Below are 43,102 nucleotides of genomic sequence, written 5' to 3' on the forward strand. Positions count from 1 at the left end.
CGCGCGACATCTTGCAGAAGGTCATTCGCGCCAACAGTCGCTTAAGTTCCAAACAGAACGGAACACTGCACTAGCGGTAGTAGGTATGTCAAGAATGGACGGAGTGGCCACGCACTGCCATCTTTCAAACCCTCTTTGAAATTCTGCGGAGAGTTGTCGTTCAAGGCCGCATACAAGTTGGGAAAGTTTAGGCGCGACGCGGCCATACGATGAACGACAACCAATGTTCGAACGTCTGCGGCGCGATCCTCGCTAACCCAGAGCTCATCATTGTTCGTCCGTCGGAGCCATTCGCGAACCCTTGATAGCTTCGCCGACCGACGCTCATCTGCCAGCAGTAGGAACAATCTCGCAGTCCCGGCGACTGGGATCAAAACATCGTCAACGCGCATCATCCTGCCGCGCGTCTGCTCCAATCCATCACCGGTTCTGCGGATTCCATTCACTATCCTGAGTACTTGTTGCGGGCACCGGAAGTTCTCCGGCTTGGTGATTTGGCTCCACGTAGCAGGGGCATCTATCGCGCCAGCACCATCGGCATAGATCTTCTGCATTGGGTCGCCAAAGAAGCCTAGGCAAAACTCAAGAGGAGTAGTTTCGGCAATGAGGCGAAATGCGGCCACAACATCCGCACGGGTATCTTGGCTCTCGTCGACAAAGAGAACCGGATAGTGACTGGCGATGAGGTCGCGTAGTAACTGGCTTTGCTCGATTAATTCCACCGCAACCGCAATGACGTCTGGATGGCCCAAGACACCTCGCGCGAAGTCGCGTCCCGCCCCATACGAAAAGTGCGTTCGGTGTGCTACCTCTTCGAGGTGGCGCTCATGGCGAGCAATTTCCCTCTCCAAACGTTGCCGAGTGGCGGGGCGTGTGCGCGGTCTGTTGTAGTGTTCTCGCGCCTCAGCGATCTGTTCGTGAATGCGCGAGATCACCCACGTCTTGAGATCGATTTGGAACGGGCGTACAACCGACCACATAAAGCTATGTATGGTCGAGACATGGAATAACTCGTCATCTCCGACATCTCCGCTAATTTCCTTGGTCGCAACCTCGGTGTACGTAATGCAGGCAATCCGCTGACCGCGCATCTTGAGTTCGCGTCGCCGTGTCTGCGCAAGATGAGTGAGGGCTTTGACGAGCGACGTCGTCTTTCCTGATCCAGCTCCTGCGACCATGACAAAGCTTCGTTGAGGACGTTCATCCAGACACGCTCTCAGTTCCAGATCTGCCGGTGTATCAGGTTGGCTAGCACGGAGTGTCATGCCACTGCTCCTGCGTTGATCGGAGGAGCCGCGATTTCGGGAGGATGTGGAACCACCTCATGCTCGAGCCAGAGAAGACCTTCCGAGATGTAGGCTGGCACCGTCCACGCGGATGGGTCCTGTGAGAGAAGCGCCAATGCAAAGTCGGTCTTGCGGAAATTCGCGCTCTTGATTTTGCGATGCAGACTTTGTGCGATCTGTTCAAGGGACAATCTGTTGCAGCCTCGAACGCGCAGGCGGATTTCAGCGCGTGCCGCATCCTGACACCAGGTCAGATTCTCTAGCGCGAAGGCTTCCTCCAATGTTCGACCGACCATGGCCGCTGTCGTCCCACGCCAACTTGCGTTCACCGATGTCTGATATGAGACGCGGATCAACGCATCGCTAGCAACAGTGCGGGCTTGAATGTGCTGTTCGACGGTCGCATTGAGCAAATCGGCGATGGTGCTGCGCCCGGGAAGCCATTGGATTAGCGTTTGATTTGACGTCAATGCTCCGGGCTCATTGACCATGCATGCTTTGCGTCCGCCTCGAACTGCGGCTCGATCTTCGGCTGCTTCTTCAAGGTCGGGATCGGCATCAGGATCATCCTCATCGTCGGGTGCTGCTGGATCGGCTGCCGCAGGCGCCATAACACTATCGATGTCGGTGACGATCAGGGTAGTGAGCCCCAGGAACTCGATAAGACCTTTGAATCGATGGCCGAATGCTCCTCCGACTTCTAGAATGCTCACGTAGGTGGACAGAAGGCCGGGCGCAACCTTGGCAATCATCTGCGGCATCAGCAAGCGTTCAACGTTACCTTCTACCAGAATGGCAGCATCGGCGAAAAATAGATCGCAATGCGTGAGTCTTAGATAGCGCTCGAGGAAATCCCGGGTACGGTCAGTAGGGTCGTTCGGGTCGTTAGCTGTTTCATAGAACGAAGCCATACTGAGAACTTCCGATCGCTGAATTCCGGCCTCGCGAACGCGGCGGAAATAGCGAATCGGTTGGAAGCCACGCTCGAAGAGCACGTGCGGGGAATGTGTCGAAACAACAATCTGACTGGTGCAGTGCGGTGCATCCTCATCGGGAATATCGAGGATGTCCAGAACTTTCCGAATGAACACCTGCTGCAACTGAGCATGCAGATGTGCTTCGGGTTCTTCGATGAAGATCAGATGCAAAGGCGGACGGTTCTCTTCTATATCTAGCCATCTGGCGTGCGCGTCTAGAAGCTCTACCACCATATAGATAAGGTTCTTGAACCCCAGGCCGTTGTAGCGATCCGGCAGTGTCGTCTGCGTGTCTATGCCTACTTCTGGTCCAACCGCGTAATGCACCCGAGCACCATCATGGCTGCTCAAAATCGTTGCAGGATTCAGTGCGGTCTTGATCAACAGCTTGGGATTGTTGAGGCCTGGATAGCCGAGATGCGAGAGCCGCTCGAGTGTCGGGCCGAAAACACGTTCGAGATGATCGTTGAGCAGTGCCTCAGACTGATAGAGCGCGCGTTGGGCGTCATAGTCCTCCTCGTGTTTCTCGAGGTTTCTTTCATAGAAACGACTCAAGCACCGCGACAAATCTTCGGATCGAGCTCCACCACCAGAGTCCGACAGATGCCGCTGTGCATGCAGGAAATCGACCTTGATCAGACTGGATAGCACCTCTCGGCCTCCGCGACCTTTATCGTGTGTCATACGTAAAGGGGTATAGCCAGCAGCGGGGCGGAAGTCGTCGTCGAACTGGGCGTCATCGAGAACGTAATAGCGCAGCTCAAAATTGCGCCTTAAATGGTCGCCAATGCTGTCAGCTAAATAGTCGCAGAGTGTGCGAGGTTGAGGCTGGTACTCACCATTGCCTTGCCTTTGTACTGGAGCCGCTTCGGCTGCCTCGGGGCGCTGACCCTGACCCAGAATTAGTCCCGGTCGGAAGTGGAGATTTCCGGCTTGTGACCCTGACCCAGAATTAGTCCCGGTCGGAAGTGGAGATTTCCGGCTTGTGACCCTGACCCAGAATTAGTCCCGGTCGGAAGTGGAGATTTCCGGCTTGGTTGAGTTGTCAGGCGAGGCGGATTCCCTTGCCTGACGGGCGAATTCGGCGGGCGTCATCCACTGCAATGCAGAGTGGGGACGCACCTCGTTATAGTACGTGCGCCAGTCGTCGATTTTGCTCTGCGCGTCGGCCAATGACAAGAACCAATGCGCGTTCAGACATTCTTGCCGGAAGCGCCCGTTGAAGCTTTCGACCTTGGCGTTGTCAGTAGGCGTGCCCGGCCGGCTGAAATCCAGTTCAACGCCATGTTCATACGCCCAGCGATCCATTGCCTTCGAGATGAACTCGCTGCCGTTGTCGACCTTGATCGTGGCAGGGTGCCCGCGCATGGCGGTGATACGCGTCAGCGCTTCGACCACATGCTCTCCCTTCAGGCTTTGTCCAACCTCGATAGCCAGGCATTCCCGTGTGTAGTTGTCGACGACGGTCAGCGTCCGAAGGCGTCGCCCATCGAACAGTGCATCCGCAACGAAATCCATGCTCCAGATTTCGTTGATCGCGGTCACGATATGCTTGGGCTGTCGCAGCCGAGCCGATTTGTTACGTCGTGGTCGCTTATGCCGCAGTGAAAGGCCCTCCGCCCGATACAGTCTGTAGACGCGCTTGCAGTTATCTCGCCAGCCTTCCCGTCGCAGGACCACGTGAACGCGCCGATACCCATAGTGCACGCGCGTGGCAGTGATTTCCTTGATACGCATGAGCAGCGCCGACGAATCGCGCGCAACCGACTGATACCGATACAGCGAACGGGACATGCCAAACAACGCGCAAGTCTTCGTCAGGCTGGTTCGATAGCGATCACGCAATTCATCGATCAGCATGCGCCGACGGGCAGGCCTCAGAGCTTTTTTGCGAGTACGTCCTGCAACATGGCCTTGTCCAGGCTCAGGTCCGCCACGAGCCGCTTCAGCTTCGCGTTTTCCTCTTCGAGCTGGCGCAAGCGGCGCAGCTCAGAAGGCCCCAACCCTCCGAATTTCTTCTTCCAGTTGTAGAAAGTCGCCTCGCTTATTCCGAGTTTGCGGCAGATCTCTTCGACCTTCGTACCCAGCTCGGCTTGCTTCAGGGCAAATGCGATCTGCTCTTCCGTAAACTTGCTCGTCTTCATGGCATGGCCTTCGTGTCCGCTTGGACACATCATGCCGAATTTCTCTACTTTTGCACCGGACTATTTCTTGGGTCAGGGTCACCCTAGACCTGATCCATCACTTAGGCGCTTAGCGGACGAGCGCGCCAACGGCTGCCTCGGGAACATCGACACGCTAAAATACCCATTCAAGGTAGAACTGCTTTCGGTGACAATGCCCTATGAAGTCCAGAATCGGCCCAAACGGGGTGCATCTTTTCGATCGACTTTCCGGTCTGAATGTCCTGCTAGACGAGTTGCGCCCGGAAGAGGCGGTTTGGTCGATGTCCCCCCGCCAGGTATCCATTGCACTCACCAATGTTTGTGACCTTCACTGCGCGTACTGTTACGCGCCGAAGCACAAGGCGTCACTGAATACTGACCAGGTGCTCGGCTGGTTGAAGGAACTTGATATTGAGGGGTGCCTCGGCATCGGATTTGGCGGTGGCGAGCCCACGCTACATCCCGACTTCGTCGACATATGCAAACGGGTTGCGGGAGAGACTCAGCTCGCGGTCACATTCACGACTCATGGTCATCGCCTGACGCCACAGTTGGTCAAGCGCCTCAAGGGCTCAATTCACTTCGCACGAATTAGCGTTGACGGCGTAGGCCGCACCTATGAAGAACAGCGCGGGAAGCAGTTTGCCAACGTGCTCCGAGGCATGGAGTCCATTGCGACCTTGTCACCCTTTGGGATCAACGTCGTGGTCAACGAGCGCACGGTCGCAGAACTTGATGCAATGAGCGAACTCGCGCAAAAGGTTGGAGCCAGTGAATTGCTGTTGCTTCCTCAGCAGGCTACCACCGCGGTTGCAAGCGTGGACGGAGTGATCAGCCAAGCACTTCAGGACTGGGTCTCCAACTACAGAGGCAAGGTCCGCCTTGCGGTCAGTGAGGTGGGTGCGTCAGGGCTGCCTACGTGCGATCCGCTTCCCGATGAGCGAGGCCTTCGGGCATATGCGCACATAGACGCGTCCGGCATGCTTCGTGCGAGTTCTTACACGCCCGTCGGGGAGAAGATCGGAGCCGCCGGCGTTCTGTCGGCACTTAAGCGACTCAAAAATACCTTCGAGATCAAGCGAGAGACGCAATCATGAAGATTTGGAACGGATACGGGTCTGAGCATTCGATGAACCTAGTTCTCATCGGGAGGTTCAAACGAGTGCAAGACGCAGAGAAGGTCGAGAAGGACATTGAGCGGCTCAGCACCCAGGCTTCGAAAGACGAAAACTACTCCGTCTCTTTTGGTGAACCAGAGGATCAGAGATTTTCAGATGACATGCTCTCATTGTTGCGCAGCCTGAACCTCAACATCTTAGCGCCAGTTGATCTTGGCCAACTGGTATCGGAATATCATCTCACGCGTGAAGACGATCGAATCGTTGTCACGACTGATGAGGCTGAGGTATCCGCATTCGTGAAGATCTTCGTCGAGGCTGGGGCGAAGGTGGAAGTCTTCTCGGCGCACGACTACCCGTCCGATTCCAACAACGCCAGCTGACGGGGAGAACGTCGATGCCAGAAGCAAATTGGGATGTATTCAGCGAGCTACCCGGAGCAGCAGATGAAAACTTCGAGAAGCTTTGCCGCGCTCTGGTGCGCCGCCACTACGGGCGTTTCGGTTGCTTCAAGCAACTCGCAAACCAGCCTGGTGTGGAGTTCCATCTCCAACTGGCGGAGTCTTGTGCTCTCGGAGCACCGCCACGCTGGATTGGTTGGCAATGCAAATGGTATGAGCTGGCGAACGGGCAAGACTTGGGAGCCGCGCGCCGAACCAAGATCATCGAGGGCATGGAGAAGACGCGCAGGCATGTCCCAAGTGTGACCGATTGGAAGCTTTGGACACACCACACGCTGACAAAGGGGGACCAAGAATGGTTTTTCGCGCTTGAGAAAGACCGTTTCCCCGAGTTGAAGTTGGAACTGCTAACGGCAACCGACATCGAAGACCTCTTGGTTGGGCCGGGCGCGCTACTTCGAGAAACCTACTTCGGCGAGCTCGTTCTGACGCCTGCACTCCTTGCTGAGCAGTACAGGCTCGCTGCTGCGCCGTTCAAGCGCCGATATCAGCCAGAAGTTCATGTTGTCGTTGGGGCAGAGGAGATGGTACTCAGGCGTCTGGGCGGCCAGAGTGCATGGGAATCGCTGAAGAAACTCTCGAGTGCTCTCGAGAGGAACTGTACGGACATTGCATCGCTGACAGGGCAACTCAAAACTGAAATCAAGGCCGAAGTCGAATCGTTATTGGCTCGAGCCGCCGGATTGGCTGACTTGCTTGATAGTCTGCACGCGGCGCTCGGCAAGGGTGACTTCGACGCTGTACAACAAATACTGGCGTTGAATCCGCCGCTGCCGGTGCGTTACGACAGGCTGCTCTCGAAGCTACGTGGGGCGCGTTCCGACGGAGCTCCGTTAGCAGCGAATCTGGTTGCGGACATCCACGCAGTTTCGTCGGCACTGCGCAGTCTGGAGCGGTCGATCGGTGTTCGAGCTTTCGCTGTACTTGCGGCTGCGGGTGAAGGCAAGTCCGAGCTTGCCGTCAAGGTGACCGAGGCGGACGGAGAGTTCCCTGGTGGTGTCTTGCTGCTGGGCAAGAATCTTCATGCAGGTCAGGGGCTTGACGATCTCGTCTCTGCCTTCAAGATTTCCGGTAGGCCGGCGGAGAGCTTCGACCGGCTCGTTGAGGCCGTAGATGCGGCGGGGCAGCGCGCGGGCAAGCGCATCCCCATTGTCATTGACGGTCTGAATGAGGCGGAAGACCCGAGGAGCTGGAGGGATGAGCTCGCCCGTGCAGATGAGCTTCTTAAAGACTTTCCGTACGTTCTAGTAATTGTCACTTTGCGCGATGAGTTCGCGCAGATGTGTCTGCCAGAGGAGTTTCCTCAAGTTGAGCACAACGGGTTCCAGGAAGACCCACAGACGGCCATCGGCAAGTACTTTGAGTATTACAAGATCGACACTACCGACGCAGATCTACCAATCGAGTTCTTACAGCACCCGTTGACGCTGAGAATTTTCTGCGAGGTGACAAACCATCGTCGCCAGCACATTGTTGGGGTCGAGGCGCTACCCAGTTCGCTTGCAGGCTTGTTTGAAGCGCACTTCAACAAGGTTGCCGAGCGAGTCGCTGAGCTTTCATCAACGGCGCATCGCATCTATCAAGATGAAGTCCAAGATGCGCTACTGACGATCGCGGGTCTTCTATGGGAGGGTAATGCGAGAAGCGTGGAGTTCAAAGCTGCTCGGGCGGCAGTTCAAGACGTGGGCCGTTGGGACGTTAGCGTCATTCGCGCGCTTGAGTCCGAAGGCGTCCTCGTTCGAACGACTTCTGAAGAAGGTGGCCAAGGAATCGCATTTGCATACGACTTGATGGCCGGACATATGATGGCGCGCCACCTGCTTGCTAGGCCGTCCTTGACGCAGTGGCTGCAGAGCAATGAAGGACACGTGCACTTCGAATTCCGTGCGCCCGGATCCCATACCTTCGCTTATGACGTGTTCCAGGCTCTGGTTGACCTGTATCCGCAACGCCCTGGCAGGCGCCCGCTTTGGCAAGACTTGTCGGACGAGAACCTTGTCATGAACGCTCTGTTGTTGACAGCGCAATCAGACCCAAGGCACATCGGGCGGGAAACGGTGGAACGATTCGCGCGCGCAATGCAGGAGTCGAAGCAGTTCGCGCAGTTTGCCTTCGCGAGACTTCGAAGTATCAGGGCTGCGCGAGCGCATCCGTTTGACGTGGACTTCTTGCACGGAGTGCTTTTGGCCATGCCCAATACGCAGCGCGATCTTTTCTGGTCAGAGTGGGTTCGCGAGAGAGCGGATGAAGTTGAAGACGATTTGAAATTCCTGTCGACCAGATGGAAGTCGGGTGGTTTAGACGAGCGAGAGATTCGGCGGGTGCGCTGGGTGATGTGGACGCTTACATCGACGTTCAGAAGCCTGCGGGACGAGGCTACCAAGACCCTGTACGAATTCGCCGTTAAGCGGCCCGGGGAGTTTTTCCGGTTGGCAGTAGATGCAATTGCCGTTTCAGACCCGTACGTCCCAGAGCGAATGTTCGCCGCGGCCTACGGCGCAGTGCTGACTACCTGGTCGGATATTAATGCTGCGGAGATGCGTGAGGCACTGCCTATAGTTGCTCGTGAGATTTATCAGGCTATGTTCGCGCCTGGCGCGACGCATCCGACTTGGCATGGCCTATATCAGCAGTACTGTCTGGGAATCGTTGCGATCGCAAGGATGGTTGATCCGGCTTGTTTGTCTGAGGACGAAGTAGCTCATCTCTTTCCACCGTTTAGCCATCTGCCCAGTCCGTTTGAGAATATGCCACAGTATGACCCGGAGGTGATCGAGCGTGCGAAGCGCGCGGCGATTCGAATGGACTTCGGCAACTACACGATGGGGAGACTGATTCCAGGTCGGTCGAACTACGACGACCGCAACCCGGAGTACCAGCGGGTGCTGCCGGGAATCGTTTCGCGAATGCTGGTGCTTGGCTATGACCCTGAGCAGTTTGAAGCTGTTGATCGGCAAATGAACTCCGGCCCTCGTATGGGAAATGACAAGCACAAGATTGACAGATACGGGAAGAAGTACGGCTGGATCGCTTACTTTGAGATGTGGGGTGTCCGGTACGCGCAGGGCCTCCTTGCCGAGGAGCGCAGCGCTCGCCCCCCAGATGTGGACATCGACCCGACGTTCCCGCTCGAGGCCGAGAGCATCGCCCTGTCGCTCCCAGACTTGTTCGGCGGTCAGTCTACGGGTGCCGGTGACTGGGTGGTGAGAGGTCCGGAACCAGACTACCGTGGCATCCTCGAAATCGCGAAGATTGATGACCTGACGGGGCCGTGGGTCGTTCTTGACGGGTTCCTCGAACAGAATGCTCCTGCTGATGACCGACAGGTATTCACCTTCCTCCGAGGTGTAATCGTTGACAGAGGAGAAGTCGACCGCCTGTGTACGTTGTTCACTGGTCTGGAATACCCAGGCAATGACGCCATTCCGGAGGCGCCAAGCTACTACTATACCTATGCGGGTGAGATGCCTTTCTCCTCGATTCCGGGGTTGCTTGTTGCTGATGAGCAAGAGGGCGACCGCACCGAATACATGGTGTCCGCTGATAGGTGGTCAAACAATGGTGTCGCGATCGACATTCCAGTGCAGCAATACAACTGGGAGAGCTACCACAGCGTGGTGAACCAGAACAGCGGTGCGTGCTTGCCCTCTAAGCGACTCTGTGAGGTTTTGAGTCTCAGATACCGTGCCAACAAATGGGACCTGCACGATGCTGCAGGCGTGGCGTCCCTGTACCGTGAAGTCGGTGAGTATGGCTCAGAGATCAATGGTTCGTTCAGCTATCTGCGTCGTGACCTTCTTGACAGCTACTTGACGCAGTCCGGCAAGGCGCTGGTGTGGCTCATGTGGGGAGAGCGCGGTTTCCATCACCGGTCAGCCAAGGTGCACAACCTGCACGAGTACTACGCGAACCACCAGCATATTCACAAGCGTACTCATGTCTATCAGCCTGTTTCGAGCACTCAATCGTAGGTCGAGTCAGGCGGGAGGGCGCCGCCATGCTTGGACACTGTGGTAGATATTTATGCAGGGCGAGGGGCAGGCAGCGGAATCACTTCATCGTCGATGCTTCTTGATCTACCCGTCATGCGGCCGCTTTCAAACTACCGTGCGGATCGGTGACGAATTTCTTCTGCACACCCGAGTCGAACTCTGCATAATTTCTCGGTGCATGGTCGAGATCAATGACCGTCACAGTGACGATTTTGGCGATGTTCAGACGGTCCCACAAAATCGCCTGCATCAGGTTGCGGTTGTACTTCATTACGGGCGTCTGGCTGGTAAAGAACGAGTGCGACTTCGCCCAGCCGAGATTGAAGAAGCGCACCGACAGGCTGCCACCTTCCGCGCCGACGTGGCTTTCGACACAGGCTGTCATGCCGACCTCGAACCGGCCGTCGTAACCCGCGCTGTCCCAGTTGACCTGATGCGCGATCGGCGGATACTCGTCGACGATTTCGGCGCTCCATGTCTCGGCGCGTTGTTTCGCATCGGGGCCGGTGTTGAAGTAGTTCCACATCGAGATTCAGGTCGTCCCATACGCCTTCGCTGCTATGGAACTCCCACGCGATGATCCGGCCGGTGGCGAACATCATCACGTCGCGTGTGGGGTTGCGCCCGGCCTATACCTGCATGTTCGACGTGTTGGTCGCATAGCGAATGCGAACCGGGTTGTACAGCAAGATCGCCGGAATATTGTGCGCGAGCAGCTGTTTCTGAACCCGGGCCAACCGGTATACGTGTATGTCATGCAAGACGGTATCCGTGTCATGCAGATAAATAGTACTGCTTAGATATAGAATCAGATCGCCAGCCATACTGTTCACCCTCCCGGGATCGTTCTAATGGTTGGCTCATGCTCAGTCACATTGAGCGGCACCGCGCTGTCATGTCCAAGCTGTTGCAAGACGTGCCAGGTATTGGTCGTGTCGCCGCGACGACCTTGATGCCGAATTGCCTGAACTGGGCCATCTCAATCGGCGGCAAATCTGCGCCCGGGTCGGCGGGGCACTCTATGCGAAAGATTCTGGTTCCAGCAGGGGCCGTAGGCACATCGCCGACGGGTGCTTCGAGGTATGGTGCGCGCTATACATGGCAACCCTCATCGCCACTCGTTTCAACCCGGCCGTTCGCACTTTCTACGAACGGTTGGTGGACGCTGAAAAATTCAAGAAGGTGGCCTTAATCGCCTGTATCCGCAAGCTCATCACCCATCTCAATGCGATCGTCTGTCGCCACCTGAATGCTCACAATCAACCCCTCACAGGTTGACACTCAACACGGTTACTCAGGTCACCGTCACGTTACACGGTGGTGCAACTCCCAGGCCGCTTCGTCAGAATCGGGTTCGCAATAATGCCACTCGGACCGCACCAGGCTTGCCGGAGGCAGAATTCCGCCAGTTTCGCAATCCACATGAGGCTCATCGCGGTTCGCATACCTTCGCTGAGTCCTTCCGTCCTTATCGCACTTTGATCACCCCTCCAGATGTACGGGTGCCGGAAATCGGCACCAACGTCGGCGAATAGAGATCGATATATTGCATCGCGAAGATTGTCGAGAGCTCGTTTTCGGTATCTGTTGGGCGGTTCTTCATGCTGGCTGCTGATCTAATCCAGGACGAGAGACCGATGGCTCGCGTCGATCGTGAGCAACGTGATTTGACGTAGAGTCATTCTAGAAACAGGATGCTTACCGCCACGAAGGCGTTTATCTAAAATAGACAAACGCTAGGAGGTCAAGATGAAACTCAAGATTCAGAAATGGGGCAATAGCGCGGCAGTGCGCCTGCCGAGCAAGCTCTTGGAGCAAATCAACGCATCTGTCGGTGGCTCCCTGAACGCCGACGTCCGCCCGGATGGCGTGTTGCTGACGCCGGCTCGTCGCAAGTATTCGCTGGACGATCTGGTCGCTCAATGCGGCGCGAAAGCTCCTATGCCCGCCGATATGATGGCTTGGGGCGAAGTCAACGCCGTCGGGCGGGAAGCATGGTGATGGGCCGGTGCGCCGTGGCTGGCGTATCGAAGAAAGATGCCGAGGAGCGCGTGCGCGAGTATCCGGAGAAGATCGACATGCCGCCACGCGTCGAGAAGCGGTATGCGGCTTAGGCGGAGTCGTCTTGATCCTTGGCGGCTAGCATTTGCGAGATTCAGCCTACACGCAAGCCGTTGATTTTTAAACGATTGCAAGGTGGCACTCCGTCGGAGGCCACCTTTTCTGCGAATTTTGTAGGAAAAGACCATCTTTTCTGCCATTTTTCGCGAGGGAAAATCTCAGAAAAGGTGCTCAAGCCATTGATTCATATAGGCGGGAGAGGCCCCCTTTTTTGCGAACCTACAGCATCGCGCGATGTCTTCGCGCGCCGTGGCCCATGTCAACAATGGTCAATTCCGGCACCGGCGTGTTGTGGTCCGCGCGCTCAGTGGCGACAATCGGCCCGCTCGCCCGGGCGAGAACGCTTTGGAAGCGGCTCTCGCTTTTCTCGCCTTGGAAAATTCAAATGACGTTCATCCTCCCGCACAATCCCCGCCAAGACCGGCGTCAACGCGCCGACACGCTGCTGCTCGAAGCGACGACGGATGACGGATTCGTCCGCGAATCGCTGCGTATCGTCGCCGAGGCCCGGCAGCGCATCGAGGATTCGCGTGGCTCGACAACCGATGCGGGACGGTGTGACATGCACGACGTCGCCGATATCTCGTAAGAGGTCACCGACCATGGGATCGAAAGCCGCGAGCCGCACATGGAAGGTCGCACTGGCGCTGGTTGCGCTGACGGGCATCGCATTGTTCACGCTCGGCACGCGCATTCATTTCGGCTACTACGCCGACGACAGGCAGGCCGCGCTTCGAGCGGAAGCGTTGGTGGTGCAGCGCTTCAACGCGCAGGCATTCGACGCGATCTACGACGATGCGGCTGATGCGATGCGCGCTGCCGTGTCACGCACGCAGGCTGTCGATGCGATGCGTGCGACGCTGAAAGCGTACGGGACCATCGTCGAAGACAACGAAGGCGCGACGACCTGCTTCCCGGATCAGGTCCGCATGGTGCGCTGGCTGAAGTCGTCGAACGGGACCGACCTGACGCAGATAAGCCTGTGGTCGACGCCGGGCGGCGATGCAAAGCTGGTGATGATGCGGATTTCGCCGGGGCATTCGAGCGTCGACCCCGAGATCGTCCACCGGAATCGCTGCGGCTCGCGTTGAGTGGCCGATGAATGACGCGCCGCGTGCCGGCACGTGTTCCCGTTTCCTTCAGATCCCCATCCGTTCCGATACGCCGTCGCGATCGACGAACTTGTGTTTCACCGCGGCGCCGACGTGCAGGGCCAGCAGCAAGCCGAGCGTCAGCACCAGCGCGCGATGCAGCGTATCCGTCAGGAGTCGAAACGGTTCATCGCGGCCGACGAGCACCGGCAGATCCGTGATGCCGAAGAAGCTGACCGCGAGCCTGTGGACGAACGATCTCGCGAAGGCGCTGCGCTACGTCCCGCGTATCGAGGCCGGCACCGTGTGGGTGAACATGCATACGCTCGTCGACCCGGCCGTGCCGTTCGGCGGCGCGAAAGGGTTCGGCATCGGCCGTGAATACGGCTCGTCGTTCATCGACGCCTATACGGAACCGAAATCCGTCACGATCCGCTTCTGAGTCGAGTGCAGACGGGCGCGTTGCCGGATCAAAGCCCGGCAACGCGCCTGTTTTCTTCCCGTCAGAACCGCGTACTGAACCCGATCCGCGCGATCGACTGCAGCGCGCCGCTCGACGCGCCGTTCGTGTCCATCACGCCGTTGATCTGCGCATTGCTGCCGTGGTTTGCGCGCTGATGCACGCCCGCCACGTAGACCATCGTGCGCTTCGACAACCAGTACTGGACGGCGGCCAGGAACTGGTGCGCGTGCGCGTTGTCGAGCGTGTCGTTGCCCTTCATGTACGTGTAGCTCGCGCCGATCACCCATGCCGGCGACGGCCGCCACGCGGCGCCGGCTTCCGCCGACCACGCGCCCGCGCCGTTTTGCGCGTTGCGTACGGTCGTGAAGAGCGCTTTCCCCGTGACGGTGCCGAGCGTGTAGTGCATACCCGCGCCCCAGTTGCGCACGCTGGTCGGCGGCAGCCCGTCCGTCGCACCGTACTTCTGGTTCGTATAGGCCGCGCCCGCGCCGAACGGGCCGTTGTCGTAGCTCGCGCCGACGCTGACCGTGTTGTTCGCGCCGACCGACCCCGCGACGTTCCCGAAACCGTACAGCGCGCCGAAGGTCAGGCCCGACAGCGACGGGCTCGTGTACTTGACCGAATTGGCCACGCGATTGCTGCCCGCGACGCGATCCCAGTCGAATGCGCCGGTCGGGTTGTTCGGCAACGCGAGCTTGTCGAACGGGCCGTTGCGAAAGCCGTACAGGCCGACGAGATCCTGCGCGATCTCGTTGCCGCTCGCGGCCAGCGCGTCGACCATGAACTCGTACTGGTTGCCGAGCGTCAGCGTGCCGTAGCGGTCGTTCTGCAGCCCGACATAGGCCGTGCGCGCGAACAGCCCGCCGCCGATGATCGAGCCGTTGCCGAGCGAATACTGGTTGACGAGCCGGAAGATCGCGCGCGTGCCCGCGCCGAGATCCTCCTTGCCTTCGAAACCGAGCAGGTTCGGGAAGAAGATGTTGTCGTCGAACTTCGCGGCGCCGTGGCCGCCTTGATTGCTGACATAGCTGATGCCGGCATCCATCAACCCGAACATCGTCACGCTGCTCTGCGCGTACGATGCGGCGGGAAGGGCGCATGCCGCGAGCGCCAGAAGGGTCTTTTTCGTCATCTCCAATGTGCTCCTCACATGTTTCCGATCAGGTCGGATATTTTTGATTGGACTACTGATTGATATGAACAAAGCTGAACCAGGCGAATCCCGGTTCAGCGGCAAACAAAGGAAACCGGGGTGCGGCGGGCGTCGGCGGAATTCGCCCGCCCGCCGATGCCCGTTGAACAGCGCGCTAGACCGTCGAATACCCGCCATCGACCGGCACGACCGCTCCGGTCACGAACGATGCGCCGGGCGAGCACAGGAACAGGATGACTTCCGCAACTTCGTCGGCCGTGCCCCAGCGCCCGAGCGGCGTGCGCTCGAGGATGCGCCGCGACGCCTGCGTGTCGGCCATCAGGCCGCTGCTGAGCGGCGTGTCGATCCAGCCGGGCGCGACCGCGTTCACGCGGATGCCGCGATCGGCCCACGCCTGCGCGAGCGAGCGCGTGAGCTGCGCGATGCCGCCCTTGCTCGCGCTGTACGCGGGGCGGTCCTTGCTGCCGAAGTACGTGTACATCGACGCGACATTGACGATGCTGCCGCCATGCGCCGAAAGCGCTGGCCGCGCGGCGTCGGAGGCCCGCATCACCGACGTCAGGTTCACGTTCAGCACGCGCTCGAACTGGTCCATCCGGTATTCGTCCGCGTGCCGGCTGATGCCGACACCGTTGACGAGCACGTCGAGCCGCGGCAGCGCCGCGATCGTGCGCGTCAACGCATCGCTGTCGGTCACGTCGAGTTCCACGCACCGGATGCCCGCGTGCACGGGCGCATGCGGGCCGGCCGCATCGAGCCCGAGCGCGACGACCGACGCGCCGGCTTCCGCAAAGCGCATCGCCGTGCGCGCACCGATGCCCGATGTGCCGCCCGTCACGATGACGGACTGGCCCTCAAATGCCCACTGACGACTCATGCTCGACGCTCCCGATGGTGTGTGCGCGACGGGCCGGCCGTTGCGCGGGTGAAACGAGGATCTTGATCTGCGCGCGGTCGGCGAGCAGCGCGTCGAAGCCGTCGGCGACGGCCTCTTCGAGCGACACGGTGCGCGTGACGATCGACGCGAGGTCGATCGCGCCCGACGCGACGATGCGCAGCAGGTCTTCATACGCATGCCGGTAACCGACGCTCGTCGTGATGGTCAGCTCGTCGTTGACCGCGCGGAACGCGTCGAAGCCCGCGCGTGGCATTAGGCCGACCATGACGACGCGCCCGCCCTTGCGCAGCGCCTGCATCGCCGATTCGAACGTGGCTGGCAACCCGGCCGCTTCGAAACTCGCGTCGACGCCGAGCCCGCCCGTGGCCGTGCGGATCGCGTCCTGCAGCGCGGGGGCACCGAGTGCGCGCGCATCGAACGTATGCGTTGCGCCGAAGCGTTTGGCTGCCGCGAGCCGTTCGGGCGACACGTCGACGGCCACGAGCGTCGTTGCCCCCTGCAGCTTCGCGAGCATGATCAGCAGCAGGCCGATCGGTCCGAGCCCGAACACTGCGCAGGTCTCGCCGAGCCGCAGTTCGCCACGCCGCAACGCGTGCAGTGCGACGGCGGCGGGCTCCATCACGGCGGCCTGTTCGAGACTCACGCCGTCCGGCAGGCGATGCAGCATGTAGGCCGGCACGACCGCGAAGTCGGCCATCCCGCCGTCACCCATCAGCCCGGCGAAGCCCATCGACACGCACAGGTTGTACGACCCCGCGTGGCAGTACGCACACTGGTGGCAGCGATACTCGGGCTCGACCGCGACGCGATCGCCCGCGCGCAGCGCCGTCACGCCGTCACCGACTTCGACGACGGTGCCGCTGAACTCATGGCCGAGCGTCAGTGGCGCGGTGCGGCGCGACAGCGGATGCGGCGTGTCGACCGGTATCGCGTGGGGGCCGTCCGCGTATTCGTGCAGGTCGCTGCCGCAGATTCCGCAATACGCGACCGCGATGCGCACGTCGCCGGGGCCGACGCGCGGCGTGTCGATTTCCACGAGACGGACGTCACGCGGGCCATGCCATTGAAGTGCCCGCATGTCAGCGTCCTCCGAGGTTGTGTGCATCGAGACGGCTCGCGGCCGTGCCGGCGAGCGCGCGCTTGCGCAGCACGGCCGGCGCGGTCTCGACGAGGCCGAACGACAGCACGCACGCGAGGATCGCGCCGGCAGCCGACGTCCACATCGCGAACTGCAGGCCGTACTTGTCCGCCGCGAATCCGGCGACGGTCGGCGCGACGAAGCCGCCGATCAGCTCGCCCGCGCCCATGATCAGGCCGAGCGCGCTGGCGATTGCGCGCGGCGGCACCGTTTCGGCCGGGATCGTCGCCATGAACAGCGTGAAGCAGCCGAGGCCCGTGTACGTGGCGAACACGAGCGCGCCGAGCGCCCAGAGCGAGCCGGCATGGATCAGTACGACCGGGCACACGGCGGCGATCAGCGCGAACGCGATCATCGTCGGCTTGCGGCCGATCCGGTCGGAGATCGCCGGCACCGCGAAGCCCCAGAACACCCAGGCGGCGCCGAGGCAGGTCATCACGACGCCCATGTCGGACGGCGACAGGTGGCGGCTTTCCACGAGGAACACCGGCGCGAACGAGATGATCACGATGAACCACGTGAGGAAGAAGCAGCTGATCAGCATGCAAAGCAGGATGTTGCGTTCCTTCAGCAGCGCCCAGCGGCTGACTGCCGCGCCGCTCGCGGCCGGCGCGCCGGCGGTATCGGCCTGCGCGTGCCGCACGCCGCCGGGCGGCACTTCGCGCACCCAGCGCCAGATGCAGAACGCGATCAGGAAGCCCGGAACGCACGACACGTAGAACGCTTCGCGCCAGCCGTACGTGGTCGCGATGCCGATGACCACCGGCGGGCCGATCATCGCGCCGAGCAGGCCGGCGGCGGAGCCTTGCAGCAGGCCCATGTTCAGCCCGCGGCGGCTCGGCGTCGAGCTTTCGACCATCAGCGATTGCGACAGCGGCAGCACGGGGCCTTCGGCGATGCCCATCAGCGCGCGGAATGCGATCAGGCTCGCGAAGCCGCCGACGAGCCCCGACAGCGCCGAGCACACGGAAAAGCCGAGCACGGCCGCGATCAGCAGCGGCCTGCGCGTGCCGCGCGCGTCGGACCACGCGCCGGTCGCGGCGCCCGACAGCGCCCACGTGAGCGCGAGCGCGGACGACACCATGCCGAGCTGCGTGTTCGTCAGGTGCAGCTCGGCGGACATGAACGGGAACAGGAACGACAGCGCGAGGCGGTCGAAGAACACGAAGCCGAACGTCATGAACAGGATCAGCAGCAACCTGTTTTCATACGTCCAGGCGGATCTGGAGGAGGAAGGGGATGTCATGGTGAGCCTCGCCGCGCGTCAGCGGAACAGCTTCTCGATCGCTTGCGCGCCGAGGCCGACCTTCTCGTAATGCGCCTTGCACATCGCGATGTACGAGTGCACGTCGAAGTAGCCGTCGGGGTTGCCGGCTTCGTCGAGCCAGATCAGCGGCCCCTTGACGATGAAGAACGCGCGCATCGGCTCCGGGTGATCGAACGCGACGAGCGTGTGGCCTTCGCCCGGCGTCTCGTACACGAAATCGCCGCGCGTCGCGGTCCATTCGTGCTCCAGATAACCCCACTTTCCTGACAGCGTGTAAGCGAACACCTCGTGCGGGTGATAGTGCCGGTTCACGAGCCCGGCTTCCTTGGCCATCAGGATGTCGCACCATTTGTTCTGCGACGGCGAGATCCACAGCGGCCGCGACGAAACCGTTTCGGTGAACGGAACGTAATAGCGTTCGTCGTCGGTGGCCGCGTTCGCGATGTACGCTTCGGGCAGCGCATCGGGCTTGAACGGATTGGCAATCGGCGGGATGTTTTGCCAGAATTCGGCTGCGGCTTTGTCGACCACGGTCTGTCTCCTTGTATGGGTGTCGTGGGCTCGACTTTAGCCAGCCGGTGCGCGCCGCTCTTGACTGGGCTGGACGAATTGCTTGACCGCGCCGGACATTGCATCGCACCAGAATCCAGACGAACCATCCCCCAATCCGTGCCGCTCCGCACGACAGGCGCCAGCAGGAGGCGACGTGACGAATACGACCGTTTTTTCCCGCACGCGAGGCTCGACCGCCGACGTGCCGGCGCGCGACAGGATGGCGTACTGGGATGCGTTCAATGCGGCGACGCTGGTCGGCCTGCGCTGCTCGTCACTGTCGCCGGCCGGGCTCGAGGTCGAGAAGACCGATATCGCGCTGCCGGGCCTCGGCATCGCGGACATCAGCGGCCAGGATCACGTGATCGAGCGCAGCCCCGCCTTGGTGCGCCAGTTGCCGAAGGAGTCGCTGTTCGCGTGCCAGATCCTGAGCGGGCGCGCATATTTCATCCAGCGGGACCGCTGCCTGCTCGCGGACGCCGGCGATGTCGTCGTCTACGACACGCGCGTGCCCTATCTGTTCGGATTCCTGACGCCGATGCGGCAGCTGCTGATCGATATTCCGATCACGACGTTCGACGACCGGCTCGATGCGGAACTGGCGGCGCTGCCGCTGCGAATCGCGCCGAAGCCGGGTGCAGGCGCGATGCTCGGCGCGACGTTGCGCGCGAGTGTCGAGCGGTTCATGAAGGATCCGGTCGAGCGCGATGCCGCACGGTTCGCCGAACACACGCGCACGCTGATCGCGGAGCTCATCGACGCGGAAGTGAACGGTGCGGGCGCGTCGCGGGCTTCGCTGTCGTATCTGCTGACGGCGAAGCAGTACATCGCGACGCATCTCGGCGACCCGGAACTCGGGCCGCAGGCCGTCGCCGACGCGGTCGGGCTGTCGCTGCGGCATCTGAGCCGGCTCTTCGCGGCCGAAGGCGAGTCGATCACGCAGCACATCTGGTCGGAACGGCTGTCGAATGCGCATCGCGAGCTGACCGATGCGCGGCTGCGCAAGACGAGCGTTGGCGAGATCGCGTTTCGCTGGGGGTTTTCGAGCCAGGCACACTTCAGCCGTGCGATTCGCGATCGCTATGGTGCGTCGCCGATGGCGCTGCGCGAGGCGGCGCGCGCGGCCGGGCGTTGATTCCGGCAGGCGATGCAGATGGAGCGGCGGCGCGTGTCTCACGCGCCGTTTTTTATTGTCGTGAACGAAGGCACCCGCGCGCCGCGTTGCGCTATTCCGCCAGCATGAACTCCGCACAGCGCTCCGCGATCATGATCGTCGGCGCGTTCGTATTGCCGGACACGATGCGCGGCATCACCGACGCATCGCAGATCCGCAATCCGTCGACGCCTTGCACCGTGAGGTGTGGCGTTACGACCGCATGTTCGTCGTTGCCCATGCGGCAGGTGCCGGCCGGGTGATAGACGGTTTTCGCGCGATGCCGCACGTAGTCGGCGAGTGCCGTGTCGGTCAGCGTCTCGGCTTCGCGCACGATGCGGGCGAGCGACGGCGCACGGATGATCCGCCGCGCGAGCGCGACGCCGCGCACGAGGCCGTCGACATCGGCCGGGTCGGACAGCGCGCCGCTGTCGAACAGAATGGGCGCGGCCGGATCGTTGCCGCGCAGTTGCACGGAGCCGCGCGAGCGCGGCCTGAGCAGGCACGGGTTGATCGACAGGCCGTGGCCGGGCAGCGGTGCGCGATCGACGTCGCCGACGAGCGTCGGCAGCACGTGGAACTGGATGTCCGGACGGCCGCTGCCGGTCGTGTCGACGAACGCGCCGGATTCGACGACGTTCGACGTCAGCAGGCCCGTGCGGCACAGCATCCACTGCAGCCCGTGCCGCAGCGCCTTCAGCCCGCGATCCTCGCCCAGCAGGCTGACCGGCGCGAGGCTGCGGCCGTAGATCGAGACTTCGAGATGATCCTGGTAGTTCGCGCCGACGTCGCGGCTGTCGTGCAGCACGTCGATGCCGTGCGCATGCAGGTGCGCGCCGGGCCCGATGCCCGACAGCATCAGCAGCTTCGGTGTGCTCAGCGCACCGGCTGCGAGCACGACGTCGGCACGCGCGGCGGCCGAACCCGTCGCGCCGCTTTCCGTCTGCCATTCGACGCCGGTTGCACGCCGGCCGTCGAACCGGATGCGCGTGACGCGGCAGCCGGTCAGCACGCGCAGGTTCGGATGGCCGATCGCGTCGGCGAGGTAGGTGGCCGCGGTACTGCCGCGCTGCCCGTCGAAGATCGTCGTGTGATAGAAGCCGGCGCCATGTTGCGCGGCGCCGTTGAAGTCGTCGTTGTACGCGATGCCGGCTTCCTGCGCGGCTTTCACGAACGCGAGGCTCAACGGATGCCGGAAGCGCGTGTCGCCGACCTTCAGCGGCCCGTCGGTGCCGTGAAACGGCTCGGAGAGCCGCAGGTGCGATTCGGCACGCTTGAACACGGGCAGCACGTCATCCCAGCCCCAGCCCGTGCAGCCGAGTGCGGCCCAGTCGTCGTAGTCGTCGCGCGTGCCGCGCACGTACAGCATCGCGTTGACCGAACTGCCGCCGCCGAGCGTGCGGCCCTGCGGCACGTAGGTCTTGCGTCCCGCCGCACCGGGTTGCGGCTCGCTTTCGAACGTGACCGTGCGCCGCGTGCCGAGCACGCGGATGAACGTCGCCGGAATCCGGATGAACAGGCTGTCGTCCTTCGGGCCGTCCTCGAGCAGCAGCACGCGCCTGCCGGCCTTCACCAGCCGGTGCGCGACCGTGCAGCCGGCCGAACCGCCGCCGACGACGATATGGTCGTACGTCTCCATCCCGCTTCTTCTCCTTGCTGTCGGGCGGCGAAACGAGTGCCGCCGCGCAGGAAGCCAGCTTAGCGAGCGCCATGCCGCCCCATTTGACCGGGACGGACGCCGTGCTTGCCTTGTAGGGACACGGCGGCGGGTAGTGGGTGGCAGGTGGCGGACTAGCGCGCGTCGGCCGGCGCCGGCGTAGGCGCGCGGGTATCGCTCGGCGTCTCGCCGAAGCGCGCGCGATAGCTGCGGCTGAAGTGCGCGCTGTTGTTGAAACCCCAGCGGAATGCGATCTCGCTGACCGTCAGGTGCTTCAGCGACCGGTCGCGCAAGTCGGCGCGGCAGCGTTCGAGCCGTCGCGCAAGGATGTAGCGCGTGAGTGGCATCCCTTCGATTTCGAATACGCGCGCGAGCTGGCGCGGCGACAGGTTGATCGCGCGGCTCACCGCCCGGCTGTCGAGGTCATCGTCGGCGAGATGGCTGTCGATGAACGCCTTGGCGCGCGACAGCGTGTGGACGGTCGACTTGGTCGGCGACGCGTCGCCGTCGCGCAGCCGCAGCATCGACTGCACGAGATCGAGGATCGCGGCGGCGCGCCGTTCGCGCGCATCGGGCGTCGGCTCCTGCGGCGCGGCGAGCAGCGCGTAGACCTGCCGCACGGCCCACGACGCGACGCCGTCGCCGCGATCGATCTTGACGAGGCTGCGGTAGCGCCACGGGCCGACGCGCGCCTCGAATACGTCGCGCGGCACGTCGAGCACGGTCATCGCCATGTCGGCGGGAAAGCCGTGACCGTACGGCATCGACGTGTCGTACAGCACGAGATCGCCGGGCCCGTGCTGCATGCAGTCGACGTCCTGGAACGTATAGCCTTGCCCGGCGTGCATCAGGCAGATGAACACGGCGTCGCGCTGGTCCGCATGGATGTTGTGCGGCGTGCGCACGACCGCATGCCGGTTCGCGACGATGTCGCACGCGCCGAACAGCCCGAGGTCGCGCTTGCGCAACGTCGCGTCGATGCCTTCGGATGACTTGCCGCTGCATTCGATCCGCACGAGCGTGCGCGCGACATGATCGACCCAGAAGTCGACGCGCTCGTGGCCGCGTACGGCGCGCGTCGAGATCGTGGCGATCTCCGTGCTGGTGTCCGGCATGACGTTCTCCCAATGACCGCCCGAGCGGCGCAGTCTCGGGCAGGTCGGCGGGCGGGGTCAATCGGTGAAAGACCGGGGCGGCGGCGTGACGCGCTTGCAGCGGGGCGTTGCGGCTGCGCGCGCGATCGATGTCCGGCTGAGTCAACACAAGCGGCCGTGCCGGTCAAAACGCGACGATGGTTTTCGTCTATATGGCGTGCAATTCGGTACGCACTGCAGACAGGTGTCGCCGGCCTATTTCGACGAAGGCGACGTCAGCCCGAGCGAAACGTCCTGCTCGTCACCCATCCTGTTGTCGCGGAACTCGACAGTCGCATGGCCGGGCCGTTGCGCGTCTGCAGCGATACGTGGACGGGTGCATTGCCGATCGTGCCGGTGTCGAAGCGGGGTGCTCCGGCGTGGCGCCGGAGCGGGCGGGACGACGGGCGACGGTGTGCCGGTCAGCGCAACTGTACGGCCGCGAGAAACAGCACCATGCTGCCGATCGCGCCGTCCAGCACGCGCCACGCAACAGCCTTGCGGAACCACGGTGCCAGCAGTCGCGCACCGTAGCCGAGCCCGAGGAACCACACGACGCTGACCGACATCGCGCCGATCGCGAACGCGAGCCGCGTGCCTTCCGGCTCGCGTGCGCCGGCCGTGCCGATCAGCAGGAACGTATCGAGATACACGTGCGGGTTGAGCCACGTGAACGCGAGGGTCATCAGCACGATCGCCAGGCCGCTTTGCGGCGGCGGCGCGACCGCGTCGCCGCGCACGTCGAGCGTTTCGTGGCCCGGCTTGAACGCGCGGCGCAGCGCGTTGATGCCGAACCATGCGAGATACGCGAGGCCGACGTACAGCACGACGTGGACGAAGGTCGGATAGCGTTCGACGAGCACCGATGCGCCGCCGACGCCCGCGCCGATCAGGATCATGTCGGACAGTGCGCACAGCAGCACGATCTTGCCGATATGCGAGCGCATGATGCCCTGCCGCAGCACGAAGGCGTTCTGCGCGCCGATGGTGACGATGAGCGATCCGCAGAGTGCGGCGCCGTGGGAAAAAGCGAGCCAGTTCATGGAGAGTGACAGCCGTAGAAGCAGTGGACGGATGAATCGGGTAGCGCTAGTCTGCGGTCAGCATGAAAATAAGAGAAGCTAATTCACCTAATGCAGATTAAGGAAATCTAATGCTCGACTACGCGTTGCTCGATGCCCTCGCGGCCGTGATCCGGCACGGCTCGTTCGAGCGGGCAGCCAAGGAGCTGAATGTCACGGCGTCGGCGGTGTCGCAGCGCGTGAAGCTGCTGGAGGAACGGGTCGGCAGCGTGCTCGTCAAGCGCGGGCAGCCGTGCGTCGCGACCACGTCAGGGGCGCTGCTGTGCCGGCATACCGAGCGCGTGCAACTGCTCGAGGCCGAGCTGGGGGGCCGGATGCCGGCGCTGCCGGGTCAGATCGCGAGCGCGTGGCCGACGTTGCGTGTGGCCGTCAACGACGACAGCGTCGCGACGTGGTTCATCGACGCGGTCGGGCCGTTCTGCACGGCGCGCGAGACGTTGCTCGACCTCGTGATCGACGACCAGGATTACACGGCGTCGCGCATTCGCGACGGCAGCGTGCAGGGCGCCGTGACGGCGCAGGCCGAGCCGATCCAGGGGTGCCGGTCGGAGCGGCTCGGGCGCATCCGCTATCGCGCGGTGTGCTCGCCGGCGTTTTACGAGCGCTACTTCGGCGCGGGCATCACGCGCGATGCGCTGCGCCGCGCGCCGTGCGTGATGTTCAATCCGAAGGACGGGCTGCAGGCGCGTTTCATCCGGCGCGTGACGCGTGCGGATCTCGATCCGCCGCAGCACTGGATACCGCACGTCGCGGGCTACCTGCGTGCGTGCGAAACGGGATTGGGATGGGGAATGTGTCCGGACCGGATGGTCGACCGCCAGCTGGCGGCGGGCGAACTGGTCGACATGTCGCGCGGGCGAACCGTCGACATCGAGCTGTACTGGCAGAGCTGGCGCCTGTCGATCGGCTGGCTCGACGATTTCAGCGCGGCGCTGAAGGCGCGCGCCGCGCTGTTTCTCGACTGATCGGTGATGCGAGGCGGGTGGCGCGCGAGAGGGGCGCGCCGCGTGGCATCAGAGGTGCTGCAGGCCGTCGAAATCGACGATCTGGACGTGGCGGCCCTGCATTTCGATCAGGCCGCGCTTCTGGAATTTCGACAGTGTGCGGCTGACCGTTTCGAGCGTCATGCCGAGGTAGCTGCCGATGTCTTCGCGCGTCATCCGCAGGTTGAACTCCGACGGCGAGTAACCGCGCTTCAGATAGCGCGACGATACGTCGAGCAGGAACGCGGCGACGCGTTCTTCGGCATTGAGCGAACCGAGCAGCATCGTTTGCGACGTTTCGCGCACGATCTGTTCGCTCATCAGCTTGTGCATGCGCAGCTGCATCGAACCGGCTTCCGAGCACAGCGTCTTGAGCGCGCTGTACGGGATCACGCAGACGGAGCTGTCTTCCAGCGCGACCGCGGTGCGCGGATGCGTGTCGTCGCAGATGCCGTCGAGGCCGAGCGCTTCGCCGGCGAGATGCAGGCCGGTGACCTGCTCGCGGCCGTCGTGGCGCGTCGCGACGGTTTTCAGCGAACCCGAACGCACCGCGTACAGGTTGTCGAATGCGTCGCCTTCGCGGAACAGCGCTTCGCCGCGCTTGACGGGGCGCGCCGCGCAGATGACCGACTCGAGGCGACTGAGCGCTTCGGGCGCCAGGCCCTGCGGCATGCACAGGTGCCGCATGGCGCACGTCGAGCAGTGCGCAGCCTGGCGAGGAGCCCAACTGCCCGCATGAGGCGTGGCGGCGGGACGTGTAGCGACGGGCGTCAGCATGATCGTTTACTCCGGCGTTGAATCGACGGAATCATTGTCCCACCGCAACTTGCCGGTGTCGGGTGACAAAACGTCGCGACCGGCCGCGCATGCCGACCGCCGTTCATGCAGCTGGTTCGTCGACGTTGGCGGCCGCCGGAATCAGCAGCACGGGCAGCGTGGCGTGGCGTACGCATTGCTCGGCGATGCTGCCGAGCACGAGGCGGCGGAACCCGCGGCGGCCGTGCGTGCCGAGCACGATGAGATCGGCATCGAACGCTTTCGCGCCGTCGAGGATCAGCGACGATACGTCGTTGAGCGACGTCGCTTCGCTCAGCTTCGTCTCGCCTTTCACGCCCGCTGCCTGCATCAGCGTCGTGAAATCCTTCGCGAGTGCGTTGCCCTGCGCGACGAGCTGATCGCGCAGCACGGACGGATCGTAGCCGGGCACGTTGTAGTAGATCGCAGCGTTCTCGACGACGTAGAACGGTTGCAGCTCGGCGCCGTGTGATTTCGCGAGCGCCAGCGCGGCATCGAACGCATGGCGGGACGTGTCGCTGCCGTCGACGGCAACCAGAATACGCTTGTACATAGTGTCTCCGAGTGGCGGGTTGAAACGAAGTCGGCCGGATGGCCGATCGGGCGGGGCAATGCACACTGCTGCGAGGCAGAGTAAACCAATGGCCGGGACTTTGCAGTGAGATGCCGGCCGTGCCGCTGCCGTTTCTGCGGCGCACGGCCATGCGCGTGGCGCATGCTGCGCCGCGCGCCGTGTGACGTGCAGCGTGGTCGCCGCCGCCGTTCGCAGCGTCGCCCGGATGGCATGTGCAAGCATCGGTGTTGCGTGCGGCACGTGCACCCGCATCGCCGCGCACGCTGGTCGCATCGACACGGCGCGACAGTCACGCGGACGCATTGCCGCCATCGCCATTCAATCGCAACCGTGCCGTTTCGACATGACCTCGATCAACGCATGTGCGTTGGTGCGATTCACGGCATGCATGAAATCGCCGGTGCCGCTACGCGGAATCGTCCGCTGTTGCAGCGCGCGGTTACCCGTGCGCGGTCGGCGCACAGTGGCGCGCGCCGATCCTCGGCCATCGGCTGTCGGCCGATGCCGGTTCGCAAACGAACGATCGATTCAAACGCCGCGCCCGCTACCTCGGTACGGACGTCAGCTCGAATACGCGCTCCGGCCGCCGCTGGTGGCCGGGCCAGTACGCGCTGCCGTACATCCGGTGGACGGGGCCGAACAGCGCATCGCTCATGGGCTGCGGCGCGTCGAAGCCTTTCTCGACCACCATGTAGCCCGCGCGCAGCGCGAACGCCGGATGATTGCCGCCGGGGCGGCTGTCGAAACCGGCGAAGCCGTCGCCGGCTTCCGGCATCGCATTGACGAGCGACGCGTTGCTGCGCGTGATCTCGTCGGGCGAGATCGGTCCGCCGCCGGCGAGGCGCGCCGCCTCGCGGTTCTTGCCGTCGGTGTCGACCGTACTGTCGTGCGTGTCGTCGTTGTCGAGCTCGATGCTGCGCGGACGCGGACGATCGGTTTGACCGGATGTTTCCATCGCGGCTCTCCTCGCGGCGAAGCGTGCCGGATCGAAGCAAATCCCGTTCCGGGCGTGACGGGAAAAGGCGCGCGGGCGATCGCCGCGGTCGCGCGACGCGCACTGATTTGTCATGATTTATTTCAGCTAGAACACCCGTTTTCTACAGAGTATGATTCTTTTCCTGCGAAGCGGCGACAGGGGATTCGGTCGCGCCGCCTCTGCCCGCGCCGGGGGGCCGCAGCACCCTTTAAGACGGGTAGTGAACAACAAAGCAAGGGACTAGAGGTGGCGGATTCATGCAAGCGACTACTGCCTTCACGCACCGCGGTTATCTGTTGAACTGCGCGCCCGCGCGCGCCAGTGACGGTTCGTTCAAACCCTACGTCGTGATCTCCCGATCGAGCGACGGGGAGCTCGTTGCGAACCGGTTTTTTCCGATCGAGCTCCAGTTTCACGACGAAGGCGCCGCGATCGCGCACGCGCGCGACTGGGCCGTCCGGTGGATCGACGCGAGCAGCATCACGATCTGACGCCGCCGCGATTCGGCGCCATCGGCCGTCCGGCCGATCCCCGGCGTGCCGCTGCGGGACAAAAAACGCGGTAATCTTGCGGAACCCGTCACTTTATTAGCGGCCGTGCGACCGAGCGCGGCTGCCTGCATTGGCATATGTCGACATCACCCGCCCGTCAGTGGGGCCTTGAAGAAATCGTTGCCGGCTTGCGCGAGTCGCGCGAGGAACTCCATCGCACGCGCCATCCGCGCGGCATCCGCGAACTGCCGTCGCGCGATGCGATCTGCAAGATTGTGACCGGCCTGCGCGCGTCGATGTTTCCGACGCACTACGGCGCACCGGATCTGACCGACGAAAGCGTCGACTTCTACGTCGGCCACACGCTCGAAAGCACGCTGCGCATTTTGTCCGAACAGATCCGCCGTGCGCTGCCGTTCCTGCCCGAGCATGTCGATACACCGTTCGCCGAGCTCGACGAACGCGCGTTCGAAATCGCGCGCGAATTCGGCCGGCAGTTGCCGGCGGTCCGCGCGCTGCTCGTCAGCGATATCCAGGCCGCGTATGCGGGCGATCCGGCCGCGCAGCACATCACCGAGATCCTGCTGTGCTACCCCGGCGTGCTGGCGATGATGCACCACCGGCTCGCGCACGCGCTGCACCAGCTTGGGGTGCCGCTGCTTGCGCGGTTCATCAATGAAATCGCCCACTCGGCTACCGGCATCGACATCCACCCGGGCGCGCAGATCGGCCCGAGCTTCTTCATCGACCACGGCACGGGCGTCGTGATCGGCGAGACCGCGATCATCGGCGAGCGCGTGCGCGTGTATCAGGCCGTCACGCTCGGCGCGAAGAGCTTCCCGGCCGATGGCGAAGGTGCGCTGGTCAAGGGCAATGCGCGGCACCCGATCGTCGAGGACGACGTGGTGATCTATGCGGGCGCGACGATTCTCGGCCGCGTGACGATCGGGCGCGGCTCGGTGATCGGCGGCAACGTGTGGCTCACGCACAGCGTGCCGGCCGGCACGAGCGTCGCGCAAGGCAAGGTGCGGGAAGGCGGGAGCGCCGAGAAACCGTAACGCGGCGCGCGGCCGTCGGCCGCCGCGCGCGTGCGGTCAGTGCTTGCCGTCGGGCGCGCGGTGCTTGTACAGCACGTCCTGGTCGACGCGGATCAGGTTCTGCCCTGCATCGACGACGAAATCCACGCCGTTGTACGCGTTGCCCGTCAGCATCAGGATCGCGCTCGCGACGTCGTCGGGGCCTGCGATGCGCGCGAGCGGCGTCGATGCGCGGCTCGCGTGTTCGAAGTCGGCCTGCGTCTGGTCGTCGCTCGGCAGCATCAGCCCGGGGAATACCGCGTTCACGCGCAGCACGGGCGCGGACGACAGCGCGAGCATCTGCGTGAGGTTGCCGAGCGCGGCTTTCGCGACCGTATAGCTGAAATGGTCGCGGTGAAAGTTTTCCTTGATCTTCTGGTCGACCACATTCACGACGACACCCTGCGTGCCGGCCGCGCGGGCCCGTTCGTAGAACGCGCGCGTGAGCAGGATCGGCGCGCGGCAGTTGACGGCCCACGCCTGGTCGAATGCCGCGAGGTCGAAGCTCGGGAAATGGTCCTGCCAGAATACCGACGCATTGTTGACGAGCACGTCGAGGCGCCCGAAGCGCGCATACACCTGGTCGATCAGCGCGGTGATCTGCGCGGCATCCGACAGATCGGCCTGCAACGCAACCGAATCGTGCCCGCGTTCGGCGATCGCGCGGGCCGCCGCCTGCGCGGCATCGGCCGAACGGTCGTAATGCACCGCGGTGCGATAGCCGTGCGCGGCGAAATACTCGGCGAACGCGCGCCCGGCCCGGCGCGCAGCGCCGGTCACGAGCACGACGGGCGCGTGCGCCGCTTGCTTCGTCTGCTCCATTACGTATTCGTCAGGTTCACTGACGAAGGATTCGCGACGATCGACAGGAATTCGCGCCGCGTCGACGGATCGGTGCGGAACGTGCCGAGCATGCGCGACGTGACCATCTCGACCCCCGGCTTGTGCACGCCGCGCGTCGAGATGCACTGGTGCGCGGCTTCGAGGATCACGCCGACGCCCTTCGGCTGCAGCACGTCGAACAGCGTGTCGGCGATCTGCACGGTCATCTTTTCCTGGATCTGCAGGCGCTTCGCGAACGCGTCGACGAGGCGCGCAAGCTTCGAGATGCCGACCACGCGATGATTCGGCAGATACGCGACGTGCGCGCGGCCGATGATCGGCACCATGTGGTGCTCGCAGTAGCTCTCGAAGCGGATGTCCTTCAGCACGATCATTTCATCGTAGCCGTCGACTTCGCTGAACGTGCGCGCGAGGATGTCGCGCGGCTCCAGCGCATAGCCGGCGAAGAATTGCTCGTACGCGCGCACGACGCGTGCGGGCGTGTCGATCAGGCCTTCGCGCGCGGGGTCGTCGCCGGCCCAGCGCAACAGCACGCGAACCGCGTCTTCTGCTTCTTCACGGCTCGGGCGGGATGCGGCCGGCTCGGGCCGCGCGGACTTCTTTTTAGCCATCTATCTGCTCCATCGAATGCCGCCGCCGGGGCGGCGCGGAATCCGGGCATTGTTTCATGCTTTTGCGGGTCGCGTGTGGGGCCCGGCATTCACCTCGGCCATTCGTCCTGCTCGTCGTTGAACAGCGACGCGACCACGCCGCGCAGCCACGCAGTGCGCGGATCGTTGTGGTACTTGCGATGCCAGTGCTGCTTCAGGTCGAAGCGCGGCAGCGCGAGCGGCGGTTCGACGGGCACGATGAACGCGTGTTCGGCCGCGTACGCATAACCGATCGCGTGCGGCACCGTCGCGATCAGGTCGGTGCGGCTCAGGATAAACGGCAGGCTCATGAAGTGCGGCGTCTCGAGCACCGCGCGGCGCTGCATGCGCTGCTTCGCGAGGTACTTCTCGAGCACTTCCTGGCTGCGGCCTTCGGCGCGCACCACCGCGTGCCCGCACGTGAGGAACTGCTCGACCGTGAACGGCGGCGCCTGCTCGAACGGATGGCCGCGCCGCATCAGGCATACGAACCGGTGCGTGAACAGCCGCTGCTGAAAGAAGTTGTTGCCGTCGAGATCGGGAAAGTAGCCGACCGCGAGATCGATCGTCCCGGCTTCGAGGCCGCGACCGACCTCGTCGTGCGCGAGCGAGACCGAGCGCAGGTTCGCATGCGGCGCGCGCGTCGCGAACGCCTGCAGCAGCTTCGGCAGGAACACGATCTCGCCGACGTCCGACAGCGCGATCGAGAACGTATGCGTGCTCACGGCCGGGTCGAAGTCGTGCGGCGCGACGAGGCCGCGCTCGATCTGCGCGAGCGCGTCGCGGGCGGCCGGCAGCAGCGCGAGCGCACGCGGCGTCGGCTCCATCCCGCGCGACGTTCGCACGAACAGCGGATCGCCGAAATACTCGCGCAGGCGGCCGAGCGCCGTGCTCACGCGCGGCTGGCTGACGCCGAGCAGATCGCCTGCGCGGCTCACGTTGCGCGTGTCGTCGAGCGCGACGAGATAGGGAATGAGGTTCAGATCGAGCGCATCCATCGCCAGGCCAGTATCGTCAAAACGTATACAACATATCTCCTGAATCGCGTTGCCGCATAGTCGGGAAAGCGCTCAAATGTGTTCCACGATTCGAATTAATGTTCAGGAGACGAACAATGCGCACCCAAGTCGCGATCATCGGCGCCGGTCCGTCCGGCCTTCTGCTGTCCCATCTGCTGCGCCTGCAAGGCGTCGATTCCATCCTCGTCGAAGCGCGTTCGCGCGAATACTGCGAGAACCGCATCCGTGCCGGCGTGCTGGAGCAGGGCACGGTCGACACGCTGAACGAAGCCGGCCTCGGCGACCGGATGCGTCGCGAAGGGCTCGAACATCACGGCATCGAGCTGCTGTTCTCGGGCCAGCGCCATCGCATCGACCTGTCCGCGCTCACCGGCGGGCGCGCGATCACCGTCTACAGCCAGCATGAAGTCGTGCGCGACCTGATCGCGGCCGGTGTCGAGCATGGTCACGCGATGCACTTCGAAGTGAGCGACGTCGCGTTGCACGACGTTGAAGGCGAGCACCCGTTCGTCACGTTCAAGCATGCCGACGGCCGCGAGGACCGCATCGACTGCGACTACATCGCCGGCTGCGACGGCTTCCACGGCATCGCGCGCCAGACGATTCCGGCCGAGCGGCTGAACACGTTCGAGCGCGTCTATCCGTTCGCGTGGCTCGGCATCCTCGCCGACGCGGCGCCGTCGCTCGACGAGCTCGTCTACGCGCATCACGACAACGGTTTCGCGCTGTTCTCGATGCGCTCGCCGACGGTCACGCGCCTGTACCTGCAATGCAAGCCCGACGAAGACCTCACCGAATGGTCCGACACGCGGATCTGGGACGAATTGCACACGCGCTTCTCGAACGACACGGGCTGGACGCCGACCGAGGGCCGGATCACGCAGAAAAGCGTGACGCCGATGCGCAGCTTCGTATCCGAGACGATGCAGCACGGTTGCCTGTTCCTCGCCGGCGACGCCGCGCACATCGTGCCGCCGACCGGCGCGAAGGGGATGAACCTCGCGGTGGCCGACGTCCGCGCGCTGTCCCGCGCGCTCGGTGCGCGCTACCGCAACGGCGACGCGACGCTGCTCGACACGTATTCGGCGACCTGCCTCGAGCGCGTGTGGCGCGCCGAGCACTTCTCGTATTTCATGACGAACATGCTGCACGCGTCGCCGGAAGACTCGCCGTTCGTCAATCGCCTGAAGTTTGCCGAGCTGAAATATGTGACGCGCTCGCGGGCCGCTGCGCAGGCGCTCGCCGAAAACTACGTCGGGCTGCCGTTCGACGATGCGGCGGCCCCCGAGGGAACCCGCCTTGACAACGCGCTGTGCGCGACTCTATGATCGGCCATCGTTCGCTAATCGAATCTAGGTTCGAATAGCGAACAAATACCGGGATCGAGATCGGCCCCGGCGCGGCACGCGGCACGCGCGTGTCCCCTCGACAGGCCGCGCATCGAGCCGCGGGTTCGTATCAGGAAGAGACATGGTCAACAAGATTTTCGAATCGCTTCAGTCGGCGGTGGCCGACATCCACGACGGCGCGACAATCATGATCGGCGGCTTCGGCACGGCCGGCATGCCGTCCGAGCTGATCGACGCGCTGATCGAACAGGGCGCGCGCGACCTGACGATCGTCAACAACAACGCGGGCAACGGCGAGACGGGCCTCGCGGCGCTGCTCAAGGCGAAGCAGGTGCGCAAGATCATCTGCTCGTTCCCGCGCCAGAGCGACTCGCAGGTGTTCGACGGGCTGTACCGTGCCGGCGAGATCGAGCTGGAGCTCGTGCCGCAGGGCAACCTCGCGGAGCGTATCCGCGCCGCGGGCGCCGGCATCGGCGGTTTCTTCACGCCGACCGGTTACGGCACCAAGCTCGCGGAAGGCAAGGAAACGCGCGTGATCGACGGCAAGCCGTATGTGTTCGAGACGCCGATCCATGCCGATTTCGCGCTCGTGAAGGCGTACAAGGGCGATCGCTGGGGCAATCTCGTGTATCGCAAGACCGCGCGCAACTTCGGGCCGATCATGGCGAGCGCCGCGAAGGTCGCGATCGTGCAGGTGTCGGAAGTCGTGCCGCTCGGCGCGCTGAACCCGGAACACATCGTGACGCCGGGCATTTTCGTCCAGCGCATCGTCGAGGTGCCGCAGGCCGCGCATGCGGCCGAGCTGGCCGCCGAACACGCCACGTCCCAAGCCGCCTGAGCGCCCGAGGAGCATTCAAATGAAACGACTGACCCGCGATGAAATGGCCAAGCGCGTCGCCCAGGACATCCCTGAAGGCGCATATGTGAACCTTGGCATCGGCGTGCCGACGCTGGTGGCGAACCACCTCGACCCGAGCAAGGAGATCTTCCTGCACAGCGAGAACGGGCTGCTCGGCATGGGCCCCGCGCCCGCGCCCGGCGAGGAAGACGATGAACTGATCAACGCCGGCAAGCAACATGTGACGCTGCTCACCGGCGGCGCGTATTTCCATCACGCGGATTCGTTCGCGATGATGCGTGGTGGCCATCTCGACTACTGCGTGCTCGGCGCGTTCCAGGTGTCCGCGACCGGCGACCTCGCGAACTGGCATACGGGCGCGCCCGATGCGATTCCGGCGGTCGGCGGCGCGATGGATCTCGCGATCGGCGCGAAACAGGTGTTCGTGATGATGGAGCACCTGACGAAGCAGGGCGAGAGCAAGATCGTCGCGCAGTGCTCGTATCCGGTTACCGGCGTGCAGTGCGTGAGCCGTATCTATACGGATCTCGCGGTGCTCGACGTGACGGCCGACGGCCTCGCGGTGAGCGAGATCTTCACCGACCTGTCGTTCGACGAATTGCAGAAGCTGACCGGCGTGCCGCTGATCGACGCGACGCAAAAGGCCGCTGCCTGAACCGCGAGCGTGCCGGCGCGTGCGCTTGCGCGCATGCCGGCACGCTTGGGTGGACAATAGGCGCACGCCGTTTCCCCAATCTGATGCCATGCTCGAAGACAGCGCCCGCCTGACCTCCCTCATCTGCGGCACCGAGCCGCTCAACCGGATCTGGTCGCCCCGCGCGACGATCCAGCGGATGCTCGACGTCGAGGCCGCACTCGCGCGAGCGCTTGCTGCGCAGCAGGTGATTCCTGCCGCCGCGGTCGCACCGATCGAGCGCGCGTGCGATGCCAGCCGGCTCGACGCCGACGCACTCGCGCACGGCGCGGCGCTCGGCGGCAATCTCGCGATTCCACTCGTCAAGCAGCTCACCGCGCAGGTGAAGGCCGACGATCCCGAGGCCGCGAAGTTCGTGCACTGGGGTGCGACGAGCCAGGACATCATCGATACCGCCACCGTGCTGCAGTTGCGCGACACGCTCGACGTGCTCGAGCCGATGCTCGACGAAGCGTGCGTGTCGCTCGCTACACTTGCGCGCACGCATCGCGCGACACCGATGATCGGCCGCACGTGGCTGCAACAGGCGCTGCCGATCACGCTTGGCCTGAAATTCGCGCAATGGCTCGATGCGCTGCTGCGCCATCGCGCGCGCTTCGCCGCATTGCGCGAGCGAGCGCTCATGCTGCAGTTCGGCGGCGCGGCCGGCACGCTCGCGAGCCTGCGCGAGCAGGCGGCCGGCGTCACGGCCGCGTTGGCGGCGGACCTGAAGCTCGCGGCTCCGGCCGTGCCGTGGCACACGCAGCGCGACCGCATTGCGGAAGCCGCGTCCTGCTTCGGGATGCTGACGGGTACGCTCGGCAAGATCGCGCGCGACGTATCGCTGCAGATGCAAACCGAAGTCGGCGAACTTGGCGAGCCGGCCGCCGCCGGCAAGGGCGGCTCGTCGACGATGCCGCACAAGCGCAACCCGGTCGGTTGCGCAGCCGTGCTGACGGCTGCCGTGCGTGCGCCGAACCTCGTCGCGACGGTGTTCGCGGGCATGGCGCAGGAACACGAGCGCGCGCTCGGCGGCTGGCAGGCCGAATGGGACGCGTTGCCCGATCTCGCGCGCCTGACCGGCGGCGCGCTTGCGCAGATCGCGCAGATCGTCGCGGGCCTCGACGTGAACACCGAACGCCTGGCCGCGAACCTCGGCCTGACGCGCGGACTGATTCTCGGCGAAGCGGTGATGCTCGCGCTCGGCGACAAGATCGGCCGGCTCGACGCGCACCACGTCGTCGAGCATGCCTCGAAGGAAGCCGTGCGCACGGGCGCGACGCTGTTCGACGTGCTCGCCGCCGATGCGACCGTGTCGGCGCACCTGTCGCGCGACACGCTCGCGCGGCTGCTCGATCCCGCTCATTACGTCGGCGAGGCGCAGGCCTACGTCGACGCCGTGCTCGCGCTGCACGCGGGCGCGCAATCACCAGGAGAACATTGATGCCTTTCGCCACTGTCAACGGCGTGAAACTGCATTACCGGATCGACCGTGCCGCGCGCGACGACGCGCCGTGGCTCGTCTTCTCGAACTCGCTCGGCGCCGACCTGCAGATGTGGGCACCGCAGATCCGTCCGCTCACGCAGCACTTCAACATCCTGCGCTACGACACGCGCGGCCACGGCCATTCCGACGCGCCGGCCGGTTCGTACACCGTCGAGCAGCTCGCCGGCGACGTGATCGGCCTGCTCGACCACGTCGGCATTGAACGCGCGCATTTCTGCGGGATCTCGATGGGCGGACTGACGGGCGCCGCCCTCGCCGCACGCTTCCCGTCGCGTATCGTTCGCGCGGTGTTGTCGAACACCGCCGCGAAGATCGGCTCGCCGGAAGTGTGGGCGCCGCGTGCGCAGAAGGCGCGTGCCGAAGGGATGGCCGCGCTCGCCGACGCCGTGCTGCCGCGCTGGTTCACCGACGCGTTCGTCGAGCGCGAGCCGCGCCTGTTCGATGCGATCCGCGACACCTTCGTGCATACCGACAAGGACGGCTATGCGGCGAACTGCGATGCGCTGAACGCAGCCGACCTGCGCGAAGAGGTGAAAGGCATCGCGCTGCCGGTGCTCGTGGTGACCGGCGCGAAGGACATGTCGACGCCGCCCGACCAGGGCCGCGCACTGGCCGCCGCGATTCCGGGCGCGCAGCACGTCGAATTCGACGCCGCGCATATTTCGAACATCGAGTGCACCGATGGCTTCAACCGCGCGCTGCTCGATTTCCTGACCGCGTGAGGCACCGGCGATGGATGACCAGGAACGTTACGAAGCAGGGATGAAGGTGCGTCGCGCGGTGCTCGGCGACGCGCACGTCGACCGTTCGCTCGAGAACCGCACCGAGGTAACCGACGAATTCCAGAACCTGATCACGCGCTATGCATGGGGCGAGATCTGGACGCGCGACGGCCTGCCGCGCCATACGCGCAGCCTGCTGACCATCGCGATGATGGTGGCGCTGAATCGCGGCGAGGAACTGGCGCTGCACCTGCGCGCTGCGCGCAACAACGGCGTGACGCGCGACGAGATCAAGGAAGTGCTGCTGCAGACTGCGATCTATTGCGGCGTGCCGGCCGCGAATTCCGCGTTTCATCTCGCGGACAAGATCTTCAAGGAGCAGGATGCGGCCGGTTAAGTGCCGGACGTAGTTCGATGTTGAGTCGAGGCCCGCTGATGGTTGGCGGGCCTCGACGATGAATGAACGCGCCGGCAGAGCATCGGCGCGCGGCGTACCGGATGGCTGGTGCGCGAACAAAGGCAAGACGCGGTTACGAGGTCGCGTCGCTTATAAACAATTAGCTATGCATGCGACCAGGGTAGGCGCTAAGGCGTCAACCTGGATCGACCGCGAAGCATGGGATCCAGGTAAGTGCTGAAGCGCTAACCTGGATCGACCGCATGGCATGGGATCCAGGTAAGCGCTAAAGCGCTAACCTGGATCGACCGCATGGCATGGGATCCAGGTAAGCGCTAAAGCGCTAACCTGGATCGACACAGGAGACTAGCGATGAATCGCACACCCGTGGTCGATGTCCAGACCTTCATCAACGAGCAGCCGTTCGGCGGTTTTCAATGGCTCGTATTCCTCATGTGTTTCGTGATCGTGCTGCTCGACGGCTTCGACACGGCCGCGATCGGCTTCATCGCGCCGTCGCTGCTCGGCGAATGGAACCTCACCAAACCGGATCTCGCACCGGTGCTGAGCGCCGCGCTGTTCGGCCTCGCGTGCGGCGCGCTCGTGTCGGGCCCGCTGTCCGACAAGCTCGGGCGCCGCTCGCTGCTGCTTTGCTCGGTATTCCTGTTCGGCGTCGCATGCCTGATGTCCGCCTTCTCGACCACGATCGGGCACCTGACGATTCTGCGCTTCATCACCGGCGTCGGGCTGGGCGCGGCGATGCCGAACGCGGTTACGATGATGGGCGAGTTTTGCCCGGACAAGCGCCGCGCGACCGTGATCAACCTGATGTTTTGCGGCTTCCCGCTCGGTGCCGCGTTCGGCGGCTTCCTGGCCGCGTGGATGATTCCGCATTTCGGCTGGCGCAGCGTGCTGATCCTCGGCGGCGTGACGCCGCTGCTGCTCGGCGTGCTGCTGTTGCTCAAGATGCCGGAATCGGTGCGCTTCATGGTCGCCAACGGCCACGCCGTCGACAGGATCCGCGCGACGCTCGCGCGAATCTCGCGCGATGCACTGAACGCCGGCTCGTTCGCGATGACCGAAGCTGCGCCGCAGACCGGCAGCAAGGGCCTGGGCGTCGTGCTGTCGCGCTCGTACATCGTCGGCTCGGTAATGCTGTGGCTCGCGTACTTCATGGGGCTCGTGATCTTCTACGCGTCGATCAACTGGATGCCGATCCTGCTGAAGGATGCCGGCCTGACGCCGAAGAGCGCGACGCTGATCTCCGCGCTGTTCCCGCTCGGCGGCGTGGGCGCGGTGCTGTGCGGCGTGCTGATGGACCGCTTCAACGCGAACCGCGTGATTGCCGTGTGCTACGCGCTGACCGCGGTGAGCGTCTATGCGATCGGGCAGGCGGCCGGTAACGTCGGGCTGCTCGTGCTGGTCGTGTTTGTGGCCGGCGTGCTGATGAACACCGCGCAATCGTCGATGCCGGCGCTTGCCGCCGCGTTCTATCCGACCGAAGGGCGTGGCACGGGTGTTGCATGGATGCTTGGCGTCGGCCGCTTCGGCGGGATTGCGGGATCGTTCCTCGTCGCCGAACTGACGCGCCGGCACTTCTCGTTCGCAGGCGTGTTCGCGACGATCGCCGTCGCGGGCCTGCTCGCGTGTGTCGCGCTGCTGATCAAGCAGATGGCGCGGCCGCATGGCGTGACGCAGCCGGCAGGCAAGATCGAATCGCTCGGGCATTGAGCGCAGCGCGGGCCGGTGCGATGCGCCGGCCCGTCGATACGGCGGCCGTCGGGCCGCCGGCTATTCTTCCGCGTCGTGTTTCTTCACGAAGTTGCGCAGATACGCGCGCAGCGCGGCCTCCCGGCTGCGATGATCGGCGAGGTTCGCGGCGCCCATCTCTTCCTCTTCGCCGAACATCGTCGGCGGCGCGCCGTAGGTGCCGATCTCGATGTCTTCGCGCAGCACGCGAATCTCGTGCGTGAGCGGGTGATATTCGGCGATCCAGTGCATCCCCTCGATGTGTTCGCCCGCCCTCAGCAATGGCTTCATCAGCACTCTCCCGGCAGCAGCGGCGCAACCGCCGAAACGGTTGCGCGCGCCCGTACCAAAAGGGTACGCCTGCATCGGACGAATCTCAACGGGCGCGCGGTGAGCGCTCACTACGCCAGCAGATGCGCGACAAGCGGATACAACGACAGGACGAGCAGCGCGGCCATCGTCATGTTGAAGATGCGCAACGCGCGGCGGTTCGACAGGAACCGGCGCAGGCCGAGGCCGAACGCAGCCCACAGGCTGATGCACGGGAAGCCGATCAGGATGAACACGACGGCCATCCACGCGGCGTTCATCCCGTAGTCGGCGGACAGGCGGATCGTCGTTGCGGCGGTCAGCACCATCATCCATGCCTTCGGATTGATCCACTGAAACGCGGCGGCTTCGATGAACGTCATCGGCCGCGGCTTGCCGCCGTGCGCCTTTACTTCGCCCGACGTGCCGATGCGCCACGCGAGGTACAGCAGGTACGCGACGCTCGCGGCTTCGAGGATCGTGTAGAGCAGCGGGACGCGCTTGAATACCTCGCCGAGCCCGAAGCCGACGCAGAGCATCAGGATCGCGACGCCGATGCTGATGCCGCACAAGTGCGGCATGGTGCGGCGGAAACCGAAATTGACGCCGGACGCGAGCAGCATCGTGTTGTTCGGGCCGGGCGTGATCGTCGTGACGAGCGCGAACAGCATGCCGGCTGGCAGCGCGCTCAGGGTGAGGAATTCCATCGCGGATTCTCCATTCGATTCTGGACTGGGATGGAGGTCAGTTTAGCGACGGTTTTCTGTACAGTACCGGTACAGTTGGTTTGACGATTGCCGGTACGGGGTAAAGGGCGGGATGGTTGCTGCGGGACGTTGGTGTTGTGGGCTCTCAGAAAAGATGTCCGCAGTCTCGATAAGTTGTCTTTGAATAAAAGGCGACATATCGGCGGCTGACCTCGTGACACCGAACGAGATTGCGGCGAAATGCAGAGCCGATGTGCCGGCTCAAGCTATCGCGATCTAGGCGCCTTCCGGCAATCATCATTTACGGCTTTATGGCAAGCGAGTCCCCAGCACCGTCTTGACTGGCTGGGCAGCTCGCTTACGTCACGGGCGACGTCAGGATCTATGACAGATTGCTCGATGCACGGTATTTGCACGACTCGTGGCACAAGCTGACCGGTGCCGCCGGACGCCGAAACGCACTTCCACGGCATTGTTTGTCGCCAGGTTTCGTCGATGCACCCAGGCGGGGTCGCGACATTCCCCAAGACGAGTTTTCTGAGAATTTCCGTGCCCAAGGACATCTTTTCCGAGAGCCCGCATGTTGCAAGTTGACCTGCGGTCTCTGCCGCCGTTGCAAGCGCGACGTGCGCTTCGCCAGCGACCAGCGGGACGGTGACCTGCTCCGGGTGTCCTGCCTACGCGACGCGCAACCCGATTACGGCTGGTGCGCGCGGGTTATTTGCGACTCCATACGTGCCAGCAATTCAGGTAATTCCTTGGGTGGCTTCACTTTGTTCAACAGCAATTCCACAGCCTTGTCCATTTGATCACGATCGTTGTGAACCCCAAAAGACTGCACCACCAAGCCATGAAGTAACAACTGCAAAGCCAAAAGTTCAGGATCGGAGTGATCGCGAGGCTCCATTCCATATACGCGTTCTGGCACTGCGGCGTATAGCGGTTCGATGCGTTTGCTCAAGCGGTCGTCGCCGCGCGCCGCCATCCAGATTTCGAACAATGCCAAAGACGGGTGGCGCCGGCCGAGCCGCAGCACCATGTGGAGCGACAAGTGAAGCCGCGTAGCGGGCGACATGGGGCCGAGCGTTTCCTTCGTCGCCGCATCGTTGTCAAGCAGATGCGCCACAACGGCAGGCAGCAGGTCGTAACGCCCGGCCGGAAAGTGATAGCGCAGCGCGCCCCGGCTGATTCCCGCCATTTCACACACCCGAGCTTCTCCAAAGGCCGCGTAGCCTTGCTCGTTCAGCAGCGTAATGGCTGCCTTGATCAGGAGCTCCCTCGTGGACGTACTTCTCTCGGCTTGTGTGCGCATGGGCGTGATTGTACGTGAACTGCGCAAGCCCGATCCCGGCGCCACGGCGAGCACGTCGCATGTCACAAATAAAACATACATGTTTGTTTAAATCTTGTCCGCGCAGGCTTGCGAGCTGCTGCACCGGCGCGACCCGCACGACGACAACGCCCCACCTGATGAACAAAACTCTTCGGGCAGGCTGGCTGTTTGCCACCTGTGTCGCCCTCGGCGCGGCTTTAGGCGTGGTCGCATGCGATCGAAGCAACGACAACAGCGCCTGGTTCGGTTCGAACATTTTGTTGAAGGTGTTTTCAAAGTTTCTCCGCTGTCGCGTTCTTGCTTTGGAGATAACGAGGTCGGTGTAGCCCGGTAGGCAGCCATCTTTGCAGGCTTGACCTTCACATGACGATCAACGCATCAACGCCGAATTAAACGTTCATACAAAGAAATTCGTAACCGGCCCATTGGTTATTAGTCATCCGAATAAATTTTCAGAAAACTGGAACAGGAAATGAATGCCACATCAGGTCAAGGTCGACGACGATTTCTGATGCAAGGAACCGCCGTGCTGGGCAGCGGGTTGCTCTCCGCGTGCGGCGGCGACTCGATCGATTCCTCTGCGCGGTTTGCCGATGGATTCGTCTGGGGGGTTGCGACAGCAGCGCCGCAGATTGAAAGTCGTGACGGCCGCGGGCCAAGCATTTGGGACGCGTTTGCTGATACCCCCGGTAAGGTCTCTGACGGTTCCACAAACGCACGCAACATCGAATTCGACACGCGCTATCCGGGCGATCTGGCGCTGCTCGGTGGCGCTGGTCTGCAAGCGTTCCGGTTTTCCACCGCGTGGCCGCGTATCCAGCCGGACGCCTCGGGCAAGATCAATGAAGCAGGATTGGCGCTATACGACCGCATGGTAGATGCCATGCTTGCGAACAACTTGACGCCCTATCTGACCCTGTTCCATTGGGATATCCCGACATGGGCCGGGGATTTCCGCGACCGCGACATTGCCTATCGTCTGGCCGACTACGCGGATATCGTTTCGCGCCGCCTCGGCGATCGTGTCAAAAACTGGATGATGCTCAACGAGCCGAACGGCGTTGCGCTGGCCGGATACAGTGCAGGCATGATGCCGCCATATGCTGCGTCGCCCGCAGCGATGTTTGCCGCCGTCCACCACCAGAATCTGGCTCAGGCCCTGATGTTTGACGCAGTGCGAGCAAACGTAAAGGGGCCTGCGCAAATTGGCACCACGATCAGCGGTCGACCTGTGCATGGGGCAACAAGCGATCCGAAGGACCAGGCTGCTGCTGCGCAGTTCGACATGATCTGGCATCGAGTGTTTCTCGATCCGCTGTATGGCAAAGGCTACCCCGCGCCATTGCAACAGGCATTCGCATCGCTCGTCAAACCGGGCGACATGGAGAAGATCGCGGCCAAGCCGGATTTCCTCGGTGTGCAGTACTACAACTGCTTCTTCGTGAAGGATGACGGAAAAGGCGGTTTCACGATGACCGCATCGCCCGCGGGTGAGCCGCAGACGCAAGCGTACCCGGTCGAGCCCTATGGCATGTCGGAAATGTTGCTGCGCGTGCACCGCGATTACAACGCACCCGACATCTACATCACCGAAACCGGCTTTGCGATCAAAGATCCGGCGCCGGTTGGGGGCTTCGTTGAGGATGCGCCTCGTATCGAATATCTCAAGAGCTACCTGAACGCCGCTCACGATGCCTATAAGCAGGGTGTCAAGTTGCGTGGGGTGTTCTGCTGGTCGGCATTCGACAACTGGGAGTGGGGCAGCGGCTTCTCGAAAAAGTTTGGCCTGATTGACGTCAATCCGGTCACGCAAGTGCGTACGCCGAAACGCAGCCTTGCCTACTACTCGCGATGTATCGCCAGCAATGCGGTCGCTTGACGTTGGCTATCTAAAGTAAATCGAGTTGCTCGGCAACTGCTGTCTGAGACATGCATTTCCAGACCACAATCGGTCGGGAAACGTTGCGGACTGCTGATTGCCGTTCAATGCGATCTAGTCGTCAACTGGACGACGGCGGCCTCCTTTTTTGCCCTGGCCTGAACTCGGAAATCAGGGGGTGCGGGGTGTGGCTGCCGTCGGAGCATGACGGATCCGGGCAGCCGCCGTTCCCCCGTGTATCCGCTGGGCGGCTTGGCCACGCGGCTCGGCATGTAGCGACACGATCTGATCAAACAAGCGTATTCGAGCGGCTGAGCCTTTCAGAATTCCACATTCCATCGTTATACCCAAACTCGGAACTGCCATGTCTTTTCATTACTGGATGCGTGCCACGCTGGTGGTCGCGCTCGGATCGCTCGTCGCGCTGATCGTCACCGCGTGCGGATCGTCGTCGTCGATGCAGGCGAGCGGCCAGCAGCAGATTCGCCACGTGTTCGTGATCACGCTCGAAAACGAGAACTACGC

General features: G+C 63.3%; 39 protein-coding genes and 3 pseudogenes. 20 read left to right on the plus strand and 22 right to left on the minus strand.

The window, feature by feature from the left end:
- Nucleotides 1-41: 41 nt before the first annotated feature.
- The 3 genes from BDO18943_RS36030 to BDO18943_RS36040 all read right to left on the minus strand — a co-directional run bounded on the left by BDO18943_RS36030 (nucleotide 42) and on the right by BDO18943_RS36040 (nucleotide 4,407).
- Nucleotides 42-1,265, minus strand: coding sequence for a UvrD-helicase domain-containing protein (locus tag BDO18943_RS36030; RefSeq protein ID WP_235996280.1), 1,224 nt, complete (start codon nucleotides 1,263-1,265; stop codon nucleotides 42-44).
- Nucleotides 1,262-2,914, minus strand: coding sequence for an ATP-dependent nuclease (locus BDO18943_RS36035; RefSeq protein WP_235996281.1), 1,653 nt, complete (start codon nucleotides 2,912-2,914; stop codon nucleotides 1,262-1,264). The genes BDO18943_RS36030 and BDO18943_RS36035 overlap by 4 nt, the downstream gene beginning before the upstream one ends.
- A 351-nt stretch (nucleotides 2,915-3,265) precedes the next feature.
- A protein-coding gene (locus BDO18943_RS36040; protein WP_175025941.1) for an IS3 family transposase occupies nucleotides 3,266-4,407 on the minus strand; the annotation gives its coding sequence in 2 pieces (ribosomal slippage) (nucleotides 3,266-4,155 and nucleotides 4,155-4,407; 1,143 coding nt in all).
- A 200-nt stretch (nucleotides 4,408-4,607) separates the two neighbouring features.
- Here BDO18943_RS36040 and BDO18943_RS36045 point away from each other — a divergent pair.
- The 3 genes from BDO18943_RS36045 to BDO18943_RS36055 are packed head-to-tail and all read left to right on the plus strand — an operon-like array spanning nucleotide 4,608 to nucleotide 9,978.
- Nucleotides 4,608-5,525: a radical SAM protein gene (locus BDO18943_RS36045; RefSeq protein ID WP_175025942.1), complete on the plus strand. Its 918-nt coding sequence runs from the start codon at nucleotides 4,608-4,610 to the stop codon at nucleotides 5,523-5,525.
- Nucleotides 5,522-5,929, plus strand: coding sequence for a DUF6375 family protein (locus BDO18943_RS36050; protein ID WP_175025943.1), 408 nt, complete (start codon nucleotides 5,522-5,524; stop codon nucleotides 5,927-5,929). Before BDO18943_RS36045 ends, BDO18943_RS36050 begins: the two co-directional genes overlap by 4 nt.
- A gap of 14 nt (nucleotides 5,930-5,943) precedes the next feature.
- The gene (locus tag BDO18943_RS36055; RefSeq protein WP_175025944.1) at nucleotides 5,944-9,978 is read left to right on the plus strand and encodes an NACHT domain-containing protein; all 4,035 of its coding nucleotides are present in this window, start codon (nucleotides 5,944-5,946) and stop codon (nucleotides 9,976-9,978) included.
- A 112-nt stretch (nucleotides 9,979-10,090) separates the two neighbouring features.
- Here BDO18943_RS36055 and BDO18943_RS36060 read toward each other — a convergent pair.
- Nucleotides 10,091-10,354, minus strand: a pseudogene (locus BDO18943_RS36060) (formaldehyde dehydrogenase, glutathione-independent); the annotation flags it as partial.
- A gap of 507 nt (nucleotides 10,355-10,861) precedes the next feature.
- Here BDO18943_RS36060 and BDO18943_RS36065 point away from each other — a divergent pair.
- The 4 genes and pseudogenes from BDO18943_RS36065 to BDO18943_RS36080 all read left to right on the plus strand — a co-directional run.
- Nucleotides 10,862-11,277: pseudogene (locus BDO18943_RS36065) on the plus strand (transposase); the annotation flags it as partial.
- A gap of 471 nt (nucleotides 11,278-11,748) precedes the next feature.
- Nucleotides 11,749-12,000, plus strand: coding sequence for an AbrB/MazE/SpoVT family DNA-binding domain-containing protein (locus tag BDO18943_RS36070; RefSeq protein WP_175025945.1), 252 nt, complete (start codon nucleotides 11,749-11,751; stop codon nucleotides 11,998-12,000).
- A 505-nt stretch (nucleotides 12,001-12,505) separates the two neighbouring features.
- A complete protein-coding gene (locus tag BDO18943_RS36075; protein ID WP_175025946.1) occupies nucleotides 12,506-12,709 on the plus strand; it encodes a hypothetical protein in 204 nt (67 codons plus the stop codon).
- Nucleotides 12,710-12,722: 13 nt separating this feature from the next.
- Nucleotides 12,723-13,211 carry a hypothetical protein gene (locus BDO18943_RS36080; protein WP_175025947.1) on the plus strand — a complete coding sequence of 163 codons (489 nt, stop codon included), beginning with the start codon at nucleotides 12,723-12,725 and terminating at the stop codon, nucleotides 13,209-13,211.
- A gap of 48 nt (nucleotides 13,212-13,259) precedes the next feature.
- Here BDO18943_RS36080 and BDO18943_RS36085 read toward each other — a convergent pair whose 3' ends face one another.
- Complete coding sequence (locus BDO18943_RS36085) at nucleotides 13,260-13,418, minus strand: hypothetical protein (protein WP_175025948.1); 159 nt, start codon at nucleotides 13,416-13,418, stop codon at nucleotides 13,260-13,262.
- A gap of 16 nt (nucleotides 13,419-13,434) precedes the next feature.
- Here BDO18943_RS36085 and BDO18943_RS36090 point away from each other — a divergent pair.
- A pseudogene (locus tag BDO18943_RS36090) lies at nucleotides 13,435-13,653 on the plus strand (aldehyde dehydrogenase family protein); the annotation flags it as partial.
- Nucleotides 13,654-13,714: 61 nt separating this feature from the next.
- Here the strand turns inward: BDO18943_RS36090 and BDO18943_RS36095 are convergent.
- The 5 genes from BDO18943_RS36095 to BDO18943_RS36115 all read right to left on the minus strand — a co-directional run bounded on the left by BDO18943_RS36095 (nucleotide 13,715) and on the right by BDO18943_RS36115 (nucleotide 18,661).
- Nucleotides 13,715-14,806 (minus strand): porin, encoded by a 1,092-nt coding sequence (locus BDO18943_RS36095; RefSeq protein ID WP_175025949.1) that lies wholly within the window; start codon nucleotides 14,804-14,806, stop codon nucleotides 13,715-13,717.
- Between the two features lie 175 nt (nucleotides 14,807-14,981).
- On the minus strand, nucleotides 14,982-15,704 hold the full coding sequence (locus tag BDO18943_RS36100) for an SDR family NAD(P)-dependent oxidoreductase (protein WP_175025950.1): 723 nt from the start codon (nucleotides 15,702-15,704) through the stop codon (nucleotides 14,982-14,984).
- Nucleotides 15,682-16,803, minus strand: coding sequence for a 2,3-butanediol dehydrogenase (locus BDO18943_RS36105; protein ID WP_175025951.1), 1,122 nt, complete (start codon nucleotides 16,801-16,803; stop codon nucleotides 15,682-15,684). Before BDO18943_RS36105 ends, BDO18943_RS36100 begins: the two co-directional genes overlap by 23 nt.
- Nucleotide 16,804: 1 nt before the next feature.
- Nucleotides 16,805-18,109 (minus strand): MFS transporter, encoded by a 1,305-nt coding sequence (locus BDO18943_RS36110; protein ID WP_175025952.1) that lies wholly within the window; start codon nucleotides 18,107-18,109, stop codon nucleotides 16,805-16,807.
- Between the two features lie 18 nt (nucleotides 18,110-18,127).
- Nucleotides 18,128-18,661: a 2,4'-dihydroxyacetophenone dioxygenase family protein gene (locus BDO18943_RS36115; protein WP_175025953.1), complete on the minus strand. Its 534-nt coding sequence runs from the start codon at nucleotides 18,659-18,661 to the stop codon at nucleotides 18,128-18,130.
- A 175-nt stretch (nucleotides 18,662-18,836) separates the two neighbouring features.
- Here BDO18943_RS36115 and BDO18943_RS36120 point away from each other — a divergent pair, with 175 nt between their 5' ends.
- Complete coding sequence (locus tag BDO18943_RS36120) at nucleotides 18,837-19,817, plus strand: helix-turn-helix domain-containing protein (RefSeq protein WP_175025954.1); 981 nt, start codon at nucleotides 18,837-18,839, stop codon at nucleotides 19,815-19,817.
- 91 nt (nucleotides 19,818-19,908) lie between these two features.
- Here the strand turns inward: BDO18943_RS36120 and BDO18943_RS36125 are convergent, their stop codons facing one another.
- The 3 genes from BDO18943_RS36125 to BDO18943_RS36135 all read right to left on the minus strand — a co-directional run bounded on the left by BDO18943_RS36125 (nucleotide 19,909) and on the right by BDO18943_RS36135 (nucleotide 23,668).
- Nucleotides 19,909-21,474, minus strand: coding sequence for a GMC family oxidoreductase (locus BDO18943_RS36125; protein WP_175025955.1), 1,566 nt, complete (start codon nucleotides 21,472-21,474; stop codon nucleotides 19,909-19,911).
- 152 nt (nucleotides 21,475-21,626) lie between these two features.
- On the minus strand, nucleotides 21,627-22,607 hold the full coding sequence (locus BDO18943_RS36130) for a helix-turn-helix domain-containing protein (RefSeq protein ID WP_175025956.1): 981 nt from the start codon (nucleotides 22,605-22,607) through the stop codon (nucleotides 21,627-21,629).
- A 440-nt stretch (nucleotides 22,608-23,047) separates the two neighbouring features.
- Nucleotides 23,048-23,668, minus strand: a complete 621-nt coding sequence (locus tag BDO18943_RS36135; protein ID WP_122948403.1) for a LysE/ArgO family amino acid transporter — start codon at nucleotides 23,666-23,668, stop codon at nucleotides 23,048-23,050.
- Between the two features lie 110 nt (nucleotides 23,669-23,778).
- On the opposite strand from BDO18943_RS36135, the gene BDO18943_RS36140 reads away from it, so the two are divergent.
- Entirely contained in the window at nucleotides 23,779-24,672 is an 894-nt protein-coding gene (locus BDO18943_RS36140; RefSeq protein ID WP_175025957.1) for a LysR family transcriptional regulator ArgP, read from the plus strand.
- A 48-nt stretch (nucleotides 24,673-24,720) separates the two neighbouring features.
- On the opposite strand, the gene fnr is transcribed toward BDO18943_RS36140, so the two are convergent.
- The 3 genes from fnr to BDO18943_RS36155 all read right to left on the minus strand — a co-directional run bounded on the left by fnr (nucleotide 24,721) and on the right by BDO18943_RS36155 (nucleotide 27,014).
- Nucleotides 24,721-25,467: a fumarate/nitrate reduction transcriptional regulator Fnr gene (fnr, locus tag BDO18943_RS36145; RefSeq protein WP_043186160.1), complete on the minus strand. Its 747-nt coding sequence runs from the start codon at nucleotides 25,465-25,467 to the stop codon at nucleotides 24,721-24,723.
- A gap of 103 nt (nucleotides 25,468-25,570) precedes the next feature.
- Entirely contained in the window at nucleotides 25,571-26,038 is a 468-nt protein-coding gene (locus BDO18943_RS36150; protein ID WP_043186158.1) for a universal stress protein, read from the minus strand.
- Between the two features lie 565 nt (nucleotides 26,039-26,603).
- Complete coding sequence (locus BDO18943_RS36155; protein WP_175025958.1) at nucleotides 26,604-27,014, minus strand: DUF3005 domain-containing protein; 411 nt, start codon at nucleotides 27,012-27,014, stop codon at nucleotides 26,604-26,606.
- Nucleotides 27,015-27,292: 278 nt separating this feature from the next.
- Between BDO18943_RS36155 and BDO18943_RS36160 the strand changes: the two genes are divergently transcribed.
- Nucleotides 27,293-27,526, plus strand: a complete 234-nt coding sequence (locus tag BDO18943_RS36160; protein WP_043186155.1) for a hypothetical protein — start codon at nucleotides 27,293-27,295, stop codon at nucleotides 27,524-27,526.
- A 137-nt stretch (nucleotides 27,527-27,663) separates the two neighbouring features.
- Nucleotides 27,664-28,584 carry a serine O-acetyltransferase EpsC gene (epsC, locus tag BDO18943_RS36165; protein ID WP_043186152.1) on the plus strand — a complete coding sequence of 307 codons (921 nt, stop codon included), beginning with the start codon at nucleotides 27,664-27,666 and terminating at the stop codon, nucleotides 28,582-28,584.
- 36 nt (nucleotides 28,585-28,620) lie between these two features.
- Here the strand turns inward: epsC and BDO18943_RS36170 are convergent, their stop codons facing one another.
- The 3 genes from BDO18943_RS36170 to BDO18943_RS36180 form a co-directional block, all read right to left on the minus strand.
- Nucleotides 28,621-29,424 carry an SDR family oxidoreductase gene (locus BDO18943_RS36170; protein ID WP_043186151.1) on the minus strand — a complete coding sequence of 268 codons (804 nt, stop codon included), beginning with the start codon at nucleotides 29,422-29,424 and terminating at the stop codon, nucleotides 28,621-28,623.
- Nucleotides 29,424-30,056, minus strand: a complete 633-nt coding sequence (gene folE, locus BDO18943_RS36175) for a GTP cyclohydrolase I FolE (RefSeq protein ID WP_021157584.1) — start codon at nucleotides 30,054-30,056, stop codon at nucleotides 29,424-29,426. The genes BDO18943_RS36170 and folE overlap by 1 nt, the downstream gene beginning before the upstream one ends.
- 89 nt (nucleotides 30,057-30,145) lie before the next feature.
- Nucleotides 30,146-31,072, minus strand: coding sequence for a LysR family transcriptional regulator (locus BDO18943_RS36180; RefSeq protein WP_175025959.1), 927 nt, complete (start codon nucleotides 31,070-31,072; stop codon nucleotides 30,146-30,148).
- A 116-nt stretch (nucleotides 31,073-31,188) separates the two neighbouring features.
- On the opposite strand from BDO18943_RS36180, the gene pobA reads away from it, so the two are divergent.
- The 7 genes from pobA (at nucleotide 31,189) to BDO18943_RS36215 (ending at nucleotide 38,331) form a co-directional block, all read left to right on the plus strand.
- Nucleotides 31,189-32,421, plus strand: a complete 1,233-nt coding sequence (pobA, locus tag BDO18943_RS36185; protein ID WP_175025960.1) for a 4-hydroxybenzoate 3-monooxygenase — start codon at nucleotides 31,189-31,191, stop codon at nucleotides 32,419-32,421.
- A 142-nt stretch (nucleotides 32,422-32,563) separates the two neighbouring features.
- Nucleotides 32,564-33,280 carry a 3-oxoacid CoA-transferase subunit A gene (locus BDO18943_RS36190; RefSeq protein WP_043186141.1) on the plus strand — a complete coding sequence of 239 codons (717 nt, stop codon included), beginning with the start codon at nucleotides 32,564-32,566 and terminating at the stop codon, nucleotides 33,278-33,280.
- Nucleotides 33,281-33,299: 19 nt separating this feature from the next.
- On the plus strand, nucleotides 33,300-33,956 hold the full coding sequence (locus BDO18943_RS36195; RefSeq protein ID WP_034189746.1) for a CoA transferase subunit B: 657 nt from the start codon (nucleotides 33,300-33,302) through the stop codon (nucleotides 33,954-33,956).
- Between the two features lie 88 nt (nucleotides 33,957-34,044).
- The gene (locus BDO18943_RS36200) at nucleotides 34,045-35,418 is read left to right on the plus strand and encodes a 3-carboxy-cis,cis-muconate cycloisomerase (RefSeq protein ID WP_175025961.1); all 1,374 of its coding nucleotides are present in this window, start codon (nucleotides 34,045-34,047) and stop codon (nucleotides 35,416-35,418) included.
- A complete protein-coding gene (pcaD, locus tag BDO18943_RS36205; protein ID WP_043186128.1) occupies nucleotides 35,418-36,203 on the plus strand; it encodes a 3-oxoadipate enol-lactonase in 786 nt (261 codons plus the stop codon). Before BDO18943_RS36200 ends, pcaD begins: the two co-directional genes overlap by 1 nt.
- 10 nt (nucleotides 36,204-36,213) lie before the next feature.
- Nucleotides 36,214-36,600 (plus strand): 4-carboxymuconolactone decarboxylase, encoded by a 387-nt coding sequence (gene pcaC / locus BDO18943_RS36210; protein ID WP_034206288.1) that lies wholly within the window; start codon nucleotides 36,214-36,216, stop codon nucleotides 36,598-36,600.
- 372 nt (nucleotides 36,601-36,972) lie between these two features.
- Nucleotides 36,973-38,331: an MFS transporter gene (locus BDO18943_RS36215; RefSeq protein WP_175025962.1), complete on the plus strand. Its 1,359-nt coding sequence runs from the start codon at nucleotides 36,973-36,975 to the stop codon at nucleotides 38,329-38,331.
- A 60-nt stretch (nucleotides 38,332-38,391) separates the two neighbouring features.
- Here BDO18943_RS36215 and BDO18943_RS36220 read toward each other — a convergent pair whose 3' ends face one another.
- The 3 genes from BDO18943_RS36220 to BDO18943_RS36230 form a co-directional block, all read right to left on the minus strand.
- The gene (locus tag BDO18943_RS36220) at nucleotides 38,392-38,640 is read right to left on the minus strand and encodes a hypothetical protein (RefSeq protein WP_043186116.1); all 249 of its coding nucleotides are present in this window, start codon (nucleotides 38,638-38,640) and stop codon (nucleotides 38,392-38,394) included.
- 110 nt (nucleotides 38,641-38,750) lie between these two features.
- Nucleotides 38,751-39,365, minus strand: a complete 615-nt coding sequence (locus tag BDO18943_RS36225; protein WP_043186113.1) for a LysE family translocator — start codon at nucleotides 39,363-39,365, stop codon at nucleotides 38,751-38,753.
- Nucleotides 39,366-40,062: 697 nt separating this feature from the next.
- On the minus strand, nucleotides 40,063-40,677 hold the full coding sequence (locus BDO18943_RS36230; protein WP_175025963.1) for a TetR/AcrR family transcriptional regulator: 615 nt from the start codon (nucleotides 40,675-40,677) through the stop codon (nucleotides 40,063-40,065).
- A gap of 493 nt (nucleotides 40,678-41,170) precedes the next feature.
- Between BDO18943_RS36230 and BDO18943_RS36235 the strand changes: the two genes are divergently transcribed.
- The gene (locus BDO18943_RS36235) at nucleotides 41,171-42,577 is read left to right on the plus strand and encodes a glycoside hydrolase family 1 protein (protein WP_175025964.1); all 1,407 of its coding nucleotides are present in this window, start codon (nucleotides 41,171-41,173) and stop codon (nucleotides 42,575-42,577) included.
- Nucleotides 42,578-43,102: the final 525 nt, after the last annotated feature.

The organism is Burkholderia aenigmatica (assembly GCF_902499175.1).
GTDB lineage: Bacteria > Pseudomonadota > Gammaproteobacteria > Burkholderiales > Burkholderiaceae > Burkholderia > Burkholderia aenigmatica.

What these genes read in the sequence shown, in the direction of transcription:
- BDO18943_RS36125 (WP_175025955.1), bottom strand. Translation starts at nt 21,474, where the DNA reads ATGGAGACGTACGACCATATCGTCGTCGGCGGCGGTTCGGCCGGCTGC.
- pcaC (WP_034206288.1), top strand. Translation starts at nt 36,214, where the DNA reads ATGGATGACCAGGAACGTTACGAAGCAGGGATGAAGGTGCGTCGCGCG.
- BDO18943_RS36095 (WP_175025949.1), bottom strand. Translation starts at nt 14,806, where the DNA reads ATGACGAAAAAGACCCTTCTGGCGCTCGCGGCATGCGCCCTTCCCGCC.
- BDO18943_RS36140 (WP_175025957.1), top strand. Translation starts at nt 23,779, where the DNA reads ATGCTCGACTACGCGTTGCTCGATGCCCTCGCGGCCGTGATCCGGCAC.
- BDO18943_RS36080 (WP_175025947.1), top strand. Translation starts at nt 12,723, where the DNA reads ATGGGATCGAAAGCCGCGAGCCGCACATGGAAGGTCGCACTGGCGCTG.
- BDO18943_RS36030 (WP_235996280.1), bottom strand. Translation starts at nt 1,265, where the DNA reads ATGACACTCCGTGCTAGCCAACCTGATACACCGGCAGATCTGGAACTG.
- pcaD (WP_043186128.1), top strand. Translation starts at nt 35,418, where the DNA reads ATGCCTTTCGCCACTGTCAACGGCGTGAAACTGCATTACCGGATCGAC.
- BDO18943_RS36225 (WP_043186113.1), bottom strand. Translation starts at nt 39,365, where the DNA reads ATGGAATTCCTCACCCTGAGCGCGCTGCCAGCCGGCATGCTGTTCGCG.
- BDO18943_RS36235 (WP_175025964.1), top strand. Translation starts at nt 41,171, where the DNA reads ATGAATGCCACATCAGGTCAAGGTCGACGACGATTTCTGATGCAAGGA.
- BDO18943_RS36160 (WP_043186155.1), top strand. Translation starts at nt 27,293, where the DNA reads ATGCAAGCGACTACTGCCTTCACGCACCGCGGTTATCTGTTGAACTGC.
- BDO18943_RS36190 (WP_043186141.1), top strand. Translation starts at nt 32,564, where the DNA reads ATGGTCAACAAGATTTTCGAATCGCTTCAGTCGGCGGTGGCCGACATC.
- BDO18943_RS36150 (WP_043186158.1), bottom strand. Translation starts at nt 26,038, where the DNA reads ATGTACAAGCGTATTCTGGTTGCCGTCGACGGCAGCGACACGTCCCGC.
- BDO18943_RS36155 (WP_175025958.1), bottom strand. Translation starts at nt 27,014, where the DNA reads ATGGAAACATCCGGTCAAACCGATCGTCCGCGTCCGCGCAGCATCGAG.
- fnr (WP_043186160.1), bottom strand. Translation starts at nt 25,467, where the DNA reads ATGCTGACGCCCGTCGCTACACGTCCCGCCGCCACGCCTCATGCGGGC.
- BDO18943_RS36130 (WP_175025956.1), bottom strand. Translation starts at nt 22,607, where the DNA reads ATGCCGGACACCAGCACGGAGATCGCCACGATCTCGACGCGCGCCGTA.
- BDO18943_RS36170 (WP_043186151.1), bottom strand. Translation starts at nt 29,424, where the DNA reads ATGGAGCAGACGAAGCAAGCGGCGCACGCGCCCGTCGTGCTCGTGACC.
- BDO18943_RS36215 (WP_175025962.1), top strand. Translation starts at nt 36,973, where the DNA reads ATGAATCGCACACCCGTGGTCGATGTCCAGACCTTCATCAACGAGCAG.
- BDO18943_RS36135 (WP_122948403.1), bottom strand. Translation starts at nt 23,668, where the DNA reads ATGAACTGGCTCGCTTTTTCCCACGGCGCCGCACTCTGCGGATCGCTC.
- BDO18943_RS36180 (WP_175025959.1), bottom strand. Translation starts at nt 31,072, where the DNA reads ATGGATGCGCTCGATCTGAACCTCATTCCCTATCTCGTCGCGCTCGAC.
- folE (WP_021157584.1), bottom strand. Translation starts at nt 30,056, where the DNA reads ATGGCTAAAAAGAAGTCCGCGCGGCCCGAGCCGGCCGCATCCCGCCCG.
- pobA (WP_175025960.1), top strand. Translation starts at nt 31,189, where the DNA reads ATGCGCACCCAAGTCGCGATCATCGGCGCCGGTCCGTCCGGCCTTCTG.
- BDO18943_RS36100 (WP_175025950.1), bottom strand. Translation starts at nt 15,704, where the DNA reads ATGAGTCGTCAGTGGGCATTTGAGGGCCAGTCCGTCATCGTGACGGGC.
- BDO18943_RS36045 (WP_175025942.1), top strand. Translation starts at nt 4,608, where the DNA reads ATGAAGTCCAGAATCGGCCCAAACGGGGTGCATCTTTTCGATCGACTT.
- BDO18943_RS36105 (WP_175025951.1), bottom strand. Translation starts at nt 16,803, where the DNA reads ATGCGGGCACTTCAATGGCATGGCCCGCGTGACGTCCGTCTCGTGGAA.
- BDO18943_RS36230 (WP_175025963.1), bottom strand. Translation starts at nt 40,677, where the DNA reads ATGCGCACACAAGCCGAGAGAAGTACGTCCACGAGGGAGCTCCTGATC.
- epsC (WP_043186152.1), top strand. Translation starts at nt 27,664, where the DNA reads ATGTCGACATCACCCGCCCGTCAGTGGGGCCTTGAAGAAATCGTTGCC.
- BDO18943_RS36075 (WP_175025946.1), top strand. Translation starts at nt 12,506, where the DNA reads ATGACGTTCATCCTCCCGCACAATCCCCGCCAAGACCGGCGTCAACGC.
- BDO18943_RS36200 (WP_175025961.1), top strand. Translation starts at nt 34,045, where the DNA reads ATGCTCGAAGACAGCGCCCGCCTGACCTCCCTCATCTGCGGCACCGAG.
- BDO18943_RS36195 (WP_034189746.1), top strand. Translation starts at nt 33,300, where the DNA reads ATGAAACGACTGACCCGCGATGAAATGGCCAAGCGCGTCGCCCAGGAC.
- BDO18943_RS36110 (WP_175025952.1), bottom strand. Translation starts at nt 18,109, where the DNA reads ATGACATCCCCTTCCTCCTCCAGATCCGCCTGGACGTATGAAAACAGG.
- BDO18943_RS36070 (WP_175025945.1), top strand. Translation starts at nt 11,749, where the DNA reads ATGAAACTCAAGATTCAGAAATGGGGCAATAGCGCGGCAGTGCGCCTG.
- BDO18943_RS36220 (WP_043186116.1), bottom strand. Translation starts at nt 38,640, where the DNA reads ATGAAGCCATTGCTGAGGGCGGGCGAACACATCGAGGGGATGCACTGG.
- BDO18943_RS36050 (WP_175025943.1), top strand. Translation starts at nt 5,522, where the DNA reads ATGAAGATTTGGAACGGATACGGGTCTGAGCATTCGATGAACCTAGTT.
- BDO18943_RS36055 (WP_175025944.1), top strand. Translation starts at nt 5,944, where the DNA reads ATGCCAGAAGCAAATTGGGATGTATTCAGCGAGCTACCCGGAGCAGCA.